This is a genomic window from Variovorax paradoxus (assembly GCF_000834655.1).
Classification (GTDB): domain Bacteria; phylum Pseudomonadota; class Gammaproteobacteria; order Burkholderiales; family Burkholderiaceae_C; genus Variovorax; species Variovorax paradoxus_F.
Genome location: NZ_JXQQ01000041.1, coordinates 1 through 56,044, shown reverse-complemented (window position 1 = coordinate 56,044; position 56,044 = coordinate 1). Strand labels below are relative to the sequence as shown.

Here is a 56,044-nt window from a genome sequence, read left to right as displayed (position 1 = left end):
CGGTGGACGAGGAGTCGATGCGGCAACTGGCAGTGGAGCGCGGCGCCGCGGTGCGCGACTACCTGCTGGCGCAGAAGCTCACGAGCGAGCGACTGTTCCTGGGTGCGGTGCGGACCACGGCCAGCGGTGCCGACTGGAAGCCGGGCGCCGAGCTCAAACTGACCATGAAGTGAGAACGGCCACTTGGTTTTTTGCATCGGCTTGCTATATATGTAGTCACCTTTAATCTCCCAGCCCGCAACCTGCATTGGCCGCCGTTCCGCAACGGAATTGGGCGGTCCACCGCAAGTGGGTGAAAATGTCGATGTGCGCCGGCCTTTGCCGGCGCCTTCGCTTTCCATACCAAGACAACGATTTCGCGCAGTGACCTCTACTTCTTCCAAGCCACACGACCTTCAGGCCCTCGATACGCTCACCGGCGGCGCCTTTACCGCGCCGACCTCGGGCGAGCGCGCCGCGCGCATCCGCGACTGGCTCGCGGGCAACCCCGCGTCCGAGCAAATGCAGGAAGTCTTCATGGAGCTGAGCGGCCGCGACAAGGGCGCAGCGCGCCTTCTGCGCGAGAAGCTCGATGAGCTCAAGCGCGCCAAGGGCCAGGAGGCCATTGCCGCTGAATGGGCGCAGAAAGCCGAGGCGCTGCTGGGCCAGTCCAAGCTCAACATCGCCGATGCGCTCGCCTGGCAGCGCGACGCCGCCAAGGCCGGCGCGCCGCTCTCGCGCGAACCGCTCGCGAGCCTGAAGGCCAAGCTGGCCGAACGCGTGAAGGGCATCGAAGACCTGCAACACCGCGCCCAGGTGCACCGCGAAGCCGCCGTCTTGCTGGCACAGCGTTTCGAAGTGCTCTCCACCAAGGGCTGGCAGGACGCCCAGGCGGCCGAGGAGTCGCTGCGCAACGACGTCACCCACTGGCAGCAGCAGGCCGGCGACATCACCTCCGACATCAACTGGAACAGCCTGGACGCCAAGTTCGCGCCGCAACTGGAAGCTTCGAAGTCGCAGCTGCTGGTCGTGTCCGATGCATTCCACAGCGCGCTGGCACAGGCGGTCGCCGCCGCGGCCGATGCCGCCGCGCCGCTGCCACCGGTGCCCGTGTGGGCCGACGAGCTGCGCAGCGCGCGTGGCGAAGTGCTCGCGCCCAAGGCCGCAGCGCCCGCCCGGCCTGCCGCACCCAAGATCGATCCGGCCGTTCGCGCCGCCGCGCAGGACGCCGTGCAGGCCACGCTCGCCAAGCTCGAACAGGAAACCGCCGAAGGCCACGGCAAGGCAAGCGCCGGTGCGGCTGCTGCGTTGCGCGCCGTGCTCAAGGAGCACGGCAAGCTGGTCGAAGCGCCGCTCGAAGCCCGCGTGCATGCCGCGCTGGTCGCGGCCGGCGAGCTCGAAGGGTGGCAGCGCTGGAGCGCCGACAAGGTCCGCGAAGACCTGGTCGCCAAGGCCGAAGGCCTGCTCAAGCGCCCCGAAGGCCAGGCCCTCGGTGGCCGCAAGATGCAGGAAACCCTGCGCGCGCTGCGCGACCAGTGGAAGCAGGCCGACCAGGGCGGCGTGCCGAACCACGCGCTGTGGAAGCGCTTCGACGAAGCCTGCAACGAAGCCCACAAGGTGGTCGAGGCCTGGCTCGAGAAGGTGCGCGCCGATGCGGCCGAGCACCGCGCCCATCGCGTGGCGCTGATCGAAGAGGTGAAGGCCTGGGCTGCCGAGCATGCCGGCGCCACCGACCTGAAGGCGCACAACCGCGCGCTGCACCAGTTCGCCGACCGCTGGCGCGATGCCGGCCATGTGGGCGAGAAGGTGTTTGCCGAGCTGCAGCCGCAGTGGAACGAAGCCTTCGGCGCCGCGCGTGCACCGTTCGAGACGGCACAGAAGGCCAGCGTCGAACGCCGCCAGGCCATGATTGCCGAGGCCGCCGAACTCGGCGCCCAGCCCATGCTGCGCATCGACGCCGTCAAGGCGCTGCAGCAGCGCTGGCAGCACGAGGCGCAGAGCGTGCCGCTCGACCGACGCCACGAACAGAAGCTGTGGGACGCGTTCCGCGCCCCCATCGACGAAGCCTTCAACCGCAAGACGGCCGAGCGCGAAAAGGCATCGGCCGCCATGAGCGAGCACGACCGCCATGTGCTCGACGCCTCCAAGGCGCTCGACGCGGCCAATGCCGGCGGCGACGTGCAGAAGATCCGCGCGGCCATTGCCCGCCTCGAGGGCGCACTGCGCGGCGAGGCACCGCCGCCCGCACCGAAGGCCGAGCAGGCCACCGCCCCGACGGCACCGAGTGACGGCCCTTCGGTCGGCGCGACCGAAATCGTGGCGCCCGGACAGGCTGCCGCCGAGTTCGCCGAAAGCGCCGAGCAGGCACCCAGCCCGAGCGATGCGGAAGCATCGCCTGCCGCACCGGTAGAGGCAACGCAAGCCGCCGCCCCTGACCTCGTGGCACCAGCCGATGGCGCCGACGCCTCCGCACGCGCCGACGGCGCGGCGCACGACGCCGGCGAAGCCGCCGCTGCAGAAAGCCCGGCACCGGCCGCGGCGCCGAAGCCCGCACCCAAGCCGGTCGTGGCCATGCGCGGCGACGACCGTCCCAGCAGCAAGAAGACGGAGGCTGCGCCCGCAGGCCGCGCCGGTGGCAAGTTCGGCGACCGCCGCGACGGCGGCCGGCCAGGCCCCGGCGGCCCGGGACGTCCCGGCGACCGTGGCGGTTCGCGCCCCGATGCACGCGGCGATCGCGGTGATCGCGGCGCACCGGCCGGTCGTTTCGGCGACCGTCCCCCGCGCCTCGAAGACCGCGGCCCGCGCCTGGGCGATGCGGCCTTCCGCGCCCAGCGCGAAGCGCTCGAGCGTGCGGACATGGCATTGCGCAAGCTCGCGGCGCAAGCCCACGGCGAAGCGCTGACGCAGGTGCTGGGCGCTTGGGAACAGCGCGATGCCGCGCGCCTGCCGAGCGTTCAGGAACTGGGTCGCGCGGTCACGCCGGCCGTGCGCACGAGCTGGTCGCAAGCCATCGGCAGCGCGCCGACGGCCGCCGCCAACGATGCCGCCGAAGCACTGTTGCGCCTGGAGATGGCCGCCGAAGTGCCGACGCCGGCCGAGCAGCTCGACGCACGCCGCGCCTTGCAGCTCAAGCTGCTGACCAAGCGCGGCGACCCGGCCCCGGTGCAGACCTGGGGCCAGGACGCCGGCAAGGTGCTGGCTGCGGCGCACGACGCTGCCAGTGCGCGCCGCCTGCAGAACGCGTTGAAGGCGCTGCTGCGCAAGTAGGCGTGCTGGAAGCCCATGAAAAAGGCGCCCCGCGGGGCGCCTTTTTCTTTTGGGCACGCACGTCCTGCGGGATCAAGCTTCGTTGGGCAAGAAGAATTCGTCGAACAGAGCCAGCACGCTGGCGAAGTCCCGGCCGAAGTTCGGGCGGTTCACGAAGTAGGCCTCGCAGGCCACCGCGAAGAACTCGCTGAGCGACGTCGCGCCATAGTCGTCGAGCCATGGTGGCTCGGCGCCGAAGCGCTCGGCCATGATGGTTTTCTCGCGGAAGTCGTCGTAGGCTGGCTGCAGCACGGCGAGCCACGCGGCGCGCGATTCGCGGGCGCTGCGCTGGCCCGCGAAGCCGGCCGGCAGCGGCGGGCAGCCATCGGCATCGCCACCGCGCATGTCGATCTTGTGGGCGAACTCGTGGATCACGACGTTGTAGCCCCCGTCGCTGGTGACGCTGCTCGCAAGCACGTCCTGCCAGCTGAGCATCACCGGGCCGCGGTCCATGGCTTCGCCGGCCACCACCTCGTCGTACTCATGCACGACCTGCGCCTCGTCGACCACCTTGCGCCGCGCCACCACTTCGGACGGGTGCACCACGATGCCGACGAAATCGTCGTACCAGTCCAGATGACCTTTCAGGTGCAGCACCGGCAGCACCGCCTGCGCCGCAATGGCCAGCGCCACCTCGTCGGTGATGACGAAGCCTTGGGTGCCATGGAATTCCTTGTCCCGCAGGAACTCGGCCGTCAGCGTGCGAAGCCGTTCCAGGTCCGCGGCAGGGCGGTCGGCCAGGAAGGTGTAGCGCGCCAGCGTGGCGTGCCAAGCGGCGTCGGGAATCGGGGGCAGGGCGCGCAGGCGGCGCAGCCACTTGAACATCGGCGGGGCGCTTCTAGCGCAGGTCGACGCGCTGCGCGCCGGCGGTGGACAGGCAGAGCAACTGCGCCCGCGGCGGATGCGCCGCCGCATCCCAGTCGCTCAGCACGACGCGGCGCAGGCCTTGGCCCAGGTCGTGCTCGGCGGGCCGGTGCGTGTGGCCGTGTACCATCGTTTGCGCCCGGGCCTGCAGCAGCCATTGGCGCGCGGCGTCGGTGTCCACGTCGGCCCAGATCGTCGAGGGGTTGCGCTTGCGGTCTTCGCTCTGCGTGCGCATCGAGCGTGCGAGCGCGCGGCGTTCCGCGAGCGGCCGGGCCAGGAACGCTGCTTGCCATTCGGGCGTGCGAACCATCGCGCGGAACTTGAGGTACTCGGTGTCGTCGAGGCAGAGGATGTCGCCGTGGCTCAGGAGCCACCGCTGGCCATGCAGCACCAGAACCGTCGGGTCGTCGAGCAGCGTGAAGCCGCATTGCGCCGCAAGGGCGGGGCCGACGAGGAAGTCGCGGTTGCCGTGCATGAAGAACACCGGCAGGCGCTGCGCCGTGCGGCGCAGCAGTTCGGCGCACTGGGCCTCGAAGCCGGGCTCGCCCGCGGCATCGTCGCCCACCCACACCTCGAACAGGTCGCCGAGGATGACCAGCGCATCGGCCGGCGTGGTTTGCAGGTAGCCCTGCCAGGCCTCGAAGGTGGCGGGCTCGCCGGCCTGCAGGTGCAGGTCGGAGATCAGGTCGACGGTGCGCCACGCGGGCGGCGCCACCAGCTCGGAGAAAGCCGGGTTCGCCACGTTGCTCATGCCGCGCCGTCCCGGGGTGTCATTCAGCGATGACGACGGCCTTTTCGATCACCACGTCTTCGAGCGGCACGTCATCATGGAAGCCCTTGCGGCCCGTCTTCACGGCCTTGATCTTGTCGACCACGTCGGTGCCGTTGATGACCTTGCCGAACACTGCGTAGCCCCAGCCCTGGGCAGAGGGAGCCGTGTGGTTCAGGAAGCCGTTGTCAGACACGTTGATGAAGAACTGCGCGGTGGCCGAGTGCGGCGCGCTGGTGCGGGCCATGGCGACGGTGTAGTTGGCGTTCTTCAGGCCGTTGTTGGCTTCGTTCTCGATCTCGGCGCCGGTGGGCTTTTGCTTCATGCCGGGTTCGAAGCCGCCGCCTTGCACCATGAATCCGGGGATCACGCGATGGAACACGGTGTTGTCGTAGTGGCCCTTCTTCACGTAGGAGATGAAGTTCTCGGCCGACTTGGGCGCCTTCTCGGCGTCGAGTTCGAGCGTGATCACGCCGTAGTTCTTGATGTGCAGTTCGACTTGGGGGTTGCTCATGAGGGGACTCCTTCGGATAGCGGGATGAATTAATTACTTCGCCAGCGTGGCGGACTTGATGGTGATGGTCTCGACGGGCACGTTCTGCATGCCGCCCTTGTTGCCGGTCTGCGCGGCGCGGATCTTGTCGACGACGTCCGTGCCGGCCACGACCTTCCCGAACACCGTGTAGCCGTAGCCGTCGGGGTTGGGCGCGTTCAGCGAGTCGTTGTTCTTCACGTTGATGAAGAACTGCGAGGTGGCCGAGTTCGGGTTGCCGGTGCGCGCCATGGCGATCGTGTACTTGTCGTTCTTCAGGCCGTTGCTCGCTTCGAGTGGAATCGGCGCGCGCGTGGGCTTTTGCTGCATGTCGGCGGTGAAGCCGCCGCCCTGGATCATGAAGCCGTCGATCACGCGATGGAACACTGTGCCGTCGTAGTGCTTGTCCTTGACGTACTGCAGGAAGTTGTCGACCGTCTTGGGTGCCTTGGCCGCATCGAGCTCGACCACGATGTCGCCGGCCGAGGTGGCCAGCTTGACGCGCGGTGCGGCTTGCTGCGCGTAGCTGGTGGCTGCAAAGCCGATGGCCGCGGCCAGGATGAAGGCGTTGCGGCGGCTGAATCTTGAAAGGGCGTGGATCGTCAAGTGATGCTCCGTTTGCGAAAGGGGGAGGGCGCGGGCTCTGCAGCGAATGCGTCGCCACGCCCGTGCCGGCGGCGGCTTACTTGCTGGCGCGGCCGACCGGCTTGCGAACGACTGCGGGCGCAGCCGGCAGTGCCGCGGCTTCGGCCTCGGCCTTGGACGAGAAGATCTGGCGGATCAGCGTGAGCTTGGGCGCGACGCTGGCGTTGGTGCTGGCGAATTGCTGGGCGCGCACATACTCCTGGGCTGCCAGGCGTGCATAGACGTCGCCGAGGTTCTCGTGCGCGGTCGCGTAGTTCGGGTTGAGCTTGAGCGCGGTTTCGAGCGCGGCGCGGGCCTGGTCGAACTTGCTCTGCGACGCATACAGTGCCGCGAGGTTGTTGTAGGGCTCGGGCAGCTCCGGGAAGTCCTGGGTGAGCTGGGTGAAGGCGATGATGGCTTCGGCCTGCTTGTTCTGTTCGGTGAGGATCACGCCGCGCAGGAACCGCATCTGCGGATCGCGCGGCTTGCCGGCGATGTAGGTGTCGGCCTTGGCGAGCGCTTCGGTCGACTTGCCCTGGCGCAGCAGGAGGTTCACGTCGTCGTAGTCGTTGGCAAGCGCAGCGGTACCCCACAGGCTGAACAGGAGTGCGAAGGCAATGGAGAGTTTGGAGAACACGGGGTGCTTCATGAAGCCTCGGCAGGATTGGGGGATGCGGGCCTGAAGAGACCTGGAAAGCACCCGAGAGGTACGCGCAGCAGGCTGCGGCGGCCGTTTATACTGCGTTGCATTGTAGCCGAGGGGCCATGTCCAACCCCTCGTAGCCACTGTCCCCGTCACCCCTGAAATACACCGTCGTTCGCCCGTGCCGCACGTGCGCGAAGCGACGCTTTCCGAGCCTCATGAGTCTGCGCATCTACAACACGCTGTCGCGTGAATTGGAGGAATTCTCCCCATTGCAACCTGGCAAGGTGCGCATGTACGTTTGCGGCATGACCGTCTATGACTACTGCCACATCGGCCACGCCCGCATGATGATGGCCTTCGATGTGGTGCAGCGCTGGCTGCGCGCGAGCGGCTACGGCGTGACCTATGTGCGCAATATCACCGACATCGACGACAAGATCATCGTGCGCGCCGTTCAGCGCGGCATCACCATTCGCAAACTGACCGACGAGGTCATCGCGGCCATGCATGAAGACATCGGCGCGCTCGGCATCGAGCCGCCCACCGTCGAGCCGCGTGCAACCGAATACGTGCCGCAAATGCTCGGCATCATCGAGACCCTCGAGCGCAAGGGGCTGGCCTACCGATCGCCCGATGGCGACGTGAACTATGCGGTGCGCAAGTTCCCGGGCTACGGCAAGCTGTCCGGCAAGTCGCTCGACGAACTGCATGCCGGCGAACGCGTTGCGGTGCTCGAAGGCAAGCAGGACCCGCTCGACTTCGTGCTCTGGAAGGCCGCCAAGCCCACCGAGCCTGATGATGCCAAATGGGACAGCCCCTTTGGCACCGGCCGTCCGGGCTGGCATATCGAGTGCTCCGCGATGAGCTGCGCAACGCTCGGCGAGACCTTCGACATCCACGGCGGCGGCGCGGACCTTCAGTTCCCGCACCACGAGAATGAAATTGCGCAAAGCGAAGGCGCCAATGGCAAGCCGCTCGCGCGTTTCTGGGTGCACAACGGCTTCGTGCGCGTGGACAACGAAAAGATGTCCAAGAGCCTGGGCAACTTCTTCACCATCCGAGAGGTGCTGCAGAAGTACGACGCCGAAAGCCTGCGCTTCTTCCTTGTGCGCACCCACTATCGCAGCGCGCTGAACTACAGCGATGCGCACTTGACCGACGCCCGCAACTCGCTCAAGCGCCTGTACACGGCACTCGACATGGTGACGCCCGCACCGGTCACGCTCGACTGGACGAATCCGCACGCGGCGGCTTTCAAGGCTGCGATGGACGAAGACTTCGGTACGCCCGGCGCCATCGCGATCCTGTTCGAGTTGGCCACCGGCGTTCACCGCACGCAGTCTGCGGAAACCGCCGGGCTGCTCAAGGTGCTTGGTGGCACGCTGGGCCTGCTCCAGGGCGACCCGAAAGCCTTCCTGCAAGCAGGCAGCGCGCTCGACGATGCCGCGATCCAGGTGCTGATCGCTCAGCGCGCGGCGGCCAAGGCTGCGAAGAATTTCGCCGAAGCCGATCGCATCCGCCAGGACCTGTTGGAGCAAGGGATCGTGCTCAAGGATTCGCCCACAGGCACGACCTGGGCCGCAGCGCAGTGAACGGAACCACCAACCCCATGCCTGCTTCCAAGAACCCGACCGTGCAGATCTATACGCCGGACTATTGGGAAGAGGCCTGCAAGCACCTGGCAAAAAAAGACCGCGTGATGAAGCGGTTGATTCCGAAATTCGGCGAGGCCTGCCTCGAGTCGCGCGGCGATGCGTTCACCACGCTGGCGCGCAGCGTCGTGGGCCAGCAAATCTCGGTGAAGGCCGCGCAAACCGTCTGGGACAAGTTCGCCGTGCTGCCGCGCAAGCTCACGCCGGCCAACGTGCTCAAGCTCAAGGTCGATGACATGCGCGCGGCCGGCCTCTCGGCACGCAAGATCGAATACCTGGTCGACCTGGCCCTTCACTTCGACTCGGGTGTGGTGCACGTCGATTCGTGGAAGGACATGTCCGACGAGCTCATCATCGAGGAGCTCGTGGCCATTCGCGGCATCGGCCGCTGGACGGCCGAGATGTTCCTCATCTTTCACCTCATGCGCCCAAACGTGCTGCCTGTAGACGACGTCGGGCTGCTCAACGGCATCAGCGTCAACTACTTTTCGGGTGACCCGGTGAGCCGCAGCGATGCCCGCGACGTCGCCGTGGCCTGGGCGCCGTATTGCAGCGTGGCGACTTGGTATATTTGGCGGTCGCTGGACCCCGTGCCGGTCGCGTATTGAAATAAAACAGGAGAAGACGTTGGCGAAACGAACCTTCCTCGATTTCGAGCAGCCCATTGCTGAACTCGAAACAAAGATTGAAGAACTGCGCTATGTACAGACCGAATCGGCGGTCGACATTTCGGAAGAAATCGATCAGCTCGGCAAGAAAAGCCAGCAGCTCACCAAGGACATCTACAGCGACCTGACGCCCTGGCAGATCACCAAGATCGCAAGGCATCCGGAGCGCCCCTACACGCTCGATTACGTGAACGAAATCTTCACCGATTTCGTCGAACTGCACGGCGACCGGCATTTCTCGGACGACCTGTCGATCGTGGGCGGCCTTGCGCGCTTCAACGGCGTGCCTTGCATGGTGCTGGGCCACCAGAAGGGCCGCGACACGAAGGAGCGCACCGCGCGCAACTTCGGCATGAGCAAGCCCGAGGGCTACCGCAAGGCGCTGCGCCTCATGAAGACGGCCGAGAAGTTCAAGCTGCCCGTGTTCACCTTCGTGGACACGCCCGGCGCCTACCCCGGCATCGACGCCGAAGAGCGTGGCCAGTCCGAAGCCATCGGCCGCAACATCTTCGAGATGGCGCAGCTGGAGGTGCCGATCATCGTCACGATCATCGGCGAAGGCGGCTCCGGCGGCGCGCTGGCGATTTCGGTCGGCGACCAGCTCGTGATGCTGCAGTATTCGATCTACTCGGTGATCAGCCCCGAAGGCTGCGCTTCCATCCTCTGGAAGACCAGCGACAAGGCGCAGGAAGCGGCCGATGCGCTCGGCATCACCGCGCACCGCCTGAAGGCGCTGGGCCTGGTCGACAAGATCGTGAACGAGCCGGTCGGCGGCGCGCATCGCGACCACCGCCAGATGGCCGCATTCCTGAAGCGCGCGCTCAACGATGCGTTCCGCCAGGTCAGCGACCTGAAGCCGAAGGAACTGCTGGAACGCCGCTACGAGCGCCTGCAGAGCTACGGCCGATTCAACGATACCAAGGCCGACACCGGCAGATAAGCACCCCATGAGCGAAGCCTTCGAACGCGCCATGGCCGCGTTCGAGCCGGCGCATTGGCCGCTGGCAGTGGGCTTCAGTGGCGGTGCGGATTCCACCGCCTTGCTGGCTGCCTGCGCATCGCGCTGGCCGGAGCAGCTGGTGGCCTTTCATGTGCATCACGGGCTGCAGGCTGCGGCCGACGATTTCGAGCGGCATTGCGAAGCGGTGTGCGAGCGGCTAGGCGTGCCGCTTATCGTGCATCGCGTCGATGCACGGCATGCGCCGGGCGACAGTCCGGAAGACGCGGCGCGGCGTGCCCGCTACGAAGCGTTTGCCGTCATGGCGCGGGCGGATGCAGGGCGCGCCGCCATCGAGTCGATTGCGCTCGGACACCATGCCGATGACCAGGTCGAAACGCTTCTGCTGGCGCTGTCGCGCGGCGCCGGTCTTCCGGGCTTGGCAGCGATGCCCGCACATGCCCGACGCAACGGCCTGAACATCTATCGGCCGCTGCTCTCAGTGCCCGCGGCCGACATCCGCGGCTGGCTTGCAGAACGCGACCTGCCGTGGATCGAAGACCCGAGCAACGGCGATGCCCGCTACACCCGCAATCGGATTCGCGCCGTGCTGCTGCCCGCGCTGGAGCAGGCATTTCCGCAGTTTCGCGCCACGTTTGCGCGTAGCATCGGCCACGCGGCGCAGGGGCAGCAGCTGCTGAGCGAACTCGCCGCGCAAGACCTCGAAACCGTGGGCGACCCGCCCCTCGTCAAGGCGCTGCAGGTGCTTTCGCGGGCCCGGCAGGCCAACGTGCTTCGTCATTGGCTGATGCAGTCGCACGGCTGCGCGCCCAGCGCCGCGCAGCTCGATCAGCTGCTCGACCAGATCCGCGCCTGCACCACGCGCGGCCACCGCATCCACCTCAAAGTGGCCGACGGTTTTGCCGAGCGAAAGGGCGACCGGCTGCATTGGTACAATGCCCCGCCCTCGCCGAAGACTTAGCTCCGACAGCTTGCAGGGCGCCGCCTAGACAGCGGCCCTTTCCTTTTCTCTGATTTCACCCATGGCATTGATCGTTCACAAATACGGCGGTACGTCGATGGGCTCGACCGAGCGCATCCGAAACGTCGCCAAGCGCGTTGCCAAGTGGGCACGCGCCGGCCACCAGATGATCGTGGTTCCGAGTGCCATGAGCGGCGAAACCAATCGCCTGCTCGGCCTCGCCAAGGAACTGGCGCCGAGCAAACCGGGCGAGGCCCACAACCGCGAACTCGACATGCTGGCATCGACCGGCGAACAGGCTTCGTCCGCGCTGCTGGCCATCGCGCTGCAGGCCGAGGGCATGGAGTCGGTGAGCTACGCGGGCTGGCAGGTGTCGGTGCGCACCGACAACTCGTACACCAAGGCGCGCATCGAGAGCATCGACGACGCGCGCGTCATGGCCGACCTGAACGCCGGCAAGGTGGTGGTCATCACCGGCTTCCAGGGCGTGGACGACGCGGGCAACATCACCACGCTGGGCCGCGGCGGCAGCGACACCTCGGCCGTGGCCATCGCGGCCGCGATGAAGGCGCACGAGTGCCTGATCTACACCGACGTCGACGGCGTCTACACGACAGACCCGCGCGTGGAGCCCGATGCGCGGCGCCTGACCACGGTGAGCTTCGAAGAGATGCTCGAGATGGCGAGCCTGGGCTCCAAGGTGCTGCAGATCCGCTCGGTGGAATTCGCCGGCAAGTACAAGGTGCCGCTGCGTGTGCTCTCGAGCTTCACCGCATGGGACATCGACATCAATGAAGAGGCCAAGTCCGGCACGCTGATCACTTTCGAGGAAGACGAAAACATGGAACAAGCCGTCGTATCCGGCATCGCATTCAACCGCGACGAAGCCAAGATCTCGGTGCTGGGCGTGCCCGACAAGCCGGGCATCGCGTATCACATCCTCGGTGCCGTGGCGGATGCCAACATCGAGGTCGATGTGATCATCCAGAACCTGAGCAAGGACGGCAAGACCGACTTCAGCTTCACCGTTCACCGCAACGAGTACGCCAAGACGATCGACCTGCTGCAGTCGAAGGTCATGCCGTCGCTGGGCGCGACCGAGATCGTGGGCGACACCAAGATCTGCAAGGTCAGCATCGTGGGCATCGGCATGCGCAGCCACGTGGGCGTGGCGAGCAAGATGTTCCGCGTGCTGAGCGAAGAGGGCATCAATATCCAGATGATTTCGACCAGCGAGATCAAGACCTCGGTCGTGATCGACGAAAAATATATGGAATTGGCCGTCCGGGCGCTGCATAAAGCCTTCGATCTGGATCAACCGGCCGTCTGACAGTGGCATAATCTCGGCTTCTTTCAGGAACTGTGACCGAGTGGCCGAAGGTGCTCCCCTGCTAAGGGAGTATGGGGTGTAGAGCCTCATCGAGGGTTCGAATCCCTCCGGTTCCGCCAAGATCAAAACCCCTGCAGTCGCAAGACTGCAGGGGTTTTTCTTTGGGCACCCCGCATCACGACGCCAGCGCAGCCCCTTCCCCGAGATAGCTGCGCAACCCCGCCAGATCGAGAACCTCGACCCCACCGTGTTCCACCCGCAGCAGCCCCACGCGCTCGAGTTCGTGCAGGGCCCGGTTGGCGCGCTGGCGCGAGACGGCGGACAGGAGGCCGATCTCGTCCTGGCTCAGCCGCACGAAGCTGCTCGTCTTCGGATAGAGGATCGGGTCGAACAGGCTCGCCAGGCACCGTGCGACGCGCGCATCGGGCCCCAGTAGGCGGTCGAATTCCATGAGCCCGATGAACAGGCTCAGCCGCGCATTGATGTGCAGCAGGAGAAACCGGTTGAAGTCGAGATTCGTCGACACCAGGCGCTCGAAGGTGTGGCGCGGCACGCAGGCCATGCGCGTCGGGCGCATGGCAACGCCGTCGTAGCGCCATGGGCCGGGCTTGAGCAGCGAGCCTTCGCCCGCCCAGCCGCCGGTGGTCACGCCGGTGAAGGTGGAGATGCGCCCATCGGCGAGCGAGACCGACATCTTCACCAGGCCCTCGATGACGCCGAGCCAGAGATTGGCCGATTCGCCGCGGCGCAGCACGAACCCGCCGGCCGGCACTTCGCGCTCGTACGACTCGCGCACCACGCGGTCGAGCTCCTCGGCCGAGAGGGTCTCTGCCCAGAGGCTCCCGCGGAGCATGGTCTCCATGGCGTTCGACGACATATGTGCTTCCCTCGCTCGCTTGCTTGCTTTTCAGCTGGCTGGCTTGCTCACTTCTCCACGTCCGCGGACCTGCATGGAAAGGCCCGCGGAGCCGTGCGTAAGGAATGTCTTTGAAACGACACTCTCGGCGCAATGATCATGACATATTGACTCCTGTTCGCCACAACCATAAGACAGGAGACAAGGATGGAACATCCCGAATCCGGCGCGCTCCCCACGCATCTGCCGCGCCAGGACGAACCCCCTGGCATGCGCCGGCGCGACCTCTTGGGGTACGCGGCTTCCGCGCCATTGGTTTCAGCCGCTGCGGTGGGCCTTGGCGGGCTGGCAGCCCCCTCGTCGGCCAAGGCCGCGATCCTGCCGATGACGCCCCCCGACACGACCGACCTGATCGACATCGGCGATGCCGTGACGCTCACGGCGCTGCCGACGATGCCGCTGGTCAAGGTGAGCAACATCGCAAATGGCCGCGTGCGGCTGGAGCTTCCGCGGCTGGAGTCGGGGCAGGGCATTGCCACTGCCGCCGCGATGATGCTGGCCGACAAGCTTCGCCTGCCGCTGAGCGCAATCGAGGTCGGCTCGGCCGACGCCAGCCCCGAGCTCGTCTTCAACCAGCTCACCGGCGGCTCCTCGAGCGTGCGGTCGCTGCACGCAGGCATGCCGCTGCTGGGCGGCCTGGGCGGGTTGCTCTCGGGCAGCGCAAACGGGGTCGTCGGCCAGCGCACGACGCGCCTGGACGCGCTGGACATCGTGACCGGACGCAAGAAGTTCTCGATGGACCAGGCGGTGCCCGAGGCGATGCCGACCATGGTGTGCCGCCCGCCGACCATCAACGGCAAGTTCGTGCGCATCAACAACCTCAACACGGTGTCGGCGATGCCGGGCGTGCTGGGCATCGCGCCGATTCCCGCGACCAACGGCATCGTGCCCACGCCGCCCGGCGTAGCGGTGATGGCCGAGACCTTCGGGCAGGCCTGGGCCGCGGTGAATGCGCTCGACGTCACTTGGACCGCGGGGCCGGTGGCGGGCGAGTCGAACGCCAGCATCCAGCAGAAGCTCAAGGGTGCGCTGCTGCCGTTCCTGCTGCCGCCGCTGGGTGCGCTCACGGTGGAGGGCGAGTTCGAGTTCGCGGCGGTGTCGCACTGCCCGATGGAAACCGAATGCGCCATCGCCGATGTGCGCGCCGACCGGGCGGAGATCTGGTCCGGGCTGCAGAGCCCGATCGTCACGCAGCAGGCCATTGCCGTCGAACTGGGGCTGCCGCTGGACAAGGTGAAGGTGCACGCGGTGCCCTCGGGCGGCTCGTTCGGGCGGCGGCTCTTCTGGGACGCGACGCTGCAGGCGGTGCAGGCCTCCAAGGCACTGGGCCGTCCCTGCCGGCTGATGTACCACCGCACCGACGACATGCGCCACGGCCGCGTGCGGCCGCCCATGTTCCACCGGGCGCGCGCCACGATGCTGCTGGGCCAGGTCATCGCCTTCGAGCAGCGCATCGCCGGGGTGCGCCTCGATACGCGCCACGGCTTCGGCGAGATGCTGGGTGCCGCGGCCATCGCGCTGCCCAACGGCTTTCCGCAGACGGTGGGCAACTTCGCCATCGAGCAGATCATGTTCAAGACGATGGTCACCTCGCCCTACAACTTCGGCGTGACCACCAAGCTCCTGACGCCGGTGCCGATCGACATGAACACCTGCTCGTACCGCTCGGTGCACATCCAGCCTTCGCGCCTGGTGGAGGAGATTCTGGTCGACGACATGGCCCGGGCGCTGCGCAAGGACCCGGTCGCGTTCCGCCTCGAATACCTGCGGCTGCCCCGCGCTCGCAAGGTGCTGCAGGCGGCGGCCGAGGCGGCGCAGTGGGGCAAGGCCATGCCGGCGGGCTTTGCGCAGGGCGTGGGCGTGCACCAGGAGTCCAAGTCGTTCACGGCCTGCATCGTCGAGATCGATGCGCGGGTGCCGACCGACCTGAAGGTCGTGCGCGCCACCATCGCGATCGACGTGGGCACGCCCATCAACCCGTCGGGCATCGAGGCGCAGATGCAGGGCGGGCTGTGCGAGTCGATCTCCATCGTTCTGACGGCCGGGCTGCACATCCAGAACGGGCTGCCGCTGGAGGGCAGCTATTCGCAGTACCACTTCGCGCGCATGAAGAGCTACCCGAAGGACGTGAAGGTGATCATCATGCCGGCCACCACCGGCGAGGCCATCGGCGGGCTCGGCGAGGTGGGCCTGTCGGCCAGCTCGGGCGCCATCGCCAACGCGTACGCACGCGCCACCGGCCGCAAGCCCAGGAGCTTCCCGCTGAACTTCCCCGTCGATTTCACCCCCATCCCCCCGGGCAAGCTGCCCAACCCGGTCGTCGTGCCGGTACCCACCTGAGGAGCCCGCCATGCCCGTGCAATCTTTCAAGGTGAACGGCGGCAACGTCGACGTCGAGGCGCCCGACGACATGGCGCTGCTCTGGGTGCTGCGCGACAAGCTCGGCATCACCGGCCCGAAGTACGGCTGCGGCATCAACGTGTGCAAGGCCTGCACCTGCCATGTGGACGGCAAGGCGGTCACCGCGTGCTCCACGCGGGTGGCCGATGTGCGTGGCCGCCAGGTGACGACCATCGAGGGGCTGGCCAACGGCAACGTGCTGCATCCGGTGCAGCAGGCCTGGATGAACCTGGACGTGCCGCAATGTGGCTTCTGCCAGCCCGGGCAGATCATGGCGGCGGTCGACCTGCTGCGGCGCACCCGCAACCCGACCGATGCCGACATCGATGCCATCGAGAACGTGTGCCGATGCGGCACCTACGGCCGCATTCGCGAAGCCATCAAGGCGGCCGCCGCGATGATGGGCTAGCGGGGCGCGCGCTGCGGCGAGGTTGGCGCTGATTGGCGCCTGCGGCTCGCAACGAGGGGGAGACATAATTGTTAACTAATGCACACGTCTCCCGTTTCCCCTTGCCGACACGCCATCCGCAAGGGCTGCCGGCAGACGGGGCAATGGATCGCGACGCTGTGCCTGGTCTTGCCGTTGCTGGCGTTGCATCTGGCGCACGCCGGCGAATCGCCGGTAGCGGGCGAGACGCTGCAAGGCGACGGCGCGGTCCACATCACCCGTGCCGAATTGCTGACCATTCCCGGCACCGGCTACACCGACCCGCCGCGGCTTGCGGAGGAGGCCAACCTGCCGGGCAACGATTGGCGGGAGATCAGCCTGCCGCACACCGCCGATCGCGAACTGGTCCCCACGCCGGAGGGCGGCGTGCGAACCCTCACCGACTGGTACCGCATCGATCTCTCGGGGCTGGCGCCGTCGGCGCAGCAGCGGCTTCTCTACCTTCCGCGCTGGAAGACCCTGGGCCACATCGCGGTGTACGGCGACGGCGTGCTGCTCTACCAATCGCATGGCAGCCCGATCCACAACGGCTACAACCATCCGCTGTTGCTGCCGTTGAACGCAGCCGCCGGCACGCCGTCGCCGGCCACCGTGCTGATCCGCGTCGACCGCTTGCGCAGCAGCGGAAGCGGCTTCTCGACCGTATGGGTGGGCGACCAGGCATCGCTGGTGTGGCGCTACCAGGCTCGCCAGCTTCTGCAGGTGCAGTTGCCGTTCATGGGCAGCGCGGCGTTCCTGGCGGTGGGTGCCTTCGCCTTCGCGGTGTGGCTGGGCAAGCGGCGTGAATCGCTCTACCTGCTGTTCTTCGCCATCTCGGCGCTCGCCTTCCTGCGGACGGTGCACTACTACGCGGGTGGCAGCTACCTCCCCATCTCGGACGAGCTGTTCGAGTGGATGACCGTGGCCTCGCTGCTCTGGCTGATCGTTGCCATCCACCTCTTTCTGGAGCGGCTGCACCAGCAGCCCTCGCCGTGGCTGACGCGCCTGTCGGTGACGCTGGCAACGGCCTGCAGCATCGCCACGCTGCCGCACTTGTCGCCCTCGATCGCGAGCCTCTACCTGATTACGCCGCTGCTGAACCTGATGGTGCTGCCCGTCGCAGTGCTGATCTTCGCGGTGAACCTGCGCAAGGCCTTGCGCGCGAAGCTGCCCGAGGGGCGGCTGGTGGCGGGCTGGACGGTCTTTGCCGTCACGTTCACTTCCTACGACGGGCTCCTGCAAAACAACCTGGTGAGCCCGGAGAGCGTCTACACCTCGCCCTACGCGATCATCAGCCTGTTCTTCGTCTTCTCGTACATCATGTTCGAGCGCTACACCGGCGCCTTCGCCGAGGTGGCCCGGTTGAACAAGGGCCTAGCCCAGCGCCTGCAGGAACGCGAAGCCGAGCTGGAGCAAAGCTACCAGCGGCTGCGCGTGATCGAGAACCAGCAGATGCTCAACGCCGAGCGCCGGCGCCTGATGCAGGACATGCACGACGGGCTGGGCTCCTCGCTGATCAGCGCCATCCGTTCGGTGGAGCGGGGCGCGATGAACGACGCCGAAATCTCCGATGTGCTCAAGGGCTGCATGGACGACCTGAAGCTGGCGATCGACTCCATGGAAAACGTGGACGCCGACCTGCTGCTGCTGCTCGCCACATTGCGTTTTCGCCTGGCCCCACGCATCGAAAGCGCAGGCGTGGCGCTGCGCTGGGAAGTGCAACCCGTGCCCGAACTGCCGTGGCTGGATCCGGGCAGCGCGCTGCACATCCTGCGGATCATGCAGGAGTGCATCGCCAACGTGCTGCGTCACACGCGGGCCACCACCATCTCTTTCAGCACCGCGACGGTGGGCGAGGGCGTTTGCGTGGTGATCGAGGACAACGGCGCGGGCTTCGACGTGGAGAAGGCCCTGCAGCAAAGCGGCCGGGGGCTGCGCAACCAGCAGCAGCGCGCCATGGCGATCGGCGGCACCGTGAACTGGGAGTCCGGCAGCGGCGGCACGCGCTTCACGCTCTGGCTGCCGCTTCAGCGCAAAACCGATGGAGAAAAGGCCGTTCGGCCTTCGTGAGTTACTTCGTGCCCGGTGAAGGCTGCGACAGCACCCAGCTCGCCAGCACCCGCGCATCGGCCTCCGAGACGAGGCTCTGCCGCGGCATGATGACCCGGCCCCAGGTGCCGACGCTGCCGTTGCGGATCTTCTCGGCCAGGCGGGGCGGCGCTGCCGGATCGTTCCGATAGCGGTCCGCGATCTGCGCGAACCCCGGTCCGACCTGCTTGTGGACGAGGCCGTGGCAGGCCATGCAGCCGTTTTTCCGCAGCAGGTCCGCAGGCGGCGCGGTCTGCGCGACGGATGTCGAAGCGCCGCAGCAAATCGACAGAAAAGTGAGAAGGGCGGGAGTCGAGAACTTCAAGGGGACTTTGGTTTGCAGCCCTGCGAGGGCGAGGAAATGCATGGTCGCACGCGTGCGCCGGTCGTCGTGCATTCGCGACAAGCCGATTCAAGAGTAACTATATGTATGGTTAAATCCGCGCAACTATCGCGAAAGAGGACGAGGGAATCCTATGAAGCTGTTGCTGAGCATTGCGTTCGCCGCTGTCGCCCTGATGGGCTGTACCGCCAGGGCGCCGCTGGTGCCGACCGAACCGGGCACAGGGTCTGGTCTCACCTACGTGCCGCTGGTCGCCATGGAAGGCGTCGACAAGGCGCGCTACGACAGCGACGTGCAGGCCTGCCGCACCGCTGCCACCCGCATCACGGCGCGCAGCGAAACCGGCGATGCCATGTGGCTGGCCCTCGGTCTCGGTTTGATCACGGTGCACGGCCAGGGCATCGTGGCTGCCGCTTCGTACACCGGCATCAGCGCAGCGGTCATCGACTGGAACGGTCGCCCCACGTCTGAGCTCATGGCCGAGCACCAGGAAATCGCCATCGTCCACTGCATGGCCAAGCGCGGCTATCGCAACCTCGACCCGGACGTGCGCGACACCTTCTATGGCCACACCTTCGATCCGGTCGTCGCCGCCAAGCCGCGCCGCACGGGCATCGACACCTACAACGTCGAATCGCTGGCCAAGGCCGGTCGCTGCAACGTGCATCCGCGCGCCGAACTCACGGCCAAGGGCCCGGGCTTTGAGTCGTACAACGTGCCTTGCGAAAACGGCGGCACCTGGGCGGTGCGCTGCGAATTCGGCAAGTGCCGCGTGCTGGCGCAGGCGCCGGTGCGCCGCTCCTGAGTTTCTTCAGGCCAAACAAAAAGAAGCCGGCTTTCATGCCGGCTTCTTTTTTCAGCGCTTCAACGCCAGACGTAATGGCCCGGCACGCGGCGGCCATGTTCGCGGTGCGCCGGCACCCAGACCTTGTGCTTGCGGTGATGCGGCGCCGCATGCGGGCGGTCGTAGCCCGGTCCGTGGCGGGGCGCCGGTTGCGCGAGGGCCGCACTCGAGAGCACGCAGGCGGCGAGAACGAAGAGTATCTTTTTCATGTTGGAGTCCTTCGGGTTGATGAATGCACCTCAAAGCGGGTACGGCATGAACCTTAGTTTGCGGCGGTGCATGACCTCGTAGGCCTGTAAGCACTTTACAAACAGGACGTTGCAGTGGCGCGACGCCGCTGCAACCAACGGCACCGGCCTACTTGACGATCATTCCCTTGAGCGCCGGGTCCGGCGGCGGGACCTGGAACTTCATCTGCCGCAGCGTCTTCATCAGCAATTGCGCAACCATCAGGTTGCGGTGCCGCTTGCTGTTGGCCGGGATCACATACCAGGGCGCGTGCTCGGTCGAGGTGGCCGCGAGCGCGTGCTCATAGGCGCGTTGATAGGCGCTCCATTTCGTGCGCACCTCCAGGTCGCCCATGCTGAACTTCCACTGCTTGCCGGGCGTGTCGATGCGGGCCTGCAGCCGCTCGCGCTGCTCGTCCTTGTCTATGTGCAGCATGCACTTGACGATGACCGTGCCGGTCTCGACCAGCAGCCGCTCGAAGTCGTTGATCTGCGCATAGCGGCGCTTGGCTTCGGCCTTGTCGATCCAGCCTTCGACCACCGGCACGAGCACGTCTTCGTAGTGACTGCGGTTCCACACGGCGATCTCGCCGCTACGCGGCACCACGGCGTGGCAGCGCCAGAGATAGTCGCGCGCCCGTTCTTCTTCGGTCGGCGCCTTGAAGGCCGCCACGCGCACGCCCAGCGGGGAGGTGCGCGAAAACACCCAGCGCACCGTGCCGTCCTTGCCGCTGGTGTCCATGCCCTGCAGCACCAGCAGCACCTTGCGCCGGCCTTCTGCGTGCAGCAGGTTCTGCAACTCGTCGAGCTCGACGGCCATCGCGTCGACCTCTTCGCGCTGGGCCGCTTCGTCGCCCTCGCAGAAGGCGGTGTCGCCGGGGTCGACTTGCGAGAGCTTGAACTTGCTGCCGACGCGGTATTTCTTGAAGCTGGCCATGAAGCGGAACCCCTTGACGAAAGAAAGATGTGCAGCGTACGCGATCAGCGCTCGGTGTCTTCCGGGTCGATCGATGCGCTCCAGCGGTTGTCCCACTCGGCGTGGCGCACCGCGCCGTCCAGATCGCGCCGGTCGCGCTTGGTCGGGCGGCCCTGTTCGATGGCCAGGGCCGGCTCGCTGCCCATGCGGCGTTGCTCCCGCAGGGCAGCCTGGGCGGCGATGCTCTCCGCGGTTTCCTCGTAGAGCAATTGGGCGACGGGCGCCGGCCCGCGCTGGCCGCTGATGCCGCGCACCGTCACGGTCCGCGTCTGCACGCCCAGGCGCATCGTCACCGTGTCGCCGGCCTTCACCTCGCGCGAGGCCTTGGCGACGTCGCCGTTCACCTGCACCCGGTTCTTGCCGATTTCCTCCGCGGCCAGCGAACGCGTCTTGAAGAAGCGGGCGGCCCAGAGCCATTTGTCGATACGCAGACGTTCCAGAGATTCCATAGATCAGGAATTGTGCCGCCAGAGCGGCAGATGCACGACGGCGTCCAGCCCGATGACCCTGGTGGCGCTGTCCTGCGTGGTGTTGTGCGCGGGGCCCTGCGCGGTGCGGTTATCGAGGTCGATGCGCCCGTCCAGCGCCAGCACGATCTCGCGGCAGATCGCCAGGCCCAGCCCCGAGCCGCTCGACGTGCTGCCGGCCGAGAACGGCGCGAACAGCCGCTGCCGCAGCTCGGGCGAAATGCCGGGCCCTTCGTCGCGCACGGCGAGTACCGCCTGGCCGTCGACGGCGCGCACGCTCACCGACAGCGCCGCGCCCTGCGGGCTCTGCTTGATCGCGTTGTGCAGCAGGTTGCGCGTGAGCTCCTGCAGCATCCACTGGTGCGCGCGCACCGTCACCGGCTCGTCCGCGGCCAGCTCGAAATCGAGCGCCTTGTCGGCCACCAGCGGTGACAGGTCGAGCACGACGTTGCGCACCACCTCGCCCAGATCCAGCGTCACCGACTCGGGCTGCTGGCGCAGTTGCTCCACCTTCGCGAGCGAGAGCATCTGGTTGGCCAGCATCGTGGCGCGCTCGACCGTCTGGCTGATCTCGCCGAAGGCCTGCTCGGGCGCCACGTCGCCGCGGCGCGCCGACTGCACCTGCGCCTTGAGAACCGCCAGCGGCGTGCGCAGCTGGTGGGCGCTGTCGCGCACGAAGCGCTTCTGGTGGTCGAGCAGCCGCTGCAGCCGGCCCATCACTTCGGTGGTGGCGTCGATCAGCGGCAGCAGCTCGCGGGGCGCATCGGGCGCATCGATGGGCGAGAGATCGTCCGCCGGCCGCTTCTCGATGGCTTCGCCCAACTCGCGCACCGGTCGCGTGGCGCGGTGCACCACGAACACCGTGACGCCGGCGATCACACCCATCAGCAGCAACTGACGCCACAGCGTGTCGAGCAAGAGCTTGCGCACCAGGGTCTCGCGCAGCTCGAGCGTCTCGGCCACCTGCACCACCGCCATGCCGCGGCCGCGGGCGCTCGCCACCGGCTGCAGCAGCACCGCGACGCGAACGGGTTGCTCGCGGAACTGCGCGTCGTAGAAATCGACGAGCGCCGCGTAGGCGCTGCGGTCCGGAATGCGGCCGCGCCAGAACGGCAGCTCGGCAAAGCCCGAGATCAGGTCGCCGTTGAGCGCCGACACGCGATAGAAGAGCCGGCTGCGGTTGTCGGCCTCGAAGGCCTCCAGCGCGGAGTAGGGGACGATGGCGCGCAGCTGCGCCTGCTCGTCGTAGCCTTCCACGTCGAGCTGCTCGCCGATGGTCTTGGCCGAGGCGAGCAGCGTGCGGTCGTAGGCCGTGGTGGCTGCCGCGAGGCTCTGGCGGTAGAGGCTCACGCTGTTGATCACGATGAACACCGCCACCGGCGCGAGGATGCCCAGCAGCAGCCGCGCGCGCAGCGAGGAAACCTTTCTCATGCGGCCTTCACGTCAGGCCTCGGGCCGCAGCAGATACCCGAGGCCGCGCATCGTCATCAGCACCGCGCCCGTGCCCACGAGTTTCTTGCGAAGGCGATACACCACCACCTCGATGGCCTCGTACTGCACGTTGGTCTCGCCCGGAAACACCAACTCGAACAGGCGCTCCTTGGTCACCGCATGGCCCGGTTTCATCATCAGCGCCTTCATGAGCGCGAGTTCGCGCGGCGTGAGCTCCAGCAGGTCGGCGCGGTTGTAGATGGCGCCGTTGTCGGGCTCGAAGCGCAGGCCGCCGATCTCCTGCGGGTTCAGGCCGTTGTCGGGCCCCGCGCTCTGGCTGCGCCGGCGCAGCGCGCGGATGCGGGCCTCCAGCTCATCGAGGTCGAAGGGCTTGGGCAGGTAGTCGTCGGCGCCGGCGTTCAGGCCCACGATGCGGTCGCCCACCGTGCCGCGGGCCGTGAGGAGCAGCACCGGCGTGCGCAGCCCCTCGGCGCGGGCCTGGGCCAGCACCTGCAGGCCGTCCAGGTTGGGCAGGCTCAGGTCGAGCGCCACCACGTCGGGCTCGATGGCGCGCCACTGCGCCACCGCCTCGGCCCCGTCGCCGCACACGCGCACGTCGATCCGGCGGCGGGCGAGGGCGCGCTGCAGCGTGATCTGCATCGAGGGATCGTCTTCGACCAGCAGCAGCTTCATACGGGAGTCATGTGGGAGTCACGCGAGAAATGGCGGGAGGGCGCTGTGGATACTTTGGTGTTTTCCCCAGTCTGGCGGACAGCCAACTGACAGCGGGGCGGCGCATGATAGCGGCTCAGGCCTGAGTCAGGTTCTTTCAGGTTCTGCCACCTTTCTTTCAGCCCCTCTGGAGACAACGATGCGTCGCGATACCTTTTTGAAGTCCCTGGCCGCCCTGGCCGCCGCCGGCGCACTGCCGCTCTCGGCGCGTGCTGCAGCCAACGTCAAGATGATGATCCCCGCCAACCCGGGCGGCGGCTGGGACACCACCGGCCGCGCACTGGGCAAGGCCCTGAGCGACGCCAAGGTGGCCGACACCGTCACCTACGACAACAAGGGCGGCGCCGCCGGCGCGCTGGGCCTGGCCCAGTTCGTGAACGGCTCCAAGGGCGATGCCAATGCGCTGATGGTCATGGGCTCGGTCATGCTGGGCGGCATCATCACCGGCAAGCCGCCGGTCAAGCTGGAGCAGGCCACCCCCATTGCGCGTCTGACCACCGAATACAACGTGTTCGTGCTGCCGGCCAATTCGCCCCTGAAGACCATGAAGGACGTGGTCGACCAGCTCAAGAAGGACCCGGGGAGCGTCAAGTGGGGCGGCGGTTCGCGCGGCTCCACCGAGCACATCGCCGCGGCCATGATCGCGCAGAAGGTCGGCGCAGATCCTTCCAAGATCAATTACGTGGCCTTCCGCGGAGGCGGCGAAGCCACCGCCGCCATCCTGGGCGGCAACGTCACGGTGGGCGGCAGCGGCTACAGCGAATTCGCCGAATACATCGCCGCCGGCAAGATGAAGGCGATCGCCGTCACTTCGGCCCAACGCCTGCCGGGGATCAACGTGCCCACGCTCAAGGAACAGGGCATCGACGTGGAAATCGGCAACTGGCGCGGCGTGTACGGCGCCCCGGGCATCTCGGCCGAGCAGCGCAAGGCACTGACCGACATGGTGCTGGCCGCGCTCAAGAGCGGTTCGTGGGCCGAGTCGCTCAAGAAGAACGACTGGACGCCGGCCGTGATCTCGGGCGATGCGTTCGCCAAGTTCGTCGATGACGACTTCGCGAGCCTGCGCGCCATCATGACCAAGTCCGGCATGGTCTGAATCTGGCTCGCCCCCAGGCTGCGCGCACTTCGTGTCGCAACGCCTTCCCCCTACCGGGGGCAACACCTGCGGCCCGGCAAAGCCGGTTCCGCGGTGTTCCTGGAAGGGGACTTCTCGTACTCCGACTCCGGGAGAAAAAATGACAACTCCAGAATCCTCGGTCTCGTCGCCTGATGCGGCCGCCCAGGCGGCCGTCTGGCCGCAAACCCTCGTCGGCGCGGGCGTGCTGCTCACCGGCCTGGCGCTCGCCTTCGGCGCCATCGGCATTTCGTCCGAAGCCGGCTACGGCGGCGTCGGCCCCAACTTCCTGCCCTGGATGGTGTCCCTGGTGCTCGTGCTCTGCGGCGCCTGGATCCTCTGGGAAGCGCGCACCGGCGGCTTTCGCGAACTCGATCCGCCCACGGGCGCCGACCGCGCCTACTGGCCCGGCTTCGTCTGGGTCTCGGCAGGCCTGCTGCTCAACGCGGCGCTCATCACCACGCTGGGTTTCATCCTGAGCTGCACGCTGTGCTACGTGCTGGCCGTGCAGGGCCTGCGCCGCGCGAGCGGGCAGGGCGGCGTGAATTCGCCGCGCACCTTCGCCATCGACTTCGTCACCGGCGCGCTCATCGCCGCCCCGGTGTTCTGGATGTTCACGAAATTCCTGGCCATCAGCCTGCCGGGCCTCACAACGACCGGGTGGCTCTGACATGGAAATCTTCAACGCACTCATGACGGGCTTCGCCACGGCGATCACCCCGATCAATCTGCTTTGGTGCCTGGTCGGCTGTGCCCTGGGCACGGCGGTGGGCGTGCTGCCCGGCATCGGCCCGGCCGTGGCGGTGGCCATGCTGCTGCCGATCACCGGCAAGGTCGACATCACGGCCTCGATGATCTTTTTCTCCGGCATCTACTACGGCGCCATGTACGGCGGCTCGACCACCTCGATCCTGCTGAACACGCCCGGCGAAACCGCCAGCATGGTGACCGCGATGGAAGGCAACAAGATGGCCAAGAGCGGCAGGGCGGGCGCAGCGCTCGCCACCGCGGCCATCGGCTCCTTCGTGGCCGGCACCATCGCCACCGTCATCGTCACGCTGTTCGCGCCCTTCGTGGCCGAGTTCGCGGTCAAGCTCGGCCCACCCGAGTACTTCCTGCTGATGCTGCTGGCCTTCACCACGGTGAGCGCGGTGCTCGGCAAGAGCACGCTGCGCGGCATGACGGCGTTGTTCGTCGGCCTCGCAGCCGGCTGCGTGGGCCTGGACCAGATCTCCGGCCAGGGCCGCTACACCGGCGGCGTGCCCGAACTGCTCGACGGCATCGAGATCGTGCTGGTCGCGGTCGGCCTGTTCGCGGTGGCCGAAGTGCTCTACGCCGTGCTCTACGAGGGCAAGGTGGTCGAGGGCCAGAACAAGCTCAGCCGCGTGCACATGACCAAGCGCGACTGGAAGCGCTCGATCCCCGCGTGGCTGCGCGGCACCGCCATCGGCACGCCGTTCGGCTGCATCCCGGCCGGCGGCACCGAGATCCCGACCTTCCTGAGCTACGCGACGGAAAAGAAGCTCGCCAAGGACAAGGACGCCAAGGCCGAGTTCGGCACCACCGGCGCCATCGAGGGCGTGGCCGGCCCCGAGGCCGCCAACAACGCCACGGTGACGGCGGCGCTGATCCCGCTGCTCACGCTGGGCATCCCGACCTCCAACACCACCGCCATCCTGCTGGGCGCGTTCCAGAACTACGGCATCCAGCCGGGTCCGCAGCTCTTCACCACGTCGGCCGCGCTGGTGTGGGCGCTCATCGCGTCGCTCTACATCGGCAACGTGATGCTGCTGGTGCTGAACCTGCCGATGGTCGGCCTGTGGGTCAAGCTCCTGAAGATTCCGAAGCCGCAGCTCTACGCCGGCATCCTGATCTTCGCGACGGTGGGTGCCTACGGCATGCGCCAGAGCGCGTTCGACCTGTTCCTGCTCTACGCCATCGGCCTCCTGGGCGTGGTGATGCGGCGCTTCGACTTCCCGACCGCTCCCGTGGTGGTCGGCATGATCCTCGGGCCGCTGGCCGAAGCGCAGTTGCGCAACGCCATGTCGATCGGCGAGGGCAGCGCGGCGGTGTTCTTCCAGCGTCCGATGTCGATCGCGCTGGTGATCATCGTGGTGGCCGTGCTGGTGCTGCCGCGACTGGCCAAGCGCATGAGCGAACGAAAGCTCAAGCGGCTGGCGCAGCTGGACGCCTGAGTCTTTCGCGTTCTCCGAAAAAAGCCGCGGCGCCCAGGCCCCGCGGCTTTCTGCTTTCAGGCCGCGGACACCGGCGCGAGGAAGTAGGCCGTCTCCTGCTGCAACTGTCCGTAGGTGTAGGCGTTGCGCGCGATCACGCTCTTGTTGCCCTTGCTCTTGTCGTTGGCGTCGGGGCCGAAGGCGTTGCCGTCGATGCTCTCCATGCGGTCGTTGGCGTTCGAGGTCACGATGAAGTGGTGGTTGCGACCGCCCGGCTTGATGCCGCTCACCACGCCGATGCAGCCCGGGAACACGGCCTGGTAGCTGGTGATGCGGTGGAACACCGTGTCGTCGAACACGTTCTTGCTGTGCTGCGCCCAGCCGCCCGGCACGCTGATGCCCGCGGTGCGGTAGACGAAGATGCAGAAGATGCCGCACCAGGCGCACAGGTCGTTGGCGTTGCGCCAGGCGCCGGCGTCCATTTCCTGCCATTTCTGTACCGCCTGCGCGGTGATGGTGGGGCAGCGGCCGATGTAGCCGCCGGGCACGTTCGCATCCTGGAAGATCTTCTGCAGCGCCATGCCGCCTTGGCGCGGGCGGGTGGGGCTCGCGGGGTTGGCACACAGCGCCGCGGCGATGCGCTCCAGGCTCTGGCTGGGCTGCGAAGAGGCGGTCCAGCCCCACTTGGCCAGCATCGCTTCGGCCGTTGCCACCACGCTGGCGCCGAGTTCGGAGCCCGCCTTCTTGCCGGGCGGCGGCGGCGGAGCCGGGGGGCCGCCCAGGCCCAGCACCTGCGCAATCAGCACTTCGAGCGCGCCCCAGGTCATCGGTCCGACCACGGCGTCGGGCACCAGCTTGCAGAAGCCCTGGTACTCCTTGACCTTCGAACTGGTCATGGGACCGAACTTGCCGTCTGCCACCAACTGCGGAAGCCTGGAGGCCACCCATGCGTTGAGGGCCGATTGCAGCAGCGAGACGTCGGGGCCGAAGGAGCCGAATCGCAGGGTGGTTCGTGTCATGGCGGGGCCTCTGTCTCCAGTGAAGTGCAGGCAAATTATTCGAATCGGCGAACGTTCGCGAAATCCGCCATGCAGCCTATTTCGCCGGCCGAACGGGACAACCATTGGCGCGCCATGGTGGCCGTTCGCGCTGTGTCCGATGCATTTCGTCGCACGGCGGATGCGCCGCGCGGCGTGCGTTCCTAGAGTGCCGAACCAGAAGACGCCGTCCGTCTTCGCCGGCCGCAACCCCACGAAAGGAACTCGCCATGGAACGCCGTCATTTCGCCCGCTCGATCCTCGCCGCCGCCGGTGCCATCGCCTTGGGAGCGAAGGCGCAGGAGGCCCGACCGGCCGCGGCCGCTGCCGCTGCGCCTGCCGCGCCGCTCGCATCCGCCGCGCCGGGCCTCAAGCCCTTTCTCTTCGAGAAGGACGAAACCTTCTGGTACGAGACGCTGCGCTCCTTCGGCCACATCGCCTATGGCGGCGCGGATTTCGGCGAGGTGGTGGTCACCGCCCAGCGCATCCGCGGCGGCGACTACGACAGCTGGCACGACGAATGGCGCCTCACCGCCGAGCGGGTCGCCGCCGAGGCCCAGAAGAGCCTGGCCGCGGGGCACGCGGTGAGCGCGCGCGACGGGTTCTTTCGCGCCTCCAACTACTACCGCAGCGCGGAGTTCTTCCTGCACGGCAACCCTTCCGACCCGCGCATCAATGCGGCCTACGATCGCAGCGTCGAGTGCTTCCGCGCGGCCGTGCGGCTCACCGATGGCGCGATCGAGCCGGTGCGCATCCGCTACGAGGGCACGAGCCTGCCGGGCTACTTCTATCGCGCCTCAGGCAAGACGGGCAAGGGCCGGCCGACCGTGGTCATGCACAACGGCTTCGACGGTTCGGTGGAAGAGATGCACTACGTCGCCGCCGCCGCGCTGGCCGAGCGCGGCTACAACGTGCTGAGCTTCGACGGCCCCGGCCAGCCCGGTCCGATGCACCGCGAAGGCCTGGTGCTGCGGCCCGACTGGGAGCGCGTGGTCGGCCCGGTGCTCGACCATGTGCTGGCGCGGCCCGACGTCGATGCCCGGCGCGTCGCGCTGCTGGGAAACAGCCTGGGCGGCGTGCTGGCACCGCGCGCGGCGGCGTTCGAGCCGCGCGTCCGTGCATTGATCGCGCTGGACGGCATCTACGACATGAGCGAGAAGACGCTCCCGTTGTTCGGCGGCCAGCGCGAGGTGGCGCGCCGCGTGCTCACCGCGCCCTCGGCACCCGACATCGACAAGGCGCTCGCGCAGGTGGCCGAACGCGACGCGCAGGCGCGCTGGGCCTTCGGCCACGGCGCCTGGGTCACCGGCAAGGGCACGGCGCGGGGCTATCTCTCGACGCTGCTGGACTACAACGTGGCCGACGGCGTGGCCGAACGCATCCAGTGCCCGACGCTGGTGTGCGCCGCCGCCAACGACATGTTCTTCATGGGCCAGCCCGAGGCGCTGTATGCGCACCTGACGTGCCCGAAGACATTTCTCGCGCTCGACGACACGCTGGGTGCCGGCGCGCATTGCCATGCGGGGGCGCAGCGCCTGGCGATGGCGCGCATCGGCGACTGGCTCGATACGACGTTCGCAGCTTGAGGGGCGGCTCCCTCTCCCGCTCTCCCGCTCTCCCGCGATCGGGAGAGGGGACGGGAACGTATCAGCCCGCAGGCCGCGGCGTCTCGGCCAGGTCGTCGTCCAGGTGCGGGTCGGCCGGCTGCCCGCGCAGCTTGCGCACGGTGCGCTTGATCCAGTGCTCGATGTCGTCGATGTAGGTGAACACCGCCGGCACCACGAGCAGGCTCAGCACCGTCGATGTGATCAGCCCGCCGATCACCGCCATCGCCATTGGAGAGCGGAAGCTGGAGTCGGCGGCGCCGAAGCCCACGGCGATCGGCAGCATGCCGGCACCCATGGCGAGCGTGGTCATGATGATGGGCCGCGCGCGCTTGTGGCAGGCGTCGCGCAGCGCGTCCCAGCGGCTCATGCCGTGGTCGCGGCGCGCCACGATGGCGTATTCCACCAGCAGGATCGAGTTCTTCGTCGCGATGCCCATGAGCATGATCAGGCCGATCAGCGAGGGCATCGAGAGCGCCTTCTGCCCGATCAGCAGGCCCACGAAGGCCCCGCCCAGCGCGAGCGGCAGCGCGCACAGGATGGTCACAGGGTGCAGGAAGTCCTTGAACAGCAGCACCAGCACGATGTAGATGCACAGCACGCCGGTGAGCATCGCGAGGCCGAAGCTCGCGAAGAGCTCGGTCATCACTTCGGCGTCGCCCACCTCGGTCACGCGCACGCCGGGCGGCAGCTTCTGGATCGAGGGCAGGGCCATCACCGCGGTCTTCGCATCGCCCAGGCCCACGCTGGAAAGTTCGATCTCGAAGTTGACGTTGCGCGAGCGGTCGTAGCGGTCGATCACGGCCGGGCCGCCTTCCATCGTGAGCGAGGCCACCTGGTTCAGCATGACGGGCCCGCGCGCGCCCGGCACCGAGAGGCGCCCGAGCAGGTCGAGGTCCTTGCGCGCCGAGTCTTCCAGCTTCACCACGATCGGCACCTGCCGCTGCGCGAGGTTGAGCTTGGCCAGCGACTGGTCGTAGTCGCCCAGCGTGGCCACGCGCAGCGTCTCGGCGATGGCCGCGCTGGTCACGCCCAGGTCGGCGGCGCGCGCGAAGTCGGGGCGCACGGCGATCTCGGGGCGAATCAGGCTCGCAGTGGAGGTGATGTTGCCCAGCCCGGCGATGGTGCGCAGGTCTTTCTCGACCGCGCTGGCGGCGGTCGCCAGTGCCACCGGGTCTTCGCCGGTGAGCGCCAGGATGTACTTCTCGCCCGACCCGCCCAGGCCCACGGTGCTGCGCACGCCGGGCAGGGTTTCGAGCGCGGCGCGGATCTGGTTCTCGATCACCTGCTTGCGTGGCCGGTCGCCGCGCTCGTCCAGCTTGATGGTGAGCGTGGCCTTGCGCGTCTCGGGCGTGCCGAAGCTGGCGAAGGGGTCGCCGCCCGCGCTGCCGCCGGCCACCGTGGTGTAGACGCTTTTCACATGCGCGATCTTCATCACGCGGTTGCGCGTTTCCTCGGCGGCCGCGGTGGTCTGCGCGAGCGTGGAGCCCGGCGCGAGCGACAGGTACACCTGCGTCTGCGAGTTGTCGTCCGGCGGGATGAAGCCGGTCTTGAGCAGCGGAATCATCGCCAGCGACCCGAAGAAGAAGAGGGTGGCCAGCACCATCGTCTTGAAGCGGTTGTGGGTGCTCCACTCCACCGCGCGCATGTACCAGCGCAGCCAGCCGGGCTCCTTCTCTTCGCCGACGATGGGCTTCAGGATGTAGGCGGCCATCATCGGCGTGAGCACCCGCGCGACCACCAGCGAGGCGAACACCGCGAGCGATGCCGTCCAGCCGAACTGCTTGAAGAACTTGCCGGCCACGCCGCTCATGAAGGCGGTGGGCAGGAACACCGCGATCAGCGTGAAGGTGGTGGCGATCACCGCCAGGCCGATCTCGTCGGCCGCCTCCATCGCCGCCTGGTAGGGCGTCTTGCCCATGCGCAGGTGCCGCACGATGTTCTCGACCTCCACGATCGCGTCGTCCACCAATATCCCGACCACCAGCGAGAGCGCGAGCAGCGAGATCACGTTGACCGAGAAGCCCAGGAGGTACATGCCGATGAAGGCCGGAATCACCGACATCGGCAACGCCACGGCCGAGACGAAGGTGGCGCGCCAGTCGCGCAGGAAGAGCCACACCACGATCACCGCCAGGATGGCGCCCTCGTAGAGCAGGTGCAGCGAACCGTTGTATTCCTCTTCCACCGGGTCGACGAAGTTGAAGGCTTCGGTCAGTTCGAGGTCGGGGCGCTGCGCGCGCATGTCGGCCAGAGCCTTCTGCACGGCGCGGCCCACTTCCACCTCGCTCGCGCCGCGGCTTCGGGCCACCTCGAAGCCCACCACCGGCTTGCCGTTGAGCAACGCGCCCGAGCGCGGCTCGGCAAAGGTGTCGCTGATGCGCGCGACCTGGTCGAGCCGCACACGGCGGCCGTCGGACAGCACGATCTGGATGTCGGCCAGCTGGTCGGCCGACTGCACGGTGGCGAGCGTGCGCACCGGCTGCTCGCTGCCGCCCAGGTCGAAACGGCCACCGGCGCTTTCCACCTGCACCTGGCGCAGCTGGCGCGAGATGTCGCCGGCCGAGGCGCCCAGCGCCTGCAGCTTGGCCGGGTCCAGGTCGATGTGCACCTGGCGCGTGACGCCGCCCACGCGGTTCACAGCGCCCACGCCGGGCAGCGCGAGCAGCTTCTTGGTGATGTCGTTGTCCACGTACCAGCTGAGCGCCTCCGCGTCCAGCTGCGATGACGAGATGGTGAAGGCCAGCACCGGCTGGCCCGCCAGGTCGAGCTTGGTGACCACCGGGTCGCGCACGTCGGCCGGCAGGTCGGCGCGCACGCGCTGCACCGCCGAGCGCACGTCGTCCACGGCTTCCTGCACGGGCTTCTCGAGGCGGAACTCCACGATCAGCGTGGCGGCGCCGTCCTGCACCTTGGTGGTGATGTGCTTCAAGCCCTGCACGGTGGCGATGGAGTTCTCGAGCTTGCGCGCGACGTCGGTTTCCAGCTGCGAAGGCGCGGCACCGGGCAGCAACGCCGAGACCGTGACGGTCGGCAGGTCGATGTCCGGAAAGTTCTGCACCTTCATCGCGTTGAACGACAGCAGCCCACCGAAGGTGAGCAGCACGAACAGCATCACCGCCGGAATCGGGTTGCGTATGGACCAGGCGGAAACGTTCATGAGCGTGTCCTTGTTTGTCTTACTTGGCACCCGCGGCGGAAGCCGCGGACGTTGCCGGGTCGGCAGCGGATGCCGCGGACTTCGCCGGCTGCGCTGCCGATGTCGTCGTCGCTGCCGCTGCTGCCGGCGGCGTTGCCGCCACCACGCGCACCAGGTCGCCGTCGTTCAGGAAGCCCGCGCCCTGCACGATGACCTGTGCGCCTTCAGGCAGTGCGCTGGTGACCTCGATGCGGTCGTTCAGCCGGCGGCCGACCTGCACCTTCAGCTGCTGCACGCGGTTGTCCGGCTGCAGCACGAACACGTTGTTGAAGCCGTCGCGCGGAACGATGGAGGCCTGGGGCACGGTGGGCGCGGAGCTTCGGCCCAGTTCGAAGTCGCCGCGCGCGAACATGCCGGCCTTCACGCCGGTGTTCTGCAGCACCGTGGGCAGGTCGACGTAGACCAGCGCCGCGCGCGTCTGCGGATCGACCGTCGGCGCGATGCTGCGCACCTTGCCGCGCACCTGCGCGCCGCTGGCGCTGACCACGAAGGCGGGGGTGCCGACCGCGATGCGCGCGAGTTCGGCCGAGGTCACTTCGGCGCGCCATTCGAGGCGGCCCTGGCGGATCAGGCGAAAGAGCTCGGTGCCCGCCGCGACCACGCTGCCCACCGTGGCGGTGCGCGCGGAGATCACCCCGTCGTCGGGTGCCAGCACCTGCGTGTTGCGCCCGCGCACCTGCTGCGCGGCCAACACGGCTTCGGCCGCCTCGACGCGCGCCTTGGCGGTCTGCTCGGTGGTCTGGTACTGGTTGATCTGCTGCTGGCTCAATGCGCCGGTGGCCTGCAGCGTGCGGGCGCGCGCAGCGTTGCCGGCAGCGTCCGCCGCCGTGGCCTTGGCTTCCGCGAGCGAGGCGCGCGACTGCGCGATGTCGGCCTGCACCGTCTCGGGCGAGAAGACCGCCAGCACCTGGCCCTTCTTGACCACGTCGCCCACATTCACGCGCACCTCGGCGAGCTTCAGGCCGTTGGACTCGGAGCCGATCACCGCCTCCTGCCAGGCCGCCACGTTGCCGTTGGCCGCGAGGGTCACGGTCAGCTCGGTGGCTTCGGGTTTGGCGACAGTCACGGTGAGCGACGGCTTGGGCGCCGGCGCGCCGTCTTTGCCCTTGGCTGCCGCGGCCTGCTCTGCGGGCGTGCCCGAGGGCTTGCGCACGAGCCACACGGCCGCAACGGCGAAGATGACGAGCGCAATCAGCGCGATGACGAGGGTGGAACGCTTCATTGTTTTCATGGTGACGTCGCAACCGTAGAGGTCGAGGAAGAGGTCATTGACGATTCAGGCCGGTTCCAGCCGCCGCCCATCGAGCGGTACAGCGAAACCCAGGCTTCGGCGCGTTCGCGCTGCAGCGTGACGCGCGCGGTCTGCGCGGTGAAGAGGGTGCGGCGCGAGTCTTCCAGCTCGAACAGGCTCGCCAGGCCGCTGCTGTAGCGCGCCTGCGTGGCGTCGAAGGAGGCCTGGTAGTTCTTCACCGCGCTGTCGGCGTCGGTGGTGCGGGCATCGGTCGCGTCGAGGTTGACGAGCGCTTCTTCCACTTCGCGCACCGCCTGCCGCACGTTCGCGCGATAGAGCGACACCGCCTCGGTGTAGCGCGCCTTGGCCGCATCGGTGTTGGCCTTGCGGGCGCCGCCGTCGAGCAGCGGCACGGTGAGCGACACCGGCCCGACCGTCCAGGTCTCCAGCGACTCGCGAAAGCCGCTGGTGCGGATCTGCATGCGGCCGATCGAACCCGAGATGCTGAGCTTGGGATAGCGCTCGGCCTCGGCCGAGCCCACGTCGGCGCTGGCCGATGCCACGGCGAGTTCGGCCGCGTACACATCGGGCCGCTGCGACAGCGCCGCGGCCGGCACGCTCTCGATGCTGCCCATGACCGCCAGCGCGCGTTGCGTGTACGAGACGGCGAGCTTCTGCGCTAGCGTGGGTTCGTCGATGCCGCTGAGCGCCACCAGCGCCTTGCGTTGCACCGCGCACAGGGCGCGCTGTTGCGTGAGGCGGCCCGAGGCGTCGGAGGCGCTGGCGCGGGCGAGCGCGGCATCGGCCGGTGCGGTGAAGCCGGCGCCGGCCGAGAGGTCGGTGAGGCGCGAGGTTTCGCTGCGCGACCTGGCGTCGGACTCGGACACGCGCAGCTGCTGCCAGCAGGCGCGCTCGGCGAAATAGGCGTTGGCGGTTTCGGCCGCGACGGCCACGCGCGCGTCGTGCCATTTGGCGGTGGCGCTGTCGAGCTTTTGCTGGGCCGAGTCGCGGTCGGCGCGCAGGCGCCCGAAGAGGTCGATCTCCCACTTGGATTGCAGGCCGGCCTGCAGCGTGGTGAGCGGCGCGGTGGCTGCAGCGGCGCTGCTGCCCGAAGACGACGACGCAGACGAGCCCGAGCCGGTGCCGCCTCCGCTGAAGGACGAGCCCGAGACCCCGCGGCTCGCCGTGAGGTTGCCGTCCAGGCTGGGCAGCAGCGCCGCGCCGGCCTGCACGCGCGTGGAGCGCGCCTCGGCCACGCGCGCTGCGGCGCTCGCGAGATTGGGGCTGGCGGCCTCGGCCGCGGCGATCAGCTCGACCAGCAGCGGATCGTCGAGCTGGCGCCACCAGTCGGCCAGCGAGGCAAGCGAGCCGCCATGGGGCAGGGGCGCATTCCATTGCGGGGGGAACGGCGCCTCGACGGTGGCCGGCGGGCGCATGAGGCTGCAGCCCGCGAGGCCCAGGCCCAGCGGGAGGCAGAGGGTGGCGATCAGTCGGAGTCGTCTCATGGCTTCTTTCTCGCGGCGCGTGCGGGCGCAGGCGCGGTTGCGGTTTTCTCGTCGTTGGCCAGGGCCTTGCGGCGTGCGGCCTCGGCCTGCACCAGTGCGATGGCGTAGCCCGTCAGCCGGTCGGCCCAGGCGTCGATGCTGCGCGGCGTGCGCAGCAACGAGGGCCTCACGGCCTCGATGAAATCCTGGTTCACGTAGAGCTGCATCGAGAGCCCGGTGATCGCATACGTGAGGCGGTGGATGTCGTCGTCGGCGCGGTCCAGCTTCAGGTGGCGGCACAGCAGCTCGACGATGGCCCGGTGCGGGCCCTTGATGTCGCGCTCCAGCTCCTCGGCCCACTGGCTGGTGGGCTCCAGCATCTCGCGCATGTGCAGCTGGATGCATTGCCGCACGATCTCGCCCTGCTTGAGCGGCTCGATCGCCGAGGTGAAACAGAGGCGCAGCGCGTCTTCCAGCGAAAGGCCGGGCGTGCTGCATATCGCCACCAGGTCGTTGCCGTCGCCGCCCATCGGCTCGGTGAAGCAGGCGCCGTACAGGCCGTTCTTGTCGCTGAAGTAATAGCTGATCGCCGAGATGTTGACCCCGGCCTCGCGGGCGATCTCGCGCGTGGAGGTCTTGGCGAAGCCCTTCTGCGCGAAGAGCCGCAGCGCGGTGTGCAGCAGGCGATGGCGCGCTTCGGCGCCATCGGCGCGCGGGGCACGTGGTGCGCGGCGCGGCGTTGTCGTGATGGGATCCCTCGCGTTCATGCCCGGCATTAGACCACGGTCGAAATCAAACGATTGATTTACTTAAGGAATGCTGAAGGTCTTTGCCCGTGTGTGGTTACGAAGATTTTCCGTGCCACATCCATGACAGATTTGCCGGGGCCGAGGCACAGTACGATCCGCCCATGCCTGCTGCCCCAGCCGCTCCTCCCGCCTTGCCCCTCGATGCAGAGGGCATCCTCGCGCTCGCCGCGCGCTCGATGTTCCATCTGTTCTCCAGCATCAGCCAGGGCATGTTCCTGGTGGACAGCAGCGGGCGCATCGTGTGGGTGAACGAAGGCTACCGGCGCTTCCTGCCGGCGCTGGGTTTTTCGTCCATCGACCAGTTCCAGGGCCACATGGTCGAGGACGTGATTCCCAACACGCAGATGCGCCGTGTGCTCGAGACCGGCGAGCCGATCCTCGTGGACCTGCTCACCAACAAGGCGGGCACTTTCGTGGTCAGCCGCATTCCGCTGCGTGCGGAGAGCGATCGCCCCGAAGGTGGCGCGGGCGACGTGATCGGCGCCATCGGCATCGTGCTGTTCGACCAGCCCGAGACCACGCTGCAGCCGCTCATCAGCAAGTTCGCGCTGCTGCAGCGCGACCTGGACGACGCGCGGCGCGAACTCGCGAGCCAGCGCAACAACCCGCTCTATCAGCACGCGCCCGATGGGCAGCGGCGCTCCAAATACACCTTCGCGAGCTTCATCGGCAGCAGCCCTGCCGCGGTGGAGGTAAAGCGCCATGCGCGCCGCGCGGCGCAATCGGCCAGCCCGGTGCTGCTGCTGGGCGAAACCGGCACCGGCAAGGAACTGCTGGCGCATGCGATCCATGCGTCGTCCGCGCGCGCCAAGGGCATGTTCGTCAGCGTCAACATCGCGGCCGTGCCCGACACGCTGCTGGAGGCGGAGTTCTTCGGCTTCGCCCCCGGCGCCTTCACCGGCGCCGACAGGCGAGGGCGCGAAGGCAAGTTCAAGCTGGCCGATGGCGGGAGCCTCTTCCTCGACGAGATCGGCGACATGCCGCTCGGCCTGCAGGCCAAGCTGCTGCGTGCATTGCAGGAGGGCGAGATCGAACCGCTCGGCTCCAACAAGCTCGTGCCCTTCGATGCGCGCGTGATCGCCGCCACCTCGCGCGACCTGCCCGAGCTGGTGCGGCGTGGCCTGTTCCGCGAAGACCTTTATTACCGCCTCAACGTGCTGCCATTGCGCGTGCCGCCGCTGCGGGAGCGGCGCAGCGACATCCCCGCGCTGGTCGAGGCGCTTGGCGAAGACATGGCCCTGCGGAGCGGCGAGGCGCCGCCCGAACTCACGCCCGATGCGCTCGCGCTGCTCGCGGGCCAGCACTGGCGCGGCAACATCCGCGAACTGCGCAACGTGCTGGAGCAGGTGACCATGCGCAGCGACTCGCAGCGCATCGATGCCGTGCAGCTCGAACGCATCCTGCGTGAAGCCGGGCTGGAGCAGATCGAGCTACCCGACCTCTCGCATGCGGGACGCGATGAAGAAGCCGCGCTGCTGCGGCCCCTGGCGCAGCAGGTCGCGGAGCTGGAGCGCAAGGCCATTGCAGCGGCCATGGCGAGCACGGGCGGCAACAAGCTGGCGACTTCGCGGCTGCTCGGTATTTCGCGCGCGACCTTGTATGAGCGCATGACGAATCAGGAGCGCTGAGCTCCGATCGGCAACCAAACATCAAGGAAGAGGATTCGATGATGGGCTTGTTCGCGAAGCTGAAGGATGTGCTGGTGAAACCCGCGGCCTCGGTAGAGCAGGCGGACGCAATCCCGCAGGAAGGGATGCTGATCAACGCTTATTGCACCTGCGCCGAGGTTCCGGCGCTTCAATTCGCGCACACCTTGGTGGCGCGCCGCGATCTCTCCGACCCCGAACTCGCCCCGCACCTCGAAGGTTTCGTCGGCTATGTGCTGAGCCGGGGCAACGGCGAGATGTCGCGCAACCGTTATCACGTGATGCGGCACATCCAGCGAGTGCGGCAGCACCTGAGCCTGGTCGTCGAAGACGCGCAGCTCGATGCGTTCGCCGACTGGGCCGTGAGGGCCAACGCGATCGTGTTCCTTCGCGATGGCGGCATCCGCGATCCCCACGGCCAGGTCCTTCTGTCCGCGAGCGGCGAGGAGGGCGATGGACGCGCTGCTGTTCCCTATCCTTCGCAGGCATGGGAGCGGAAGGCGCGCACGGACGCGTTTCTTTCGGACAGGCAGATGCCGCCGCCCCAATCTCTGCCACCCCTGGTCTCGGAGCCCGAACTGCGCTTGCGCACGCCGCAGGACATCGCGGGCAGGGCATTCGCGATGCTTGCCGTGGCCGTCCAGGCGGAGTCGCTGGCGGCCAAGGACCCGTTTCCCGTCGAAACCCTGTTCGAGCGCTTGCGGTCGGCGCGCGCGCTCCTGACGCCGAAGGAGCAAGCCTTTCTGCTGCAGGAGGCGCCGACGGAATCGGAGGTTGCCCAGTTCGGCTGGCGCTACGAGTGCGTGTTCCTCCTGGAATGGGCGATGGGACTGGTGGACGAGTTGCCGTTTCCCTCGGCCATCTGCGACGTGCCGTTGACCACCCGCCTCCTGCTGGACGCGCACGACGAGCAAGGCTTGATGCGCGCGATGCGGATGCGGCCGGACAGCGAGATCCTCGACGCGCTCGACCTGCACTACCGACTGCACTGGATGACGCGTCAGGCGCAACTGAAGGAGCAGGCCGTGCCGGCGGGGCTCGATGCCGGCGTGATTTTGGAGCGCCACAGGGCGCTGAACTGGCTGGTCCGCTTCGAGGGCAAGGAATGGGATGACGTCGATACGCCGACCTGACACCGCCCCGAGCGCCGCACCATGAGCGTCCGAGCCCTGCGTTCCACCTTCGGCCCCAACTGCCACTGGTGCGGCCTCCCCATGGACTTCGACGAGCCGCACGGCCGGCCCGAGTCCGCGACCATCGAGCACCTCGTCGATTCGACCCTGGGCGGCGTGCGCAACCAGAAGCACCGGCGCCTGGCCCACGCCATCTGCAACCACACGCGCAACGAATTCCGCATGCAGGCGGAGCGCGAATTCCAGCGCTGGATCGCGGCCCGGCAGGCTTCTGGCAAACCCTGACTGATAAAAATACAGTCGTCTGAAAATCAGACACGACAAGTGTTCTGAATTCAGGCGACGAAGGCCTCTTCCCAATGAAGATGCCTTTGTTATCAATGAGTTGGGCGTGTGGCACGAACTGTGCAATATTCAGTCACCACTTTCAGGAGACATAACGATGATCCGTCGCCACCTCGTCGCGCTGGCCGCGCTTTCCGCCTGCGCCGCTGCGGCTCCCGCCTGGGCCCAGTCCAACGAAATCCGCATCGCCCACATCTACAGCAAGACCGGTCCGCTGGAGGCCTACGGCAAGCAGACCCAGACCGGCTTTGCGATGGGCCTGGACTACGCCACCGGCGGCACGATGATGGTCAACGGCAAGAAGCTCGTGGTCATCGAGAAGGACGACCAGGGCAAGCCGGACCTGGGCAAGTCACTGCTGGCCGCCGCGTATTCGGATGACAAGGCCGCGCTGGCCGTCGGCCCGACCGCTTCGGGCGTCGCGCTGGCGATGCTGCCGGTGGCCGAGGAATACAAGAAGATCCTCGTGGTCGAGCCCGCCGTGGCCGACTCGATCACCGGCGACAAGTGGAACAAGTACATCTTCCGCACCGGCCGCAATTCGAGCCAGGACGCGATCTCCAATGCAGTGGCGGTCGACAAGGCCGGCGTCACCGTCGCCACCCTCGCGCAGGACAACGCCTTCGGCCGCGACGGCGTGAAGGCCTTCGGCGCCGCGCTCAAGAAGGCGAAGCTGGTGCACGAGGAGTACCTCCCGCCCGCGACCACCGACTTCACCGCGGGCGCCCAGCGCCTGATCGACAAGCTGAAGGACCAGCCGGGCCGCAAGATCATCTGGATCGTCTGGGCCGGCGCGGGCAACCCGTTCAAGATCGTCGACCTGGACCTCAAGCGCTACAACATCGAGATCGCCACCGGCGGCAACATCCTGCCGGCCATGGCCGCGTACAAGGCGCTGCCGGGCATGGAGGGCGCGGCGTACTACTACTTCGGCATCCCGAAGAACCCGGTGAACGAGGCGATGGTCTCGGCGCACTACAAGCAGTTCAAGACGCCGCCGGACTTCTTCACGGCCGGCGGTTTCTCGGCCGCGATGGCGGTGGTGACAGCGCTCAAGAAGACCAACGGCGACACCAACACCAACAAGCTCATCAGCACCATGGAAGGCATGAGCTTCGACACGCCCAAGGGCAAGATGACCTTCCGCAAGGAAGACCACCAGGCGATGCAGTCGATGTACCACTTCAAGATCAAGGTCGACCCGGCGTTCGCCTGGGGCGTGCCTGAACTGGTGCACGAGATCAAGCCCGAAGAGATGGACATCCCGATCAAGAACAAGAGATAAGGGCTCGCCCCCAGGCTTCGCGCACTTCGTGTCGCTTCGCCAACCCCCTACCGGGGGCAACACCTGCGGCCCGGCAGAGCCGGTTCCGCGGTGTTCCCTTGAATACGCGGCAACCCGAAATCGCCGCTCCCTTTTTCGCCCCGGATGGCCGCCGGGCGAAGCGCCAGCGTGCGTGCGCGCAAGCCGGTGCGTTTCCACGGCCGATTCGTCAGTCTGCAAGCAAGCGTTCGATACCCACAACATTAGGAGACAGCGATGCAAGCGATGAGAAGGAACTGGAAGGGACTGGCCGCGGCTGCGGCAATGACGGTGGCGGCGCATGCCGCAATGGCGGCGGTGCCGCTGCCCGCGCTCAACGCCAACCCGGCGGAGGTGAGCGTCTCGGGCCTCTCGGCGGGCGGCTTCATGGCCGTGCAACTGCACGTGGCCTATTCGGCCACCTTCAAGCGCGGCGCCGGCATCGTGGCGGGCGGGCCTTACTACTGCGCCGAAGGCTCGGTGCTCAATGCCACGGGGCGCTGCATGACGCACAGCACCAGCATCCCGGTGTCCACGCTCGTGAGCACCACCAACAGCTGGGCCGCGAGCGGCACGATCGATCCGGTCTCGAATCTCGCGGGCTCCAAGGTCTACCTCTTCTCCGGCACTGCCGACAACACCGTCAAGCAGGCGGTGATGGACGACCTGAAGACCTACTACCAGAGCTTCGTGCCCGCGGCCAACACGGTCTACAAGAACAACCTGGGCGCGGGCCACGCGATGGTTACCGACGACTACGGCGGCGCCTGCAGCACCACCGCCACGCCCTACATCAACAACTGCGGCTTCGACCTCGCGGGCGCGATCCTCACGCACCTGTACGGCCCGCTGAACCCGCGCAACAACGGCACGCTGGGCGGCACCTTCACCGAGTTCAACCAGTCGGAATTCATCACCGGCCACGGCGCGGCCGCGACCGGCTGGATCTACGTGCCGCAGGCGTGCACCACCGCCTCGTGCCGCGTGCACCTGGTGCTGCACGGCTGCAAGCAGAACTACACCGACGTGGGCGACCAGTACGTCAAGAAGACCGGCTACAACCGCTGGGCCGACACCAACAACATCGTGCTCATCTATCCGCAGACCAGCACCGCGGCCACCAACAGCTGCTGGGACTGGTGGGGCTACGACAACGCGAACTACGCGAAGAAGTCGGGCCCGCAGATGGCGGCGATGAAGGCCATGGTCGATCGCGTGACCAGCTCGGGCGGCGGCTCGTCGCTGCCGGCGCCCACCGGCGTGGGCACCTCGGGTGCGACCGCCAGCAGCATGGTGATCGGCTGGGCCGGCGTCTCGGGCGCCACCGGCTACAACGTGTACCGCGGCGGCAGCAAGGTCAACGCCGCGCCGGTGGCCGGCACCAACTACACCGACACGGGCCTGGCCGCATCCACCACCTACAGCTGGACCGTGGCCGCGCTGGACGCGGGCAACGCGCAGGGTGCGATGTCGACGGCCGCCACCGGCACCACGACCTCGGGCGGCACCGGCGGCACCTGCTACACCGCGAGCAACTACACCCACACGATGGCCGGGCGTGCCTACGCGCTGTATGGCCTGACCTATGCCTACGGCTCGGGGCAGTCGATGGGCCTGTGGAACATCTACGTGACGACCACGCTGAAGCAGACCGGCCCGGGCTACTACGTGGTCGGCACCTGTTGAACGGCACTTTTTCTTTTTTTGCAATGACCAACGATGCTTGAGACCCGAGACCTGACCATCCGCTTCGGTGGGCACGTGGCCGTCAACAGCGTGAGCTGCGCTTTCGCGCCGGGCACGCTGACGGCCATCGTCGGCCCCAACGGGGCGGGCAAGACCACCTACTTCAACCTGATCTCGGGCCAGCTCAAGGCGAGCGCCGGCACGGTGTCGCTCGACGGGCAATCGCTCTCGGGCATGTCGCCGTCCGCGCGCACGCACGCGGGGCTGGGGCGGGCCTTCCAGCTCACCAACCTGTTCCCCAACCTCACGGTGCTGGAGAACGTGCGCCTGGCGGTGCAAGCCACGCGCGAGGGTGCGCACCGGCGCGGCCTGAACCTCTGGAGCATCTGGAGCGACCACAAGGCGCTGACCGAGCGCGCGGACCAGATCCTTGCCGACGTGGCGCTGAAGTCGCGGGAGCACGCCACGGTCGCGAGCCTGCCGCACGGCGACCAGCGCAAGCTCGAAGTGGCATTGCTCATGGCGCTGGAGCCCAAGGTCTTCATGTTCGACGAACCCACCGCCGGCATGAACGCGGCCGAGGCGCCGGTCATCCTCGATTTGATCCGCAAGCTCAAGCAGGACAAGACCAAGACCATCCTCCTGGTCGAGCACAAGATGGACGTGGTGCGCGAGCTCGCGGACCGCATCATCGTGCTGCACAACGGCACGCTGGTGGCCGATGGCGAGCCGGCCGAGGTGATCGCCTCGCCGGTGGTGCAGGAGGCCTACCTGGGCATTGCGAAGGAGGCCACGGCATGAAACGCCTGACGATGAATCCGAATTTCTCCCTCCCCTCCCGGGGGAGGGCAGGGGTGGGGGCTCGCGGCCTTCACCTTGCCGCAGCCGTGCAAGCGCCGCTTGCCCCCATCCCGGCCTTCCGCCGGAAGCGGAAGGAGCAAAGCCGATGACCGCTCAGAATCTTCTGACCCTCGAAGGCGTGCAGACGCACATCGGGGCGTATCACATCCTGCACGGCGTGGACCTCGCCGTGCCCAAGGGCCAGCTCACCATGCTGCTGGGGCGCAACGGCGCGGGCAAGACGACCACGCTACGAACCATCATGGGCCTGTGGCATGCATCCGAGGGCAGGGTTCGCTTTGCCGACAAGGACATCACCGCGCTGCAGACGCCGCAGATCGCGGGCCTGGGCATCGCCTACGTGCCTGAGAACATGGGCATCTTCTCGGACCTTACGGTGAAAGAGAACATGCTGCTCGCCGCGCGCGGCGCCAAGAACGCCGCGCAGATCGACGACACGCGCCTGAAATGGATCTTCAAGCTCTTCCCCGCGGTCGAGAAGTTCTGGAACCACCCGGCCGGCAAGCTCTCCGGCGGGCAGAAGCAGATGCTGGCGGTCTCGCGTGCCATCGTCGAGCCGCGCGAGTTGCTCTTGATCGACGAGCCCAGCAAGGGGCTCGCGCCCGTGATGATCAACAACATGATCGACGCCTTCGCCGAACTCAAGGCGAGCGGCGTGACGATCCTGCTGGTGGAGCAGAACATCAACTTCGCCCAGCGCCTGGGCGACAACGTCGCGGTGATGGACAACGGCCGCGTGGTGCACAGCGGCTCGATGGCGGCGTTCTCCGCCGATGCGCAACTGCAGCAATCGCTGCTCGGACTGGCCCTATGAAACTCGACTTCGACTGGAAGCCGCTGCTTCTCGCCCCCATCCTCGCGCTCGTCGCGCTGCCGCTCACGGGTTCCTTCTCGACCTGGCTCACGCTCACGGTCGCGGGGCTTGCGATGGGCATGATCATCTTCATCATCGCCTCGGGCCTCACGCTGGTGTTCGGCCTGATGGACGTGCTGAACTTCGGCCACGGCGTGTTCATTGCGCTCGGCGCCTTCGTGGCGAGCAGCGTGCTCGGGCTCATGGGCGACTGGACCGGTTCGCAGGAGCTCTGGCGCAACCTCGTGGCGGTGTTCCCCGCGATGCTGGTCGCGATGGCCGTCGCAGGCGCGGTCGGCTTCGCGTTCGAGCGCTTCATCGTGCGGCCGGTCTACGGCCAACACCTCAAGCAGATCCTCATCACGATGGGCGGCATGATCATCGGCGAAGAGCTCATCAAGGTCATCTGGGGCCCGGCGCAGGTGCCGCTGCCGCTGCCGGAGGCACTGCGCGGCTCGCTGCTCATCGGCGATGCGGCCATCAGCAAGTACCGGCTGCTCGCCGTCGCCGTGGGCGTGGTGGTGTTCGGCCTGCTTGCATGGACGCTCGGCCGCACCAAGATCGGCCTCCTGATCCGCGCCGGCGTGCAGGACCGCGAGATGGTCGAATCGCTCGGCTATCGCATCGGCCGGCTCTTCGTCGGCGTGTTCGTGGTGGGCAGCGCGCTCGCGGGCCTGGGCGGCGTGATGTGGGGCCTCTTCCAGCAGAACCTCGTGCCGCAGATGGGCGCGCAGGTCAACGTGCTGATCTTCATCGTGATCATCATCGGCGGGCTGGGCTCGACGGGCGGGGCGCTCATCGGCGCGCTGCTGGTGGGGCTCATGACCAACTACATCGGCTTCCTGCTGCCCACGCTCACGCAGTTCGCCAGCATCTTCCTGATGGTGGCCGTGCTGCTGTGGCGCCCGCAGGGTGTCTACCCCGTCGCGAACCGCTGAGGAAGAAGACACCATGTTCCTCAAAAGACTTCTTTCCAACGACATGCCGCGCAGCCGCTTGCTGGCGCTGCTGCTCGTGGCGCTGTTCATCGCGCTGGCGTTTGCGCCGTTCATCTTCCCGGGCGTGAAGGCGCTCAGCGTCGCGGCCAAGATCCTGGTGTTCGTGGTGCTGGTCGCGAGCTTCGACCTGCTCCTGGGCTACACCGGCATCGTGAGCTTCGCGCACACGATGTTCTTCGGCATCGGCGCGTATGGCATCGCCATCTCTGCTTCGCGGCTCGGGCCCAACTGGGGCGCGGTGCTCGTGGGGCTGGGCGCATCGCTCGCGATTTCGCTGGTGCTCTCGTTCGCCATCGGGCTCTTCTCGCTGCGGGTGCGCGCGATCTTCTTCGCGATGATCACGCTGGCCGTGGCCTCGGCGTTCCAGACGCTGGCCTCGCAGCTGTCGGACTTCACCGGCGGCGAAGACGGCCTGACCTTCAAGCTGCCCGAGCTGATCTCGCCGAGCTTCGAGTTCGCCGAAGAGCCGTTCCTCGGCGTTTCGCTCGACGGACGGCTGCTCTGCTACTACCTCCTGTTCGTCGCCGCCGTGCTGCTGGTGCTCGCGCTGCTGCGCATCGTGAACTCGCCCTTCGGCCGCGTGCTGCAGGCCATTCGCGAAAACGAGTTCCGTGCCGAGGCCATCGGCTACCGCGTGGTGGTGTACCGCACGACGGCGGCCGTGTTGTCGGCGCTGTTCGCCACGCTGGCCGGCGCGATGCTCGCGATCTGGCTGCGCTACAACGGGCCCGACACCTCGCTGAGCTTCGAGATCATGATCGACGTGCTCCTGATCGTGGTGATCGGCGGCATGGGCACCATCTACGGCGCGGCCATCGGCGCGGTGCTGTTCGTGGTGGCGCAGAGCTACCTGCAGGACCTGCTGCGACTGGGCAGCGAGGCGGCGAGCGGGCTGCCTTGGCTCGCGGCGCTGCTGTCGCCCGACCGCTGGCTGCTGTGGCTCGGCGTGCTGTTCGTGCTGTCGGTGTATTACTTCCCGACCGGCATCGTCGGCAAGCTGCGGGCGAGGGCAGCACGATGAGCGCTCCTCTCATCCCCACATCGCACTACGCAGAACTGGCGGGCCGCGAAATCCACTGGCTCGAATGGGGCGCGGCCGATGCGCCGGTGGTCATCGCCTGGCACGGCCTGGCCCGCACCGGCCGCGACATGGACGAGCTCGCGCAGCACTTTGCCGCGCGCGGCTTTCGCGTGATCTGCCCCGACACCATCGGCCGGGGCCTGAGCCAATGGAGCCCGCTGCCCGACGAGGAATACCAGCTCTCGTTCTATGCAAAGCTCGCGAACGCGCTGTGCGACGAGCTGCGCCTGGGCCGCGTGCATTGGGTCGGCACCTCGATGGGCGGCGCGATCGGCATGGTTTGCGCCTCGGGCCTGTTCGAGCCGCGCATGAAGGCGCGCATCGCGAGCCTCACGCTCAACGACAACGCGCCGCAGCTCGCAGAGGCGGCCATCGAGCGCATCCGCGCCTATGCGGGCCAGCCGCCTTCGTTCGACACGGTGGCCGAGCTGGAGGCGTTCTTTCGCACCGTCTACAAGCCCTACGGCTGGCTGAGCGACGCCCAGTGGCGCCGCCTGACCGAAAGCTCCACCCGCCGCCTGCCCGACGGCCGCGTGACGCCGCACTACGACCCGGCGATGGTCAAGCAGTTCAGCGCGCACGACAACGACTACCTGATCTGGCCGCACTACGACGCGATCGAGGTGCCGGTGCTGTGCCTGCGCGGCGCCCAGTCGGACCTGGTGCTGCCCGAGGTGGTCGAGGCGATGCGGCACCGGGGTCCGGGCGCGCTGGGGCGGCTGCAGGTCATCGAAATCCAGGGGTGCGGTCACGCGCCCGCGCTCAACGTGCCCGAGCAACTGGAGCCCATCGAGGGGTTTATCCGCGCCGCCGGTCGCTGAATGCAAGGCGGCATCACAATCGCCGCCGGCTTCAACCACTACAAGGCTCACCTCACCATGGCGCTCTCGATGTACGACATTTCGGTCCCGGTCTTCACCCGCGGGCTCGGACAGCTCACTCATTTGTTCGACAAGAGCCTGGCGCATGCCAAGGCCAACGGCATCGACACCGCCACGCTGGTCGATGCGCGCCTGGCACCCGACATGCTCACGCTGGCCGGCCAGATCCAGCGCGCGAGCGATGCCTCCAAGCTCGGCGCGGCGCGCATCGCCGGCATTGCGGCGCCCAGCTTCCCCGACGAGGAGAAGACCTGGGACGACCTCGTGGCCCGCATCGCGAAGACGCAGGACTTTCTCGCGACCGTGGACCGTTCGCTGATCGACGGCCATGAAGACCGCCCCGTGACCCTCAAGACCCGCGAGGGCGAGGCCACCTTCACCGCGCAGCGCTACCTGCTGCAGTTCGCACTGCCCAACTTCTTCTTTCACGTGACGACCGCATACGGCGTGCTGCGCCAGAGCGGCATGCCGATCGGCAAGCTGGACTACCTCGGCAAGTTCTGAGCGCGGGGCCGCGGCGGCGTCGCGGCTAACGCAAGCTATCGGGTCGGCCAGCCCGCGAGGTTGCGTTCGGCGATGCCCGCGAGCGCGGTGATCCACGCCGGGCTCTCGTTGAGGCAGGGGATGTAGCTGAAGGCCTGGCCACCCGCATGCAGGAAGGCCTCGCGGCCTTCCATCGCGATTTCTTCCAGCGTCTCCAGGCAGTCGGCCGGGAAGCCCGGGCACACCACGTCCACGCGCTTCACGCCGCTCGCGCCGAGCTCGCGCAGCGTCGGCTCGGTGTAGGGCTCGAGCCACTTGGCCCGGCCGAAGCGCGACTGGAAAGTGACCCGGTGCTGCGCCGCCGAAAGACCCAGCCGCGCCGCGAGCAGGCGCGCGGTTTCCAGGCACTGCGATTGGTACGGATCGCCCAGCGCGATGTTGCGCGCGGGAATGCCGTGAAAGCTCATCAGCAGCACCTCGCCGCGGCCTTCGGTCTTCCAGTGGCGCTCGATGCCCTGCGCGAGCGCATCGATGTAGGCGGGGTCGTCGTGGTACTGGTTGACGAAACGGAATTCGGGAATGCGGCGCTGCTTGCGGCTCCAGTCGTTCACCGCGTCGATCACGCTCGCGGTGGTGGTCGCCGAGTACTGCGGATAGGCCTGCAGCACCAGCACGCGCGTGGCACCCTCGGCCGCAAGCGCATCCAGGCGCGAGGCGATCGAGGGGTTGGCGTAGCGCATCGCGTCGCGCACCGTGACGCGGTGGCCGCGCTCGCCGAGCCAGCCGGCCAGGAGCGTTGCCTGCTTCTGCGTCCACACCTTGAGCGGCGAGCCTTCGGGCATCCAGATGCTCGCGTACTTGGCGGCCGACTTGGCGGGCCGAACGCGCAGGATGATGCCGTGAAGGATCAGCGCCCAGAGCACTTTCGGAATCTCGACCACGCGCGGGTCGCCCAGGAAATCGGCGAGGTAGGGGCGAACGGCGGCGGCGGTGGGAGCGTCTGGGGAGCCGAGGTTGCACCAGAGCACGGCGGTGCGGTCGTGGGGGGAGCTGGCATTCGTCGGGGTGTGGGGCATGCGATATTCTCAGGCATGACCTCCGCTCCCCCAGCGCCCGCGAACGCCGCGCCGCTCGACGTCCAGCGCATCGCCGCGATCTCGCTCGACCTCGACGACACCCTCTGGCCCATCTGGCCGACCATCGAACGTGCCGAAGCCGTGCTGCAGGAATGGCTCCTGCGCGAGGCGCCCAAGACCGCCTCGCTGCTGCTCACGCCCGGCATCCTGCGCGAACTGCGCGAGGCCACCGCCAAGGAGCGCTCCGACCTCGCGCACGACCTGAGCGCGCTGCGCCGCGAGTCGATCCGCACCGCGCTCAAGCGGGCGGGCGAAGATCCGGCGCTGGCCGATCCGGCATTCGACGCCTTCTTCGCCGAGCGCCAGCGCGTGACGCTGTACGACGATGCGCTGCCCGCGCTCAAGTGGCTCAGCGAACGCTACCCCTTGGTCGCTGTGTCGAACGGCAATGCCGACATCCACCAGACCGGCGTGGGCCGGTGGTTCCGCACCGCGTTCAATGCCCGCGCCTTCGGCAGCGGCAAGCCGCATGCGCCGATCTTCCGCGCCGCCGCGGCCTCGGTCGGCCTCCTGCCCAAGGACGTGCTGCACGTGGGCGACGACGCCGAGCTCGACGTGGTCGGTGCGCTCAATGCCGGCATGCAGGCCGCATGGCTGGTGCGCGACGAGCGCCCCTGGGTGCATGGCGCGCGGCCGCAACTGATCGTGCCGAACCTGCACGCGCTGTGCGTGGCGCTGGGCGCCTGATCAAACCGCGGCTTCAGCAAGAAGCGCTGCCCATTCCAGAAACACCGCGGAACCGGCTTTGCCGGGCCGCAGGTGTTGCCCCCTGAAAGGGGGTTGGCGAAGCGACACGAAGTGCGCGAAGCCTGGGGGTCAGCCAAATACAGGCCTGAAGAAGCTGCGCTCGTAGCTCAGGAAGCAGCGCGTGTCCTCTGCGTACTTGAAGGCGGCCTGGCACTCGGGGTCTAGCATCGAGTCGGCGCGGTACTTCTCGTAGGCCGCGAGGCTCGGAAAGCTGAACATCGCCAGTGCGACATCGTTGGCGCCCTCCGAGGGCAGGAAGTAGCCGTGGTGGTTGCCGCCGAACTTTTCGACCAGCGGGATCCAGAGCTTGCCGTAGTGCTCGAATTCCTTGAGCTTGTAGGCGTCGACGATGTAGCGCAGGTAGCAGGTGACCATGGTTTTTCCCGGAGGTGAGGGGTAATCGGCGCGGCCCGGGCGGGCGGCGGGCCGTCGGACTATAGTTTCCCGCTCCCCCGTCTCCGCATCCCCTGACCACCTTTCGCGCAGGAACCCCGAAAGTGCACTTCTCCAACTGGCTCATCTTCTGCGGCGTGACGCTGCTCGTCGCCTTCACCCCCGGTCCGGCCGTGCTGCTCGCGGTCTCGAACTCGATCGCCGTGGGCCCGCGACGCGCGATGATCAGCTCGATGGGCAATGCGGTGGGCCTGTTCATGGTGTCGGCCGCCGCGATGGCGGGGCTGGGCGTGGTGCTGACGACCTCGGCCTCTGCGTTCATGGTGCTGAAGGTCGCGGGCGCCGCGTACCTCATCTACTTGGGCGTGAAGCAGTGGCGCAACCGGGCCAGCGTGTTCTCCGACCTGGCCGCAACCGGCGCGCCCGCCGCACCGCGCGCCGCGTGGCGCCTGTTCGGCAACGGCGTGACCGTGGCGCTCACCAATCCCAAGGGCATCCTGTTCTTCTCGGCGCTGTTTCCGCAGTTCCTCGTGCACGACGCGCCGATCCTCGGGCAGTTCGCGGTATTGACCGCCACCTTCGCTGCGGGCTCGGTGCTGTCGCACGCGTTCTATGTGCTGCTCGCGCGAATGCTGAAGAAGCAACTGTCCGATCCGCGCCGCTCGAAGCTCTTCAATCGCGCCTCCGGCGGCGCCTTCGTGCTGCTGGGCCTGAGCTTGCTGCGCCTGCCCAGCAAGGCCGCCTGAGCGGCCGCGGCCTCAGTCGAGCGCGAACCGCTCGCGCAACGCGGCGCAGAAGTCCGCGGTGCCGCTGAGCGAGAAGGTGAGGGTGGTGAAGCGCGAGTCCTCGCGCGTTTCCTGCAGGTCATGGTCCCAGGTCGCGCCTTCGTCCAGTGCGCCACGCGCATTCGGAAACGTGGCTTCGGCCCAGGCGAGCACCCGCTCGATCTCGGCCTGCACCTCGGGCGTTTTATCCGGCGCGGTCGAAGCCATCGCATCGAAGGTGCCGTGGCCTTCGGTGTCTTCGCTGTAGTCGAAGTCGAGGTAGCGCAGTTCTGTCATGGGGCGGTCGATGCCTTGGCGGCTGCCAGCCCGCTGAGCACGGCGCCTTCGAGCGTCGCGGGGTAGGGGCCTTCGGTGTAGTCGCCGCAGGCCTGCAGCCCGGGCGCGATGCGCATCGGTGGCCGTGCGAGCGCGGGCGTGCAGGCGAAGGTGGCGCGCTTCTCGACGACGGTCTGGATGATTTCCAGCGATGCCTGGCCCAACTGCGTCGCAGCCTGCGCGATCACCTGCTGCTCCAGCACCTCGCGCGATGCCTCGTTGGCGCTGACGACCAGTGCGAGCACGCCATCCGGGCCGCCGAGTTGGCTGCGGTCGAACACGAACTGCGCGGGTGCCGTGGCCGGATCGCTGCGCAGCGCCAGCATCGGCTCCGCCAGTTTCGAGGCGCCGCGCGCGTAGACCGTGGCGATGGCTTCGAAGCGCAATGCCTCGGTGGTTTCGCACCAGCGGTCGGCCGGCAAGCCCGATGCGCGAACCAGTCGTGCCGCATCCCACGGGGCGCAGGCCAGGATGACCTGATTGAAAGTTTCGTCGTCGACGCGCCACTGCCCGGCTTCGGGTGCGATGGCCCGCACGCGCGTGCCGACGCGTAGCGTCGCGCCGTGCTTCGTGAGCCACGCCACCGCGGCATCCGGGAACAGCGCGCCGAGATCCACGCGCGGCAGCAGCAGGTCCGCGCCGCCGCTGCCGCTGAAGAGCGCGTCCTGCAGCACGCGCAGGAACACTTCGCCGCTCGACTGCGCGACCGGCGTGTTGAGCGCCGAGACGCACAGCGGCTCGATCAGTTCGTGCATCACGCGCGGCGTGAGACCGGTGCAGAGCGTGGCGACCGTCGTTTCGGGGGCGCAACGGAATCCGCCGAGGCGCCATCCGACGGCGGTGCGCAGCAGCGAGGACTTGTCCGGCCACGTCCAGCCGCGCGCCGTGAAAATGCCCGCCAGCAGATCGAGCGGCGCGGGGAGTCGCGGCAGCTTCAAGCCGCCGCCATCGGCGAATCGCAGCGAGAGCGGCAGGCGATGCAGTGCCTTCTCGACATCGACACCGACTTCGCGCATCAGCTTCAGCGTGGCCGTGTAGGCGCCGATGAGGATGTGCTGCCCGTTGTCCAGCGCCATCCCGTGCATGTGGTCCACGCGGCGCGCGCGACCGCCCGGCATGTGCGCCGCCTCGAACAGCGTGACGGCATGACCGAGCCGCGTGGCTTCGACGGCGCAGGCGAGGCCGGCCCAGCCGGCGCCGATGACGGCTGTCTTCAAATCCGCCCCAGGGCCTGGACTTTCCACGCCAGCCAGAACTTGCGCACCGGCGTCAGGCTCACGCGCTGGTTCAGCACCTGGAAATCGTCGCGCTCGATCTCGCGCAGCAGCGTGCGGTAGATGCTGGCCATCATCAAGCCGGGCTTCTGCGTGCGGCGGTCGGCCACCGGGAGCAGGGCGAGCGCCTCGTCGTAGGCGGTGTGCGCGCGTTGCGCCTGGAACTTCATGAGCGCGACGAAGCGGTCCGAGTGCACGCGGTTCAGGATCTCGTGCGCCTTCACGTCGAACTGCTGCAGCTCGTTGACCGGCAGGTAGATGCGGCCGCGCAGGGCGTCTTCGCCCACGTCGCGCAGGATGTTCGTGAGCTGCAGCGCCAGGCCCAGCTTGTGGGCGTAGGCGGTGGTCTGCGGATCGGTCTGGCCGAAGATGCGCGCGGCGACTTCGCCCACCACGCCAGCCACGAGGTGGCAGTAGCGCGCAAGGCCGGGGAAGTCGAGGTAGCGGGTCTGGTCCAGGTCCATCTGGCAGCCGTCGATCACCTCGTGCAACTGGCGCGCCTCGATGCCATAGGCCGCGACGTGCGGCATCAGCGCCAGCATGACCGGATGCCGAGGCGTGCCCGCGAAGGCCTGGGCCACCTCGGTGCGCCACCAGGCGAGCTTGGTGGCGGCCACGCCGGGGTCGCTGACCTCGTCGACCACGTCGTCGATCTCGCGGCAGAAGGCGTAGAACGCCGTGATCGCGGCGCGGCGGGGCTTGGGCAGGAACAGGAAGGCGTAATAGAAACTGCTGCCCGAGGCGGCGGCCTTGTCTTGCACGTATTGCTCGGGATTCATCGGGGAGGCGCTGCTTTCATGGGGCGCCATTGTCTCCGCATCCGCAGCGTCTTCCAGAGCAGCACGGGCGCATCGGCCTTGCCGATGGTGGGGCGCTGGGAGAAGGTGTCGAAGCCCAGGTCGGTGATCTTGTCCAGGATGCGCAGACCTCCCTGCACGACCAGGCGCAGCTCCCAGCCCGCGCGGCCCGGCAGGCGATGCACGAGCGGCGCGCCTTCCTCCATGAGCTCGCGGGCCCAGAACGACACGACCGACACGAGGTTGATGGCCTCCTGCGGCGGCGGCGCGGCCGAGAGCGGCTCGAACACCTTGAAATGCTCGCGCGCGAGTCCGCGCCGGGCGCAGTCGGTCAGCGGGAAATAGAAGCGCCCGCGGGGCAGATCGACGCTCGGGTCCTGCCAGAAATTGATGAGCTGCAACGCGCTGCAGATGGCGTCGCTCTTGGCCAGCGCCTGGGCGTCGTGCACGCCGTACAGGTGCAGCAGCAGGCGCCCGATCGGGTTGGCCGAGCGGCGGCAGTAGTCGAGCAGCTCGGCGCGATCGGCGTAGGTGCCGTTGTCGCGGGTCTTCTCGATGTCTTGCACGAAAGCGCTCAGCAGGTCGGCGAGCAGGTTTTCGGGCAGGCCGTACTGCGCGATGCTGTGGGCGAGCGGGCCGAAGACGTGCGGCCAGCGCGACGCGGTGAGCGCCTCGCCCTGCGCGGCGGCAGCGAGCTCGTCGCGGTAGGCGTGCAACTCGGCCAGGCGCTGGCTCGAGGACGCATCGCCTTCGTCGGCGATGTCGTCGGCGGTGCGCGCAAAGTGGTAGATCGCGGCGATCGGCGGGCGCAGGTGCGGCGGGCAGAGCCACGAGGCGACCGGGAAGTTTTCGTAGTGCGCCGGCGGAGCGGCTTGGTGGGGAGTGGCGGACACGCCACGATTGTCCGCGACACGATGCCCCCGGCACTATGCTCGGTGCGTTGCCACTTCGAACAGCTTGCCCATGAACGCACCGGCCCCGGCTTCCAAGGCCCCGATTCCAGCGCAAGGCGCAGCAGGGCATCCGGCGGGGCCGGGATTGATGATCGCGGCGCTGGGCGTCGTGTTCGGCGACATCGGCACCTCTCCGCTGTACGCCTTCAAGGAAACGATGAACCCCGAGCACGGCGTGCCGTTCTCGCCCGATTCGGTGCTGGGGCTGCTGTCGCTGATCTTCTGGGGCCTGATGTTCGTGGTGACGCTGAAGTACGTGGTGTTCGTGCTGCGTGCCGATCACGACGGCGAGGGCGGCATCCTGGCGCTGCAGGCGCTCGCGCGCAGCGCCGTCGCCGGGCCGAAGACCAAGCCCTGGGTTTGGAACGCGATCGGTCTCCTGGGCCTCGTGGGCGCGGCCATGTTCTATGGCGACAGCCTGATCACGCCCGCCATTTCGGTGCTCTCGGCGGTCGAGGGGCTGGAGGTTCAGGCGCCGATGCTGCAGCGCGCAGTGATCCCGATCACGGTCGTCATCCTGATCGCGCTCTTCATGGTGCAGAAGAAAGGCACGGGCGTGGTCGGCAAGATCTTCGGGCCGGTGATGCTGCTGTGGTTCGTCGTGCTGGCCGCGGCGGGCCTCTGGCAGGTGCTGCAGCAGCCGCAGGTGTTGGCGGCGCTCGATCCGCGGCGCGCGTTCGGCTTCCTGATCGAGCACCGGGCGCAGTCGCTGGCGGTGCTGGGGGCGGTGTTCCTGGCGTTCACAGGCGGCGAGGCGCTCTATGCCGACATGGGGCACTTCGGCGCCAGGCCGATCCGGCTGGCATGGCTCTTCATCGCGCTGCCGGGGCTGGTGCTCAACTACTTCGGGCAGGGCGCGCTGGTGCTGGCGAATCCGGCGGCCATCGACAACCCGTTCTTCCGACTCTTTCCTTCATGGGGCGTGCTGCCGATGGTGGTGCTGGCCGCAATGGCGACGGTGATCGCCTCGCAGGCGGTGATCTCGGGTGCCTTCTCGCTCACCGCGCACGCGATGCGCATGGGCTACCTGCCGCGCATGCGGGTGGTGCAGACCTCGGGCTCGGCCATCGGGCAGATCTACGTGCCGGCCGTGAACTGGCTTCTGATGGTGGGCGTGCTGCTGCTGGTGCTGGGCTTCCGCAGCTCGGGCGCGCTCTCTGCGGCGTACGGCATCGCGGTGTCGATCACGATGGTGACGACCACGCTGCTCGCGGGCATCGTCGCCTGGGGGCTATGGAAATGGAACAAGGCGGCGGTGGTGGTCGGCGTGGTGGCCTTCGCGGTGGTCGACCTGACCTTCGTGATCGCCAACAGCCTCAAGGTGGCCGATGGCGGCTGGCTCACGCTGGCCGTGGCGGCAGTGGTGATGGTGCTCTTCACCACCTGGGCCAAGGGCCGGCGCCTGGGCCTGGAGGCCGCGGCCGCAGAGAGCCTGCCGCTGCGGCCTTTCATCGAATCGCTGGCGCAGCACATGCCGCACCGGGTGAGCGGCACGGCGGTGTTCCTGAACCCCGACGCCACGGCGGTGCCGCACGCGCTGCTGCATAACTTGAAGCACAACCAGGTGCTGCACGACCAGGTGATCGTGCTGCGTGTGCTGGCTTGCGACACGCCGCGCGTGGACGCGCGCATCCGCATCGAGGCGGAGCAGCTGATGGAGGGCATCTGGGTGGTCACCGCGCGCCACGGCTTCATGGAGCGGCCCGACGTGCCTGAATTCATCCGCATCCTGGCCTACCAGAAGACGCTGGCGATCGACTCGATGAAGACCTCGTATTTCGTCTCCCGCGCCTCGGTGGGCGAGGAAAACCTTCCGGGCATGAACCCGGTGCGGCGCGTGCTGTTCGGCTGGCTCCAGCGCAATGCGGGGAGGGCGTCGGACTACTTCGAACTGCCCGACAACCGGCTGGTGGAAATGGGCCAGCGGACCTGAAGACACCGTCAACTGACCCGCGGGTCATTGACAGTATTTAACGTTTACCCTAGATTACTAACCAGTGGGTCATTAAAGGCCCGGGTTTGTCCTTTCTTGGGTGTCTCATGACCGCCTCCACCGCTTTTTCCACTTTTACTCCTCGGGTGCGCAGCGCTTTGTGGCTGCTGATTCCCTCCCTGATCCTGGCTGGCTGCTCGCCCAAGCCAGCCGCCGAGGAGCCCGTGCGAGCGGTGAAACTGGTGACCGTCGGCACCAGCGACTTCGACGCCCAGCCCGAGTTCTCGGCCGAGGTCCGCGCCCGCGTCGAATCGCGGCTCGGGTTCCGCGTGGCGGGCAAGATCACCAAGCGCCAGGCCGATCTCGGGCAGCACGTGCAGGCCGGGCAGGTGCTCGCCCAGCTCGATCCGCAGGACTACAAGCTGGCCGCCGATGCCGCCCGCGCGCAGCAGGCGGCGGCGCTCACCAACCGCGACCTGGCCGCCGCCGACCTCAAGCGCTACCGCGAATTGCGCGAGCAGAACTTCATCAGCGGCGCCGAACTGGAGCGTCGCGAGACGACCTGGAAGGCCGCGCAGGCGCAGCTCGAACAGGCGCAGGCGCAGCTTTCCTCGCAGGGCAACCAGGCCAACTACACGACGCTGGT

Annotated in this window: 53 protein-coding genes and 1 tRNA gene (1 of these 54 cut by a window edge); 31 read left to right on the top strand and 23 right to left on the bottom strand. The window is 67.7% G+C overall.

Translation table 11 applies throughout. The features are described from left to right. Both RT97_RS17710 and RT97_RS17705 read left to right on the top strand, forming a co-directional pair. Positions 1–173 carry the end of a DUF748 domain-containing protein gene (locus tag RT97_RS17710; RefSeq protein ID WP_042580109.1) on the top strand. 3,655 nt of this gene lie to the left of the window's left edge, so the window shows 173 of its 3,828 coding nt (coding positions 3,656–3,828); the start codon falls outside the window, past its left edge; it ends in the stop codon at positions 171–173. A 190-nt stretch (positions 174–363) separates the two neighbouring features. Further along, on the top strand, positions 364–3,246 hold the full coding sequence (locus RT97_RS17705) for a DUF349 domain-containing protein (protein ID WP_042580108.1): 2,883 nt from the start codon (positions 364–366) through the stop codon (positions 3,244–3,246). Positions 3,247–3,318: 72 nt separating this feature from the next. Here the strand turns inward: RT97_RS17705 and RT97_RS17700 are convergent, their stop codons facing one another. The 5 genes from RT97_RS17700 to RT97_RS17680 all read right to left on the bottom strand — a co-directional run bounded on the left by RT97_RS17700 (position 3,319) and on the right by RT97_RS17680 (position 6,723). Beyond that, positions 3,319–4,110: a zinc-dependent peptidase gene (locus RT97_RS17700; protein ID WP_042580107.1), complete on the bottom strand. Its 792-nt coding sequence runs from the start codon at positions 4,108–4,110 to the stop codon at positions 3,319–3,321. A gap of 13 nt (positions 4,111–4,123) precedes the next feature. Next, positions 4,124–4,900, bottom strand: coding sequence for a UDP-2,3-diacylglucosamine diphosphatase (locus RT97_RS17695; RefSeq protein WP_042580106.1), 777 nt, complete (start codon positions 4,898–4,900; stop codon positions 4,124–4,126). 19 nt (positions 4,901–4,919) lie between these two features. After that, positions 4,920–5,432 (bottom strand): peptidylprolyl isomerase, encoded by a 513-nt coding sequence (locus tag RT97_RS17690; RefSeq protein WP_042580105.1) that lies wholly within the window; start codon positions 5,430–5,432, stop codon positions 4,920–4,922. A gap of 33 nt (positions 5,433–5,465) precedes the next feature. After that, entirely contained in the window at positions 5,466–6,056 is a 591-nt protein-coding gene (locus RT97_RS17685; protein WP_080898342.1) for a peptidylprolyl isomerase, read from the bottom strand. Between the two features lie 76 nt (positions 6,057–6,132). Continuing rightward, positions 6,133–6,723: a tetratricopeptide repeat protein gene (locus tag RT97_RS17680; RefSeq protein WP_042580104.1), complete on the bottom strand. Its 591-nt coding sequence runs from the start codon at positions 6,721–6,723 to the stop codon at positions 6,133–6,135. Between the two features lie 212 nt (positions 6,724–6,935). Between RT97_RS17680 and cysS the strand changes: the two genes are divergently transcribed. The 6 genes from cysS (at position 6,936) to RT97_RS17650 (ending at position 12,408) form a co-directional block, all read left to right on the top strand. Further along, on the top strand, positions 6,936–8,312 hold the full coding sequence (cysS, locus tag RT97_RS17675; RefSeq protein ID WP_042580103.1) for a cysteine--tRNA ligase: 1,377 nt from the start codon (positions 6,936–6,938) through the stop codon (positions 8,310–8,312). A 17-nt stretch (positions 8,313–8,329) separates the two neighbouring features. Beyond that, the gene (locus RT97_RS17670; RefSeq protein ID WP_042580164.1) at positions 8,330–8,980 is read left to right on the top strand and encodes a DNA-3-methyladenine glycosylase family protein; all 651 of its coding nucleotides are present in this window, start codon (positions 8,330–8,332) and stop codon (positions 8,978–8,980) included. A 19-nt stretch (positions 8,981–8,999) separates the two neighbouring features. Then, positions 9,000–9,980, top strand: a complete 981-nt coding sequence (locus tag RT97_RS17665) for an acetyl-CoA carboxylase carboxyltransferase subunit alpha (RefSeq protein ID WP_042580102.1) — start codon at positions 9,000–9,002, stop codon at positions 9,978–9,980. Positions 9,981–9,987: 7 nt separating this feature from the next. Then, positions 9,988–10,959: a tRNA lysidine(34) synthetase TilS gene (gene tilS / locus RT97_RS17660; protein ID WP_042580101.1), complete on the top strand. Its 972-nt coding sequence runs from the start codon at positions 9,988–9,990 to the stop codon at positions 10,957–10,959. Positions 10,960–11,020: 61 nt separating this feature from the next. Then, on the top strand, positions 11,021–12,289 hold the full coding sequence (locus RT97_RS17655; protein ID WP_042580100.1) for an aspartate kinase: 1,269 nt from the start codon (positions 11,021–11,023) through the stop codon (positions 12,287–12,289). Between the two features lie 26 nt (positions 12,290–12,315). Further along, positions 12,316–12,408 (top strand) — tRNA-Ser (locus tag RT97_RS17650). 56 nt (positions 12,409–12,464) lie between these two features. Here the strand turns inward: RT97_RS17650 and RT97_RS17645 are convergent. Beyond that, entirely contained in the window at positions 12,465–13,166 is a 702-nt protein-coding gene (locus tag RT97_RS17645; RefSeq protein ID WP_042580099.1) for a Crp/Fnr family transcriptional regulator, read from the bottom strand. Positions 13,167–13,352: 186 nt separating this feature from the next. On the opposite strand from RT97_RS17645, the gene RT97_RS17640 reads away from it, so the two are divergent. From RT97_RS17640 to RT97_RS17630, 3 genes are all read left to right on the top strand, one after another. Then, the gene (locus tag RT97_RS17640) at positions 13,353–15,545 is read left to right on the top strand and encodes a xanthine dehydrogenase family protein molybdopterin-binding subunit (protein WP_042580098.1); all 2,193 of its coding nucleotides are present in this window, start codon (positions 13,353–13,355) and stop codon (positions 15,543–15,545) included. 10 nt (positions 15,546–15,555) lie between these two features. Further along, a complete protein-coding gene (locus RT97_RS17635; RefSeq protein WP_042580097.1) occupies positions 15,556–16,014 on the top strand; it encodes a (2Fe-2S)-binding protein in 459 nt (152 codons plus the stop codon). Positions 16,015–16,092: 78 nt separating this feature from the next. Then, the gene (locus RT97_RS17630; RefSeq protein ID WP_042580096.1) at positions 16,093–18,102 is read left to right on the top strand and encodes a sensor histidine kinase; all 2,010 of its coding nucleotides are present in this window, start codon (positions 16,093–16,095) and stop codon (positions 18,100–18,102) included. A 1-nt stretch (position 18,103) separates the two neighbouring features. Here RT97_RS17630 and RT97_RS17625 read toward each other — a convergent pair whose 3' ends face one another. Next, the gene (locus RT97_RS17625; RefSeq protein WP_155403833.1) at positions 18,104–18,487 is read right to left on the bottom strand and encodes a c-type cytochrome; all 384 of its coding nucleotides are present in this window, start codon (positions 18,485–18,487) and stop codon (positions 18,104–18,106) included. A 109-nt stretch (positions 18,488–18,596) separates the two neighbouring features. Between RT97_RS17625 and RT97_RS17620 the strand changes: the two genes are divergently transcribed. After that, positions 18,597–19,268 carry a hypothetical protein gene (locus RT97_RS17620; protein ID WP_042580095.1) on the top strand — a complete coding sequence of 224 codons (672 nt, stop codon included), beginning with the start codon at positions 18,597–18,599 and terminating at the stop codon, positions 19,266–19,268. A gap of 59 nt (positions 19,269–19,327) precedes the next feature. Here the strand turns inward: RT97_RS17620 and RT97_RS17615 are convergent, their stop codons facing one another. The 5 genes from RT97_RS17615 to RT97_RS17595 all read right to left on the bottom strand — a co-directional run bounded on the left by RT97_RS17615 (position 19,328) and on the right by RT97_RS17595 (position 23,101). Further along, the gene (locus RT97_RS17615) at positions 19,328–19,516 is read right to left on the bottom strand and encodes a hypothetical protein (RefSeq protein ID WP_052810687.1); all 189 of its coding nucleotides are present in this window, start codon (positions 19,514–19,516) and stop codon (positions 19,328–19,330) included. A gap of 148 nt (positions 19,517–19,664) precedes the next feature. Next, positions 19,665–20,471 (bottom strand): PPK2 family polyphosphate kinase, encoded by an 807-nt coding sequence (locus RT97_RS17610; RefSeq protein WP_042580093.1) that lies wholly within the window; start codon positions 20,469–20,471, stop codon positions 19,665–19,667. Between the two features lie 44 nt (positions 20,472–20,515). Continuing rightward, complete coding sequence (locus RT97_RS17605; protein WP_013541870.1) at positions 20,516–20,950, bottom strand: RNA-binding S4 domain-containing protein; 435 nt, start codon at positions 20,948–20,950, stop codon at positions 20,516–20,518. A gap of 12 nt (positions 20,951–20,962) precedes the next feature. Beyond that, complete coding sequence (locus tag RT97_RS17600; protein WP_042580091.1) at positions 20,963–22,408, bottom strand: sensor histidine kinase; 1,446 nt, start codon at positions 22,406–22,408, stop codon at positions 20,963–20,965. Positions 22,409–22,420: 12 nt separating this feature from the next. After that, a complete protein-coding gene (locus RT97_RS17595; protein WP_042580090.1) occupies positions 22,421–23,101 on the bottom strand; it encodes a response regulator transcription factor in 681 nt (226 codons plus the stop codon). A 178-nt stretch (positions 23,102–23,279) separates the two neighbouring features. On the opposite strand from RT97_RS17595, the gene RT97_RS17590 reads away from it, so the two are divergent. The 3 genes from RT97_RS17590 to RT97_RS17580 all read left to right on the top strand — a co-directional run bounded on the left by RT97_RS17590 (position 23,280) and on the right by RT97_RS17580 (position 26,452). Beyond that, a complete protein-coding gene (locus tag RT97_RS17590) occupies positions 23,280–24,239 on the top strand; it encodes a Bug family tripartite tricarboxylate transporter substrate binding protein (protein ID WP_042580089.1) in 960 nt (319 codons plus the stop codon). Between the two features lie 139 nt (positions 24,240–24,378). Continuing rightward, a complete protein-coding gene (locus tag RT97_RS17585; RefSeq protein ID WP_042580088.1) occupies positions 24,379–24,927 on the top strand; it encodes a tripartite tricarboxylate transporter TctB family protein in 549 nt (182 codons plus the stop codon). A 1-nt stretch (position 24,928) separates the two neighbouring features. Beyond that, positions 24,929–26,452 (top strand): tripartite tricarboxylate transporter permease, encoded by a 1,524-nt coding sequence (locus RT97_RS17580; RefSeq protein WP_042580087.1) that lies wholly within the window; start codon positions 24,929–24,931, stop codon positions 26,450–26,452. Between the two features lie 56 nt (positions 26,453–26,508). On the opposite strand, the gene RT97_RS34020 is transcribed toward RT97_RS17580, so the two are convergent. Next, positions 26,509–27,450, bottom strand: coding sequence for a peptidoglycan-binding domain-containing protein (locus RT97_RS34020; RefSeq protein ID WP_042580086.1), 942 nt, complete (start codon positions 27,448–27,450; stop codon positions 26,509–26,511). A 248-nt stretch (positions 27,451–27,698) separates the two neighbouring features. Here RT97_RS34020 and RT97_RS17570 point away from each other — a divergent pair, with 248 nt between their 5' ends. Beyond that, complete coding sequence (locus RT97_RS17570; protein WP_080898340.1) at positions 27,699–29,054, top strand: alpha/beta hydrolase family protein; 1,356 nt, start codon at positions 27,699–27,701, stop codon at positions 29,052–29,054. 61 nt (positions 29,055–29,115) lie between these two features. Here the strand turns inward: RT97_RS17570 and RT97_RS17565 are convergent, their stop codons facing one another. The 4 genes from RT97_RS17565 to RT97_RS17550 are packed head-to-tail and all read right to left on the bottom strand — an operon-like array spanning position 29,116 to position 35,762. Then, positions 29,116–32,232, bottom strand: a complete 3,117-nt coding sequence (locus RT97_RS17565) for an efflux RND transporter permease subunit (protein ID WP_042580085.1) — start codon at positions 32,230–32,232, stop codon at positions 29,116–29,118. A gap of 19 nt (positions 32,233–32,251) precedes the next feature. Further along, a complete protein-coding gene (locus RT97_RS17560; RefSeq protein WP_042580084.1) occupies positions 32,252–33,502 on the bottom strand; it encodes an efflux RND transporter periplasmic adaptor subunit in 1,251 nt (416 codons plus the stop codon). Beyond that, positions 33,499–35,007, bottom strand: coding sequence for an efflux transporter outer membrane subunit (locus RT97_RS17555; protein WP_042580083.1), 1,509 nt, complete (start codon positions 35,005–35,007; stop codon positions 33,499–33,501). The genes RT97_RS17560 and RT97_RS17555 overlap by 4 nt, the downstream gene beginning before the upstream one ends. Next, positions 35,004–35,762 (bottom strand): CerR family C-terminal domain-containing protein, encoded by a 759-nt coding sequence (locus RT97_RS17550; protein ID WP_155403832.1) that lies wholly within the window; start codon positions 35,760–35,762, stop codon positions 35,004–35,006. The genes RT97_RS17555 and RT97_RS17550 overlap by 4 nt, the downstream gene beginning before the upstream one ends. A 134-nt stretch (positions 35,763–35,896) precedes the next feature. On the opposite strand from RT97_RS17550, the gene RT97_RS17545 reads away from it, so the two are divergent. The 11 genes from RT97_RS17545 (at position 35,897) to RT97_RS17495 (ending at position 47,086) form a co-directional block, all read left to right on the top strand. Then, a complete protein-coding gene (locus tag RT97_RS17545) occupies positions 35,897–37,423 on the top strand; it encodes a sigma-54 interaction domain-containing protein (protein ID WP_042580082.1) in 1,527 nt (508 codons plus the stop codon). 38 nt (positions 37,424–37,461) lie between these two features. Continuing rightward, complete coding sequence (locus tag RT97_RS17540; protein ID WP_080898339.1) at positions 37,462–38,574, top strand: DUF4272 domain-containing protein; 1,113 nt, start codon at positions 37,462–37,464, stop codon at positions 38,572–38,574. Positions 38,575–38,595: 21 nt separating this feature from the next. Then, entirely contained in the window at positions 38,596–38,859 is a 264-nt protein-coding gene (locus RT97_RS17535) for a hypothetical protein (protein WP_042580081.1), read from the top strand. A gap of 157 nt (positions 38,860–39,016) precedes the next feature. Then, a complete protein-coding gene (locus RT97_RS17530; RefSeq protein ID WP_042580080.1) occupies positions 39,017–40,204 on the top strand; it encodes a substrate-binding domain-containing protein in 1,188 nt (395 codons plus the stop codon). A 255-nt stretch (positions 40,205–40,459) separates the two neighbouring features. Further along, positions 40,460–41,908, top strand: coding sequence for an extracellular catalytic domain type 2 short-chain-length polyhydroxyalkanoate depolymerase (locus RT97_RS17525; protein WP_042580079.1), 1,449 nt, complete (start codon positions 40,460–40,462; stop codon positions 41,906–41,908). Between the two features lie 33 nt (positions 41,909–41,941). Further along, the gene (locus RT97_RS17520) at positions 41,942–42,709 is read left to right on the top strand and encodes an ABC transporter ATP-binding protein (RefSeq protein ID WP_042580078.1); all 768 of its coding nucleotides are present in this window, start codon (positions 41,942–41,944) and stop codon (positions 42,707–42,709) included. A gap of 145 nt (positions 42,710–42,854) precedes the next feature. After that, entirely contained in the window at positions 42,855–43,583 is a 729-nt protein-coding gene (locus RT97_RS17515; RefSeq protein WP_042580077.1) for an ABC transporter ATP-binding protein, read from the top strand. Then, the gene (locus tag RT97_RS17510) at positions 43,580–44,560 is read left to right on the top strand and encodes a branched-chain amino acid ABC transporter permease (RefSeq protein ID WP_042580076.1); all 981 of its coding nucleotides are present in this window, start codon (positions 43,580–43,582) and stop codon (positions 44,558–44,560) included. The genes RT97_RS17515 and RT97_RS17510 overlap by 4 nt, the downstream gene beginning before the upstream one ends. Before the next feature lie 13 nt (positions 44,561–44,573). Then, positions 44,574–45,641 (top strand): branched-chain amino acid ABC transporter permease, encoded by a 1,068-nt coding sequence (locus tag RT97_RS17505; RefSeq protein ID WP_042580075.1) that lies wholly within the window; start codon positions 44,574–44,576, stop codon positions 45,639–45,641. Beyond that, the gene (locus RT97_RS17500; RefSeq protein ID WP_042580074.1) at positions 45,638–46,522 is read left to right on the top strand and encodes an alpha/beta fold hydrolase; all 885 of its coding nucleotides are present in this window, start codon (positions 45,638–45,640) and stop codon (positions 46,520–46,522) included. The genes RT97_RS17505 and RT97_RS17500 overlap by 4 nt, the downstream gene beginning before the upstream one ends. A gap of 57 nt (positions 46,523–46,579) precedes the next feature. Continuing rightward, positions 46,580–47,086 (top strand): DUF1993 domain-containing protein, encoded by a 507-nt coding sequence (locus RT97_RS17495; protein ID WP_042580159.1) that lies wholly within the window; start codon positions 46,580–46,582, stop codon positions 47,084–47,086. Positions 47,087–47,121: 35 nt separating this feature from the next. Here the strand turns inward: RT97_RS17495 and hemH are convergent, their stop codons facing one another. Further along, positions 47,122–48,141: a ferrochelatase gene (gene hemH, locus RT97_RS17490; protein ID WP_042580073.1), complete on the bottom strand. Its 1,020-nt coding sequence runs from the start codon at positions 48,139–48,141 to the stop codon at positions 47,122–47,124. Positions 48,142–48,156: 15 nt separating this feature from the next. Between hemH and RT97_RS17485 the strand changes: the two genes are divergently transcribed. Then, positions 48,157–48,888: an HAD family hydrolase gene (locus tag RT97_RS17485; protein WP_042580072.1), complete on the top strand. Its 732-nt coding sequence runs from the start codon at positions 48,157–48,159 to the stop codon at positions 48,886–48,888. Between the two features lie 129 nt (positions 48,889–49,017). On the opposite strand, the gene RT97_RS17480 is transcribed toward RT97_RS17485, so the two are convergent. After that, on the bottom strand, positions 49,018–49,323 hold the full coding sequence (locus RT97_RS17480; RefSeq protein ID WP_042580071.1) for an NIPSNAP family protein: 306 nt from the start codon (positions 49,321–49,323) through the stop codon (positions 49,018–49,020). A 122-nt stretch (positions 49,324–49,445) separates the two neighbouring features. On the opposite strand from RT97_RS17480, the gene RT97_RS17475 reads away from it, so the two are divergent. Further along, positions 49,446–50,087 carry a LysE family translocator gene (locus RT97_RS17475; protein ID WP_042580070.1) on the top strand — a complete coding sequence of 214 codons (642 nt, stop codon included), beginning with the start codon at positions 49,446–49,448 and terminating at the stop codon, positions 50,085–50,087. Positions 50,088–50,099: 12 nt separating this feature from the next. Here the strand turns inward: RT97_RS17475 and RT97_RS17470 are convergent, their stop codons facing one another. The 4 genes from RT97_RS17470 to hpnC are packed head-to-tail and all read right to left on the bottom strand — an operon-like array spanning position 50,100 to position 53,405. Beyond that, positions 50,100–50,402, bottom strand: a complete 303-nt coding sequence (locus tag RT97_RS17470) for a hypothetical protein (protein WP_042580069.1) — start codon at positions 50,400–50,402, stop codon at positions 50,100–50,102. Next, the gene (gene hpnE, locus RT97_RS17465; protein ID WP_042580068.1) at positions 50,399–51,658 is read right to left on the bottom strand and encodes a hydroxysqualene dehydroxylase HpnE; all 1,260 of its coding nucleotides are present in this window, start codon (positions 51,656–51,658) and stop codon (positions 50,399–50,401) included. The genes RT97_RS17470 and hpnE overlap by 4 nt, the downstream gene beginning before the upstream one ends. Continuing rightward, positions 51,655–52,494: a presqualene diphosphate synthase HpnD gene (gene hpnD / locus RT97_RS17460; RefSeq protein ID WP_042580067.1), complete on the bottom strand. Its 840-nt coding sequence runs from the start codon at positions 52,492–52,494 to the stop codon at positions 51,655–51,657. The genes hpnE and hpnD overlap by 4 nt, the downstream gene beginning before the upstream one ends. Next, on the bottom strand, positions 52,491–53,405 hold the full coding sequence (gene hpnC, locus RT97_RS17455) for a squalene synthase HpnC (RefSeq protein ID WP_042580066.1): 915 nt from the start codon (positions 53,403–53,405) through the stop codon (positions 52,491–52,493). The genes hpnD and hpnC overlap by 4 nt, the downstream gene beginning before the upstream one ends. A gap of 148 nt (positions 53,406–53,553) precedes the next feature. Between hpnC and RT97_RS17450 the strand changes: the two genes are divergently transcribed. Together RT97_RS17450 and RT97_RS17445 are read left to right on the top strand one after the other, a co-directional pair. Next, positions 53,554–55,398 carry a potassium transporter Kup gene (locus RT97_RS17450; protein ID WP_042580065.1) on the top strand — a complete coding sequence of 615 codons (1,845 nt, stop codon included), beginning with the start codon at positions 53,554–53,556 and terminating at the stop codon, positions 55,396–55,398. Positions 55,399–55,505: 107 nt separating this feature from the next. Then, positions 55,506–56,044: efflux RND transporter periplasmic adaptor subunit (locus RT97_RS17445; RefSeq protein ID WP_042580158.1), on the top strand; the 539-nt coding region annotated here is incomplete at its 3' end.

Bases quoted from the DNA above. Each gene is read 5' to 3' on its own strand.
- RT97_RS17700 (WP_042580107.1), bottom strand. From the start codon at position 4,110: ATGTTCAAGTGGCTGCGCCGCCTGCGCGCCCTGCCCCCGATTCCCGAC.
- RT97_RS17695 (WP_042580106.1), bottom strand. From the start codon at position 4,900: ATGAGCAACGTGGCGAACCCGGCTTTCTCCGAGCTGGTGGCGCCGCCC.
- RT97_RS17690 (WP_042580105.1), bottom strand. From the start codon at position 5,432: ATGAGCAACCCCCAAGTCGAACTGCACATCAAGAACTACGGCGTGATC.
- RT97_RS17680 (WP_042580104.1), bottom strand. From the start codon at position 6,723: ATGAAGCACCCCGTGTTCTCCAAACTCTCCATTGCCTTCGCACTCCTG.
- cysS (WP_042580103.1), top strand. From the start codon at position 6,936: ATGAGTCTGCGCATCTACAACACGCTGTCGCGTGAATTGGAGGAATTC.
- RT97_RS17670 (WP_042580164.1), top strand. From the start codon at position 8,330: ATGCCTGCTTCCAAGAACCCGACCGTGCAGATCTATACGCCGGACTAT.
- tilS (WP_042580101.1), top strand. From the start codon at position 9,988: ATGAGCGAAGCCTTCGAACGCGCCATGGCCGCGTTCGAGCCGGCGCAT.
- RT97_RS17655 (WP_042580100.1), top strand. From the start codon at position 11,021: ATGGCATTGATCGTTCACAAATACGGCGGTACGTCGATGGGCTCGACC.
- RT97_RS17645 (WP_042580099.1), bottom strand. From the start codon at position 13,166: ATGTCGTCGAACGCCATGGAGACCATGCTCCGCGGGAGCCTCTGGGCA.
- RT97_RS17640 (WP_042580098.1), top strand. From the start codon at position 13,353: ATGGAACATCCCGAATCCGGCGCGCTCCCCACGCATCTGCCGCGCCAG.
- RT97_RS17635 (WP_042580097.1), top strand. From the start codon at position 15,556: ATGCCCGTGCAATCTTTCAAGGTGAACGGCGGCAACGTCGACGTCGAG.
- RT97_RS17630 (WP_042580096.1), top strand. From the start codon at position 16,093: ATGCACACGTCTCCCGTTTCCCCTTGCCGACACGCCATCCGCAAGGGC.
- RT97_RS17625 (WP_155403833.1), bottom strand. From the start codon at position 18,487: ATGCATTTCCTCGCCCTCGCAGGGCTGCAAACCAAAGTCCCCTTGAAG.
- RT97_RS17620 (WP_042580095.1), top strand. From the start codon at position 18,597: ATGAAGCTGTTGCTGAGCATTGCGTTCGCCGCTGTCGCCCTGATGGGC.
- RT97_RS17615 (WP_052810687.1), bottom strand. From the start codon at position 19,516: ATGAAAAAGATACTCTTCGTTCTCGCCGCCTGCGTGCTCTCGAGTGCG.
- RT97_RS17610 (WP_042580093.1), bottom strand. From the start codon at position 20,471: ATGGCCAGCTTCAAGAAATACCGCGTCGGCAGCAAGTTCAAGCTCTCG.
- RT97_RS17600 (WP_042580091.1), bottom strand. From the start codon at position 22,408: ATGAGAAAGGTTTCCTCGCTGCGCGCGCGGCTGCTGCTGGGCATCCTC.
- RT97_RS17595 (WP_042580090.1), bottom strand. From the start codon at position 23,101: ATGAAGCTGCTGCTGGTCGAAGACGATCCCTCGATGCAGATCACGCTG.
- RT97_RS17590 (WP_042580089.1), top strand. From the start codon at position 23,280: ATGCGTCGCGATACCTTTTTGAAGTCCCTGGCCGCCCTGGCCGCCGCC.
- RT97_RS17585 (WP_042580088.1), top strand. From the start codon at position 24,379: ATGACAACTCCAGAATCCTCGGTCTCGTCGCCTGATGCGGCCGCCCAG.
- RT97_RS17580 (WP_042580087.1), top strand. From the start codon at position 24,929: ATGGAAATCTTCAACGCACTCATGACGGGCTTCGCCACGGCGATCACC.
- RT97_RS34020 (WP_042580086.1), bottom strand. From the start codon at position 27,450: ATGACACGAACCACCCTGCGATTCGGCTCCTTCGGCCCCGACGTCTCG.
- RT97_RS17570 (WP_080898340.1), top strand. From the start codon at position 27,699: ATGGAACGCCGTCATTTCGCCCGCTCGATCCTCGCCGCCGCCGGTGCC.
- RT97_RS17565 (WP_042580085.1), bottom strand. From the start codon at position 32,232: ATGAACGTTTCCGCCTGGTCCATACGCAACCCGATTCCGGCGGTGATG.
- RT97_RS17560 (WP_042580084.1), bottom strand. From the start codon at position 33,502: ATGAAAACAATGAAGCGTTCCACCCTCGTCATCGCGCTGATTGCGCTC.
- RT97_RS17555 (WP_042580083.1), bottom strand. From the start codon at position 35,007: ATGAGACGACTCCGACTGATCGCCACCCTCTGCCTCCCGCTGGGCCTG.
- RT97_RS17550 (WP_155403832.1), bottom strand. From the start codon at position 35,762: ATGCCGGGCATGAACGCGAGGGATCCCATCACGACAACGCCGCGCCGC.
- RT97_RS17545 (WP_042580082.1), top strand. From the start codon at position 35,897: ATGCCTGCTGCCCCAGCCGCTCCTCCCGCCTTGCCCCTCGATGCAGAG.
- RT97_RS17540 (WP_080898339.1), top strand. From the start codon at position 37,462: ATGATGGGCTTGTTCGCGAAGCTGAAGGATGTGCTGGTGAAACCCGCG.
- RT97_RS17535 (WP_042580081.1), top strand. From the start codon at position 38,596: ATGAGCGTCCGAGCCCTGCGTTCCACCTTCGGCCCCAACTGCCACTGG.
- RT97_RS17530 (WP_042580080.1), top strand. From the start codon at position 39,017: ATGATCCGTCGCCACCTCGTCGCGCTGGCCGCGCTTTCCGCCTGCGCC.
- RT97_RS17525 (WP_042580079.1), top strand. From the start codon at position 40,460: ATGCAAGCGATGAGAAGGAACTGGAAGGGACTGGCCGCGGCTGCGGCA.
- RT97_RS17520 (WP_042580078.1), top strand. From the start codon at position 41,942: ATGCTTGAGACCCGAGACCTGACCATCCGCTTCGGTGGGCACGTGGCC.
- RT97_RS17515 (WP_042580077.1), top strand. From the start codon at position 42,855: ATGACCGCTCAGAATCTTCTGACCCTCGAAGGCGTGCAGACGCACATC.
- RT97_RS17510 (WP_042580076.1), top strand. From the start codon at position 43,580: ATGAAACTCGACTTCGACTGGAAGCCGCTGCTTCTCGCCCCCATCCTC.
- RT97_RS17505 (WP_042580075.1), top strand. From the start codon at position 44,574: ATGTTCCTCAAAAGACTTCTTTCCAACGACATGCCGCGCAGCCGCTTG.
- RT97_RS17500 (WP_042580074.1), top strand. From the start codon at position 45,638: ATGAGCGCTCCTCTCATCCCCACATCGCACTACGCAGAACTGGCGGGC.
- RT97_RS17495 (WP_042580159.1), top strand. From the start codon at position 46,580: ATGGCGCTCTCGATGTACGACATTTCGGTCCCGGTCTTCACCCGCGGG.
- hemH (WP_042580073.1), bottom strand. From the start codon at position 48,141: ATGCCCCACACCCCGACGAATGCCAGCTCCCCCCACGACCGCACCGCC.
- RT97_RS17485 (WP_042580072.1), top strand. From the start codon at position 48,157: ATGACCTCCGCTCCCCCAGCGCCCGCGAACGCCGCGCCGCTCGACGTC.
- RT97_RS17480 (WP_042580071.1), bottom strand. From the start codon at position 49,323: ATGGTCACCTGCTACCTGCGCTACATCGTCGACGCCTACAAGCTCAAG.
- RT97_RS17470 (WP_042580069.1), bottom strand. From the start codon at position 50,402: ATGACAGAACTGCGCTACCTCGACTTCGACTACAGCGAAGACACCGAA.
- hpnD (WP_042580067.1), bottom strand. From the start codon at position 52,494: ATGAATCCCGAGCAATACGTGCAAGACAAGGCCGCCGCCTCGGGCAGC.
- RT97_RS17450 (WP_042580065.1), top strand. From the start codon at position 53,554: ATGATCGCGGCGCTGGGCGTCGTGTTCGGCGACATCGGCACCTCTCCG.